This is a genomic window from Pseudomonas sp. UF-293 (assembly GCF_058245595.1).
Map to the genome: position 1 here is coordinate 1 of NZ_JBSICA010000034.1, position 52,130 is coordinate 52,130.

A 52,130-nucleotide genomic window follows, 5' to 3' on the forward strand; every position below is an offset into this window, starting at 1 on the left:
GCGGTAGTTCAGTCGGTTAGAATACCGGCCTGTCACGCCGGGGGTCGCGGGTTCGAGTCCCGTCCGCTGCGCCATATCTGTTTCAAGGACCACTGAACGCCTTGAAACGCCGAAACCAGCCATTGGCTGAATCGGATCGATAGCAAAAACCCTGGTCGAAAGGCCGGGGTTTTTTGTGTCTGAAATTTGGCTATTCCTCTTCCTCTCTCCTGAAGCCAATGCAAATCCTGTGGGAACGAGCCTGCTCGCGAAAGCGCCGGCACATTCAAAATCTGTATTGCCTGGAAAACCCTTTCGCGAGCAGGCTCGCTCCCACATAGGCACGCTCTGTCATCTCGGCGGATCGGATGCGGTGCCGCGTCGCATTGATTTTTTTGATTATTTAGTCAGGTTTTTGTAACTGGTTGTTTGCTGCGGGCGCAGAAACCTTTAAAGTTAACCTTTCGGTCAGCTTTGCACTGTCAACACAGCTCTTTGCTTCGCCAGAAAGAGCTTCTGCACGACTCGAGATTCCCAGTAGATAACCACAAGGGCGGACCTATAACCGCCCAGAGGATGATCCATGTCCAACCGTGAAATATCCCGGCGCTCGTTCCTTCAGGGCGGGCTGGTGGCGGGTGTGAGCGTTACGCTTACGCCGCTCAGCAGTCAGGCGCTGGCTGCCTTGATGGAAAACAGCGTCACCGTGCCGTCCGAAAAATGGCTCGGCAATAACGGCAAGGCGCGGCAACGCAATGATGCCCTGTCCAAGGTCTGCGGCAGCAAGGTCTTCGCCCGCGACATCCGCGCCAAGGACATGCCCGGCTGGCCTGAGCAACAGGGCCACGCGATGCTGCTGAAAACCATCAAGGCCGACCGTATTTACGCAGGCTACGACCTGTCGTGGCTCGGTGCCGATCTGCAGCCGGACCGTATCGTCACCGCTGCCGATCTGGACAAGGACGGTATCGTCTTCCCCGAAGAGCACGCGCCTGATCCATTGCTGCCCGAAGGCAAAGTGCCGATGTTCATCGGTCACCCGGTAGCGATTCTGATCTGGAACGACTTTGAGCGTTTCCGTCAGGCCAAGAATCAACTCAAATTCAATGACAAAGCGATTCGTTACGGCGCCACAGTGCCGTTCTACGAAGGCGATCCCTACGGCAGCTTCCGCTACGTGCGCGTCGGTGGCGCGACATCGGCGGACGAAGACGAGTTCGCCAGCCTCAAGGATTCGATCCTGTTCCCGATGCTGAAAAACCGCCGTCCGGTGTGGAATGCATCGCCGAACCTGCATGGCAACCTCACCGAGCGCGGGCTGTTCTACGCCGACCGCATGAAGCAGGAAATCGACACGCCGCCAGACAACTGGCTGGTCTTCGATGAGCGCTACAAAACCCCGTCGATCGAACCGGCTGCCCTCGAGCCGGACAACGGCAACGGCTGGTACGACCCGAAAACCAAAACCCTGCATTTCGTCGTGGCGACGCAATGCCCACTGGAAGTCGCGACCGAGACCGCGAAGATGATCGGGCCGTCGCGTTTCGGCCTGGCCAACCTGAACATGCATCCGGGCTATACCGTCGGCTATGGCTCCAAAGACCACAACATTTTCGTCTACTACGCAGCCTTGGCCGCGCTGTACGGCGCCGGTGTGCCGGTGCGTCTGGCCAACGACCGCTACGAGCAATTCCAGAGCGGCATCAAGCGTCACCCGTTCGACATCCGCTACCAGTTGGCCGTGGACAAGAACGACTACACCTTCAAGATCTTCCGCGCGGAAATGAGCGTGGACGGCGGCGGTCGGGTCAACTACAGCCCATCGGTGGCGGCGGTTGGAGCCACGGCTGCGCAGTCGATCTACTACATGCCACAGAACGATCTGCAGGTCACGGCGTACCACTCGCGCGCGGTCGAGGCGGGTTCGATGCGCGGTTACGGCACTCTGCAAAGCATGGCGGCCACCGAAATGATGGTCGACGAGATCGCCAATCGTCTGGGTGTCGACGCTATCGATTTGCGCCGCAGGAATGCCCTGCGTTCCGGTATGAAAAACACCCAGGGTGCAATCCCGGCCGGTGCACTGCGCCTGCATGAAATCCTCGACAAGGCCTCGGTGCACGAAGTCTGGAAAAACCGCGACACGATCAAGCAACAACGTGAAGCTGCAGACCCGGATAACTGGTACGGCGTCGGTTTCGCCATTTGCCAGAAAGACTTCGGCACTGGCTCCGAAGCGCCGATGGCCAGCATCGAATTCACCGCAGACGGGCGCATCACTCTGCGCCACATCGGTATCGAAATCGGTACCGGCATGTCCACCTCGCAAGCCTTGGTCGTCGCCGATTTCCTCGGCAGCCCGGCGCACGAGGTGAAGACCGGTGAAACCGAATGGCAGGAAATGCAGCTGATCACCAGCGGCAACCCTTACATCATGAGTCAGGCCGAGCAGGACAATCTGCTGCGCAACCCGCGCTGGGTTGGCAAGCTGGCGTCGGCGTCTTCGGCGACCAACTCCGCCTATTACTTCAGCCATGCAACCCGTGAGGCGGCGCGCGTGCTGTTCAACCACGGTTTGTGGCCGGCGGCGCTGGAGATCTGGCGCCAAGGTCCGTACGGCGGGCAGGCCAACCCTTACGTGGTGCGCCGTGAAGATGCGCATTGGGTCGACGGCAAGCTGACCGCCAACGGCATGCAGCCGCTGAGTTTCGAAGAATTGGCCAAACGCGCCCACGAACGCGGTCTGGTGACGGGCGCCACGGTGCACGGTTTCAACCGTTGGAGTTGGGCCGAGGCCGAGTACAGCATCGACGGCGTGCGCGAGCGCCTGCCGCTTGATGGTCTGGCGGTGAAGTATGGCGACGGCGCGCCGCAAGCGAAGAAGGCGCAGATGAACAGTGCTGGCTTCCACCTGCTCGATCGGCAGAACGTCAACTACCCGGTAGTCCAGCTGAACAACGCTGCCGTGACCTATTACAGTCCGGTCGCGACGCTGGTCGAGTTGAAGGTCAATAAAGGCTCGGCGGAAGTCCAGGTGCTCAACCACCATTCGTGGGTCGAGTGCGGCCGCGTGCTGGTGGAAGAGCTGGTCAAGGGCCAGCTCGAAGGTGGTATCGCCATGGGTATCGGTCATGCGCTTATGGAAGAGATGCCGCTGTACGAAGGTGGCCCGGGGGAGGGTGACTGGAACTTCAACCGTTACCGTTTGCCGATGGCACGTCACGTTGCGGTGTGGAAGCAGACTGCGGAGATCCTGCCGCCGCTGTCGCCGAGCGATCCGTCCAAGGGCATCGCGGAGGTGGTGATGATCCCGATTGTCGGCGCCATCGGTAACGCCGTGGCGCACGCCATCGGTAAACGTGTTCGTGACTTGCCTATCACCGCTGCGCGCATCAAGGAGGCCCTCAATGGCTAACCGTCCGCTTCAACTGACCCTCAATGGTCAATCCGTCGGCCCGGTGGACATCCCTGATGACCTGCCGATGATCGACTACCTGCACGAATACAAAAACCTCACAGGCTCGCGGCTGGGCTGCGGTCAGGGGATCTGCCACGCCTGCGTGGTGATCGTCGATAACCCCGACGGCACCAGCGAAGAAGTGCGCACCTGCATCACCGGTGCGCATTACTTCGAGGGCAAGAAAGTCCGCACTATCGAAGGCCATGCCACTCGCGACGAGCAGGGCCAGGTCACTGAGCTCAATCCGATCCAGCAGCGCTTTGTCGACGAGTTCGCCTTCCAGTGCAGCTATTGCGCGCCAGGCTTCGTCAACGCCGCGACCGTGTTGGTCGAGAAGCTGCAGCGCCAGCCGATCGTCAAAAGTCAGCTGGAACAGGTGATCGAGGACAGCCTCGGCCATCACGTCTGCCGCTGCACCGGGTACGTGCGTTATTACAACGCCACGCGCAACGTGCTGACCGATCTCGGCCTGGTCAAGGAGGGTTGAGCATGAAGCGTTTACTGACCCGCTTGGCCCTCGCGGTCGGCGTCGCTGCGCCAGTGTTTTTTGCCCACGCCGAGGATCAGGTCAAGCGCGGCGAATACCTCGCCCGCGCCGCCGACTGCATGGCTTGCCACACCGCTCCGGGTGGCGCGCCGTATGCCGGCGGCCTGCCGATCGTCTCGCCATTCGGCACGATCTACGGCACCAACATCACCCCGAGCAAAGAGCACGGCATCGGTCTGTACAATGATGACGAGTTCTTCGCTGCGTTGACCGAAGGCAAACGGCGCGACGGTGCGAACCTGTATCCAGCGATGCCGTACACCTCGTATCACCTGATGCCGCGCGCCGATTCCGATGCGATTCACGCGTATCTGAAAACCATCGAGCCGATCGAACGCGCCGCACCGGTGACCAGCCTGAGCTTTCCGTTCAACGTGCGTCTGGGCCTGACCGGCTGGAACATGCTCTACGGCAAAGAGGTCAAACTGGAACCCGCCGAGGGCAAAAGTGCGGCGTGGAAGCGTGGCCAGTACATGGTCGACGTTCTCGGTCACTGCGGTGAATGTCACACGCCACGCGGTCTGCCCGGCGCGATGCAAATGGACAAGCGCATGACCGGCGGCATCCTCAATGGCTATCTGGCACCGAGCCTGCTGGCTACCGACCTGGCCGCGCGCGGCTGGAATCAGCAGGATCTGAGTACGTTTCTCAAGCACGGCATGAGCGCGCAAGGGACGATGTTCAATGAGATGTTCCCGGTGTTTCACAACAGCACTCAAGGTCTGAGCGATGCTGATCTGGCGGCAATGGCGACGTTCCTGCTTGGCGAGCAACCGCCGCCAGCCAAAGAGCTCGTCGAGGTGCCGTTTGACAAGCTCAGCCCGAGTGCGCAGCGCGGCCGTCAGGAATACCTGAACGTCTGCGCCGGTTGCCACGCCGCTGGCGGTGAAGGCAAGCCGCACATTGCGGTGGCCATGCGCGGCAACACCACGTTGCGTCTGGAAGATCCGCGCAACCTGTTGCGAGTGATTGAGGACGGCATCGGCGAACAGAAGTTCTCAGGGTTCGAGCACATGCAGCCGATGCCGGGTTTTGCTGAAAAGCTCAATCCTGAGCAATTGACCGATCTGCTCAACTACCTGCGTCAGGGTTGGGGCGGGCAGAGCGCTGAACTGGCGGTGAGCGAAGTGCAGAAGCTGCAAGCCGACGCGCCGAGCGTCGAGCACAAGGCCCACTGATATGCAGCATCTCGATCTGCAAGTGGTGCGTCGAGCGCTGGAATGGTCGGTGGCCGGGCAGCGAATCTGGCTGTGCACGGTGCTCACCGCTTACGGCTCGGCACCTCGCGCACCGGGTTCGCTGCTCGCGGTGAACGAAGGCGGGCAGTGGGTCGGTTCGCTGTCGGGCGGTTGCGTCGAGGAGGATTTTCTTGAGCGCGTCGCCGAAGGTGCATTTCTCGAAGCGGTCAGCGTTGTGCGTTACGGCGAAGGCGATGATCCGCGCTCGCGGGTCAGTCTGCCTTGTGGCGGCATTCTCGATGTGTTGGTGGAGAAACTTGACGCCGACTGCGCGGTGCAGGCGCATCTGCGTGAACTGGAATCGGCGCTGCTGGGTCAGCGTCGGCTGCTTCGCGAAGTCGATCTGGCCAGCGGTGCGCGCGCTCTGTTTGCTGATCGCGAGCAGGGTGCGCGGATCGAGCGTGAGATCGATCGGGTGCGCATCCGTATCGGTGCCGCACAGCGTTTGTTGCTCGCTGGCTACTCCAGTGTGGCGCAGGCCTGTGCCGAGTTCGCGGTAGGGCTCGGCTTCGAAGTGATTCTCTGCGATCCGCGTGATGAAGTGCTTGAAGGTGTGGTGCTCAATGGCGTGGAGATCCGTCGGCAGTTGCCTTCGGTGTTCATTGCCGACGGTGGCTGCCATCGCGACACAGCAGTGGTGGCGCTGACCCACGATCCGCGTATCGACGATCTGGCGATGATGGAAGCGGTGCGCACCGAGGCGTTTTACATCGGTGTGATGGGATCGCAGCAGACGTCGCAAAAGCGCTTCGAGCGCTTGCGCCGCATTGGCGGTCTGGGTGAGGCGGAGCTGGCGCGGATTCATGCGCCGATCGGCCTCAACCTCGGCAGCAAGACGCCGGCGGAAATTGCGCTGGCGGTGCTGGCGGATATCCTGCGGATTCGCAGCGGGATCGCTCGGGACCAATTGTAAGTGCTACGCGTAAACAAAAAGGGCCGCAATGTGCGGCCCTTTTTTACATCCCGAATTTGTCGCGCAGCCCGTAATACCAGGCGCCCAGCGCGGCAAACGGAGTGCGCAGCAATTGCCCGCCGGGAAAAGGATAGTGCGGCAGGTCGGCAAAGGCATCGAAACGCTCCGCCTGGCCGCGCAACGCTTCTGCGAGGACCTTGCCCGCCAAATGCGTGTAGGTGACGCCATGACCGCTGCAGCCCTGCGAGTAATAGATGTTGTCGCCCAGGCGTCCGACCTGCGGCAAGCGCGACAGGGTCAGCAAAAAGTTGCCGGTCCAGGCGTAGTCGATCTTCACGTCTTTGAGTTGCGGGAAAGCCTTGAGCATCTTCGGGCGGATGATCGCTTCGATGTTCGCCGGGTCGCGAGCGCCATAAACCACGCCGCCGCCGAAGATCAAGCGTTTGTCGGCGGTCAGACGGTAGTAGTCGAGGAGATAGTTGCAGTCCTCTACGCAGTAATCCTGCGGCAGCAATGCTTTCGCCAGCTCGTCACCCAGTGGCTCGGTAGTGATCACTTGAGTGCCGCACGGCATTGATTTGGCCGCCAGTTCCGGCACCAGATTGCCGAGGTAGGCATTGCCGGCGACGATGATGAACCTGGCCCTGACCTTGCCTTGCGGTGTATGCACAACCGAATTGGCACCGCGCTCGATGCGCACGGCAGGTGATTGCTCATAGATAGTGCCGCCGAGAGACTCGACTGCCGCCGCTTCACCGAGCGCCAGGTTCAGCGGATGGATGTGGCCGCCGCTCATATCGAGCATGCCGCCGACGTATTGATCGCAACCCACCACTTCGCGAATGCGGCGTTGATCCATCAATTCCAGCTGGGTGTGGCCGAAACGTTCCCACAGACGTTTCTGTGATTCCAGGTGACCCATTTGTTTTTCGGAAAGGGCTGCGAATACGCCGCCGTCTTTCAGGTCGCACTGGATGTTGTATTTGGCCACGCGCTCGCGAATGATCCGGCCACCTTCGAAGGCCATCTCGCCCAGCAGTTGCGCCTGCTTGGGGCCGACGGTGCGTTCGATGACATCAATGTCGCGGCTATAACTGTTGACGATCTGTCCGCCGTTACGCCCCGAAGCGCCAAAACCGACTTTAGCCGCTTCCAGTACCGTCACGCGCAAGCCGTTTTCCAGCAGGAACAAAGCAGAGGAAAGCCCGGTATACCCGGCGCCGATCACACAGACGTCCGTCTCCACATCATCCTGCAGTACAGGACGGGGCGGTACGGCATTGGCCGACGCAGCGTAATAAGACTCTGGGTATTGGGTGTTTGCCATCCTGCCGCCTCTGTTTAATATATTTTACGAGTGCGTCGATCCTACCCGAGTTGAAAAACCTCCGCCAGCCACCGAAAAATCTTCGTCGCTGAGCCGAAATTAAATATTTTGCATATTCATAGGGTTAGGTGAAAAAAAGGTGTTGACACCCCTCCGGAATTCCGTAGAATGCCGCCTCACAGCAGGCACGTAGCTCAGTTGGTTAGAGCACCACCTTGACATGGTGGGGGTCGTTGGTTCGAGTCCAATCGCGCCTACCAAACAAAATCCGCTCTGCTGGGCGGTCTAGAAGGGCTCACCGAAAGGTGGGCCCTTTTTTGTTGTCTGCGATTTATTCCGCGTCGTTCCCAGTCATTTCCGCCTCGCTCTGTTCAACTCTCCTTCCATTACTGTTTGCGCAAAATGATCAAGCGCCATTTTGGTGCGTTCCTCTTTCATGTAGTCGTTGAAAACATCTGAATATCCAAAGGCTTACAGCTCTTTTTCTCCAACCGGTTATCGAAAAAGCCTTGTTGCATGTTGGGAATTTAAGTAACATCCGTTCCGCGTTCACCACCACGGTTTATGCATTTTTAAATCCCAAGCTTCCATCAGCTGCTTGGGATTTTTTTTGCCTGCGATTTGGCGTTTGGCATCTGTCTCGCCGCCACCTCCAAGCGAGGCCCCGCTTTTTCGTCTACTACTGATTGGCCGAAGTCATCTCTCTATAAAGGAGTGCATCGATGCTGGGTCAGTGGATTCTTGCGGCTATTCACCTATTCGCATTTGCCCTCGCGTTCTGGGCGGTGCTGACGCGCGGCAGTGCGTTCGGCCGGCTCTCGGCGGGTACTGGAGACATCAAGCGCGTTCTGCTCGCGGATAACCTGTGGGGGCTTTCAGCTTTGACGCTATTGGTTACCGGTGGGATGCGTGCGTTTGGTGGGTACGAGAAGGGTGCTGACTATTACCTGCATCAACCACTGTTTCACCTGAAGATGACGCTGTTCGTGCTGATCCTTTTCATGGAGCTTGCACCAATGATCACGCTGATCAAATGGCGCATCGCATCATCACGCGGGATGGAGCTTGATACCGGACGTGCGAAGTTGTTTGCGCGAATCAGTCATGTTGAAGCGCTGCTGCTGATCTTGATGATGGTCGCGGCAAGAGGCATGGCGCGTGGGGTGATAATCGCTTAGAGGGCGAAATTCTCCGCGCTCTATCGGAAACGTCCGACAGCCAGCCCCCGAGGTGAAAGGTAATATCGGCGCAACAGAGGAGGGGGTGAAAGTGAAGGGAATCTGCATGCTTCAGGCGCCGTGCCCAGCGGGGGAATTGCGGATGGCTAAACGGCGCGTGAATCTTTAGCCAGTCTTGCGCGGCGGCAAAAGGACTGGCTACGTGAGGCGGTGTGGCTCAGGGGGTTTGCGGCTTGTCCGGAGCGGTCAGGCCGGCCTGGATGCGTTGGTAAATTTCTTCACGGTGCACTGCCACGTTTTTCGGAGCGTTGATGCCGATGCGGACCTGTTGGCCGCTGACTCCGAGGATGGTGATCGTGATGTCATCACCAATGTTTATGCTTTCACCGACTTTGCGGGTGAGTATCAGCATGGTCTTCTCCTTGATTGCTTTGTAGGGCACCTGATTCAGACAGTGCAGAGGTCGGTGGTATCTATAGATTAGTGCGAAGTCTCACGGTTTGGGTGCCTCTTTCTGACGCGCAGATGTGGCATTAATTCCCAGGGCGTAACTATACAGAGGCTGCAATCATCATTCTCGTTGTTTTGTGCCCATTTTGCGGGGCTCGCGAAGTATTTATGAATGATAAGATCGCCGCTTTACGAATTCCGAGGAAAGCGTTGTGCGCAAATTGGTTTGGCTGGTAGCGGCACTGGCATTGGCAGGCTGCGGTGAAGGCAAGAATGTAGATGCGCCAAAGCCTGAGACGAAGGTCGCGGCAGCGCCGGTGGCGGCCGCTGCGCCACAGTGGGATCTGGAAGTGCGCGGCGAAACGCCTCAGGCCGTCAGTGACCTGAGTGGCTGGTTGATCGAGCACGCTTTCGTTCCGACGGTCGTCAAGGATGGCAACGGTAAAACACGCATTCTGATCGGTCCTTTCAATTCCCAGGCTGACGCCGAAGCGCGCAAGGTGCAGGTGGATGCGGCGTTGGTAAAAGCCAAGAAACAAAATATTGAATCGGTGGTAATTGAGCATCCGCTCACGCCATAAACGTAGCGCTTTCAACGCTGGTTGAACGCGGAAAATGAAAAAGGCCCCGAGCATAACGCTCGGGGCCTTTTCTATTCGTGCTGTGATTAACCGCAGGCTTTCAGATTCACCGAGCCGACAAACTCATTGCCGCGCCCCATCACGCAGGCCACGCTCTGGTTGCGCTGACGTTCCCAGTCCTGCACTGGATAGGTCTTGTCCCACGCTTCGTACAACTGCCGATCCTGCTTCGATAGACGCAGGCCGTATTGTTTGCTCATATAAAAATAGGTGCGGGCGATCATGCCGCGAATCGATGGGCGGGGCATGACCTTCTTCGCTTTGAAATCGACCTGGGTCAGGCAGGAGCCGTATTGGCCCGATTGTACCGGCAACCAGCCGTAACTGAAGTTGCTGCGGTCACCGTTGACCTCACCAATGCTCGGTACCAGGTTATGCAAATCTGCTTCGGCCTTTTGATAAACCGGATCGTACCGGGTGCAGTTCTTGCGTCCGCCTTGTTGCCAGCACTGTCGTTGATGCCCGATCTGCCAGGCCGGCACGATGTGCTCCCATTCGATCCTCGATGCGCGTTTGGCGTTCTTGCGCGGCACATAACCGCAAGCCTTCAGATCGACCTTGTTACCGGTGTACTTGCAGCCGCAATAAAACTCGGTGGACTGCGGTGCATAAAGTTTCCACGCAGCTTTCTTGGCTTCGGAAAAGGTTCGTGGGGCGCCAGCCTGGGCGCCCATGGCGAAAAACAACAACAGCAAAGCAACACAGCGGACACTCATTGAATCAATCTTCCTTCGGCACAACCCAAAAAATCTGCACGCCACCGTCATCGCGATAAGCGAGGGTAACGTTGTCGTTCTCGTCGATTTCCTCGAGCAAGCGCTCCCAGTCGTCCATCGGCTCATCCGGCAAGCGGAAAATCAGTGCGGCTTTGGCTTTTTGTGCGGTGGGGGAGTTGATGATTTTCTGAACGCGCATACCCATGCGTTCGTAAGCGTCAGGAGCAGCAGGAGAGGTGGCCACGAGGTTATCCTTATTAAGCTGTACGTGCATACAGTATTTAACTGTAAGCGATTTCGCAACTGCTTAAAATTCAAGAAAATCCTCTGACAGCAGGTTTCCGGTTTTGGTGTAAGGCTTGGCGAGTTTTTGTGGGAGAAATGCTTGGAGGATGTAAGCGAGTCACCACCTGCCAAGTCCGGCAGGTGGTGAACAATTGCCCGATCGAGAACTGATCAGGCGAAGGTCAATCAATATTCCCAGAACATCCGTTGCAGTTCTTTGCTGTCGTTGGTCTTGGTCAGCGCGACCATCGCCAGGATGCGAGCTTTTTGCGGGTTCAGATCGTGAGCGACAACCCAGTCGTATTTGTCGTCAGGCTGTTCGGCGTTGCGCAGGACAAAACCGCCGGCGTTGACGTGGGACGAACGAATGATCTGCACGCCATCCTTGCGCAGTGCTTGCAGGGACGGGACCACGCGGGAAGATACCGAACCGTTGCCAGTGCCCGCGTGGATGATCGCTTTGGCACCGGATTGGGCGAGTGCCTTGTAGGCGGTATCGCTGACATTGCCGTATGAGTAGGCAATTTCTACGTCAGGCAGGCTCTTGATGTCTTTGATGTCGAATTCCGAATCCATGGTGTGACGCTTGGCCGGCAGGCGGAACCAGTAGGATTTGCCTTCGACCACCATGCCCAGCGGGCCCCAGGCACTTTTGAATGCCTCGGTCTTGATGTTGATCATTTTGCTGACGTCGCGACCGGACTGGATCTCGTCGTTCATGGTCACCAGCACACCTTTGCCGCGCGCTTCTTTGCTGCTCGCCACGGCGACGGCGTTGTACAGGTTGAGCATGCCGTCTGCCGACATGGCAGTGCCCGGGCGCATCGAGCCGACGACGATGATTGGCTTGTCGGTCTTTTCGACCAGGTTCAGGAAGTAGGCGGTTTCTTCCAGGGTGTCTGTGCCGTGGGTAATGACGATACCGTCGACGTCCTTGCTATCAGCCAGCTCGGAAACGCGACGACCCAATTGCAGCAGATTGTCGTTAGTGATGCTTTCCGAAGCGATCTGCATGACTTGTTCGCCACGCACATTGGCCAGTTTGCTCAGCTCGGGAATGCCGGCGATCAGTTGTTCGACACCGACTTTCGCTGCCTGGTAAGTGGCGCTGTTGGCAGCGCTTGCGCCAGCGCCGGCGATGGTGCCGCCCGTGGCGAGGACAACGACGTTGGCCAGTTTGGTCTGGGTTGCGACTTCTTTTGCCTGAAGGGCAGTAGGCAGGAGCAGGAGGAGGGCCAATGCGCCCGGAACCAAGGTATTGAAAGCAGATTTCATTATTTTTCTCTCTAGTCGTGAGACGGTGCTGATGCAGGTTCATCTAGATGCGCCCCGAGCCGATCTGAATGCTCGAGGTGCACGGGAGGGAGCAGGATTCATACCATGCGTAATGTGCTGGCGGAAAATGTTTAACCCGATGATTTAAATCAACATTTTTCGAAAGCTGGAGCATCGTTGAGGAGCGATCCATCCGGGATTCCGAACGACAGGAGGATTCGTGTTCGGCTCGCCGATAGGCGATCTCTGAAAAACGGGCGGGTGACAATTCCTGCTAAAGAAATGTGCGCCCAGGCCGATGCGTCCTCAAGGAAACCACTTTTCAGGAGTTCACATGTCACTTACGGTCGGTTTTGCCAATCCCGCTGCAGTTACCATCGGCGGTAAGACTGCAGCGACGATCAACACCCTGAACGACGCGACCAAAGAGGCATCGGCGCAGGCGCTGGGTTCCGAGAAAACCGAAACAAATCAGGTCAGAACCGGTGGCGGTCCTGTTCAGGAAGACAGCAAGGCCGAGAGCGGTGGCAATCAGAGCGTCACGGTCAAGACGTTACTCAAGCGCATGCAGGAGTTGCAGAAGCAACTTCAGGAACAACAGCAGCAACTGGCAGCAGCGCAGGCGGCGAGTTATCCGACTCCGGAAGCCAAGTCCCAGGCGATCATGTCCATCCAGGGACAGATCGCGCAGACCAGCGCGGCAATGACGGAAGTCGCGGGCGCATTGGTGAAGGAAATGTCCAAGGGCGCCAGCGGGGGGCTGGTCAACACCACTGCGTGATCTATCGATTGGGCGAGTCAGCGATTCGCCCTACAACAAATGACGATTTCTGATTGTTGACAAATGTCGGCTGGATTCTCATAGTTCGGTCTACGCAAACGTTTGCGCGGCTTTAACGGGGCAGATGTCCATCCAGCCGTGACGTAGCTTACGTCAGCGCAAATGTTGCTCACAATAATCATAAGATCGGAGTGAACCCATGAAGCTGCCATTCGCCGCACGTCTTCTTGCTGTCGCTATGCTGGCTGCCACAGCCGCCGCACTACCTGTCTCCTCGGCGTTCGCCGAATCCGCAGAAAAACCCAAAGTCGCGCTGGTCATGAAATCTTTGGCCAACGAATTCTTCCTGACCATGGAAGACGGCGCCAAGGCCTACCAGAAAGAACATTCCGCCGATTTCGATCTGATCTCCAACGGTATCAAAGACGAAACCGACACCGCCGGCCAGACTCGCATCGTCGAACAAATGATCCTGGCCAAGGTGAATGCACTGGTGATCGCGCCTTCTGACTCCAAGGCCATGGTGCCAGTGATCAAGAAGGCCGTGGACGCCGGTATCACGGTGATCAACATCGACAATCAGCTCGATCCCGCCGTGGTCAAAAGCAAAAATATCAACGTGCCGTTCGTAGGTCCGGACAACCGCAAAGGCGCACGCCTGGTCGGCGAATACCTGGCCAAGCAACTGAAGGCGGGCGACCAGGTCGGTATCATCGAAGGCGTGTCCACCACCACCAACGCGCAGGCACGCACGGCCGGTTTCAAGGACGCGATGGACGCCGCACAGATCAAAGTAGTCTCGCTGCAATCCGGTGACTGGGAAATCGACAAGGGCAACAAGGTTGCGGCTTCGATCCTCAGTGAATACCCGGACGTCAAAGCTCTGCTGGCTGGTAACGACAGCATGGCGGTCGGCGCCGTTTCCGCAGTCCGTGCCGCCGGCAAGGCTGGCCAGGTTCAGGTCGTAGGTTACGACAACATCAACGCGATCAAGCCGATGCTCAAAGACGGTCGTGTGTTGGCGACAGCTGACCAGTTTGCTGCGAAACAAGCAGTGTTCGGCATCGAAACCGCACTGAAAATCATCAAGGGCGAGAAAGTCGACAGCGGTGCCAACGGCGTGATCGAAACACCGGTCGAGCTGGTCACCAAGTAAGTCATCCGGCGACACAACGGCGCTCGTCCGACCGGGCGAGCGCATGGAGATTCCTATGTCAGTTTCCGCCCCGACCGCTGTCCTCTCGGTCAGCGGTATCGGCAAGACCTATGCGCAACCGGTGCTCACCGGCATCGATCTGACGCTGATGCGCGGTGAAGTACTGGCGCTGACCGGCGAAAATGGTGCCGGCAAAAGTACCCTGTCGAAGATCATTGGCGGTCTGGTCACGCCCACTACTGGCCAGATGCAATTCCACGGCAAGGACTATCGTCCGGGCAGCCGTACCCAGGCTGAAGAGCTTGGCGTGCGCATGGTCATGCAAGAACTCAATCTGTTGCCGACGCTGTCGGTGGCGGAAAACCTGTTTCTGGATAATCTGCCGAGCAGCGCGGGCTGGATCAGTCGCAAGCAGTTGCGCAAGGCGGCGATCGAAGCCATGGCGCAAGTCGGCCTCGATGCGATCGATCCGGACACACTGGTTGGCGAGTTGGGTATCGGTCATCAGCAGATGGTCGAAATCGCGCGCAACCTGATCGGTGATTGCCACGTGCTGATCCTCGATGAGCCGACCGCGATGCTTACGGCGCGCGAAGTCGAAATGCTCTTCGAGCAGATCACGCGTTTGCAGGCCCGTGGTGTTTCCATCATTTATATTTCCCACCGCCTCGAAGAACTGGCGCGGGTGGCGCAGCGTATTGCTGTGCTGCGTGATGGCAATCTGGTCTGCGTCGAGCCGATGGCCAACTACAACAGCGAGCAACTGGTCACCTTGATGGTCGGTCGCGAACTGGGTGAACACATCGATATGGGGTCGCGCAAGATCGGCGCTCCGGCGTTGACGGTCAAAGGCCTGACGCGTTCGGACAAAGTCCGCGACGTCTCCTTCGAAGTGCGTGCCGGGGAGATTTTCGGCATTTCCGGATTGATCGGGGCAGGGCGCACGGAGTTGCTGCGGCTGATATTCGGTGCCGATGCTGCCGACAGCGGCACCATCGCGCTCGGCTCGCCGGCCAAAGTCGTGAGTGTTCGTTCGCCTGTCGATGCCGTGCGCAATGGCATTGCTCTGATCACTGAGGATCGCAAGGGCGAAGGGCTGCTCCTCAGTCAGTCGATCAGCGCCAATATCGCCTTGGGCAACATGCCGGAAATCTCCAGTGGCGGTTTCGTCAACAACGGCGACGAAATCTCCCTGGCGCAGCGTCAGATCGAAGCCATGCGTATCCGCAGTTCGAGCCCGACGCAACTGGTCTCGGAACTGTCTGGTGGCAATCAGCAGAAGGTCGTGATCGGCCGCTGGCTGGAACGCGACTGCTCAGTGCTGCTGTTCGACGAGCCCACTCGCGGAATTGATGTCGGCGCCAAGTTCGACATTTACGGTTTGCTCGGTGAGTTGACCCGCCAGGGCAAGGCGTTGGTCGTGGTATCCAGTGACTTGCGTGAGTTGATGCTGATCTGCGACCGAATCGGCGTGCTTTCGGCGGGGCGTCTGATCGACACCTTCGAGCGCGACAGCTGGACCCAGGATGATTTGCTTGCCGCCGCATTCGCCGGCTACCAGAAACGTGATGCGTTGCTCAATGAAGCGGCGCCTAGGGATCTCCCATGAAAACTGCATCTTCTGCCAGTAAACGTAATGGCAATTTCTTCGGCCTGGGTACTTATCTTGGCCTGGCCGGGGCCTTGCTGGCGATGATTGCGCTGTTCTCGGTTCTGAGCAGCCATTTTCTCTCGTACAACACTTTCAGCACCCTGGCCAACCAGATTCCCGACCTGATGGTACTGGCGGTGGGCATGACCTTTGTGCTGATCATCGGCGGCATCGACCTGTCTGTCGGCTCGGTGCTGGCGTTGGCCGCATCGACCGTCAGCGTGGCGATTCTCGGTTGGGGCTGGAGCGTTTTGCCGGCGGCCCTGCTCGGCATGGCCGTAGCAGCGTTGGCCGGGACTATCACCGGTTCGATCACCGTGGCCTGGCGGATTCCGTCGTTCATCGTTTCCCTCGGGGTGCTGGAAATGGCCCGCGGTGTGGCGTATCAGATGACCGGGTCGCGTACTGCGTACATCGGCGATGCGTTCGCCTGGCTGTCGAATCCGATCGCGTTCGGCATTTCCCCGTCGTTCATCATCGCTTTGCTGGTTATCTTCATCGCGCAGGCGGTTTTGACTCGCACTGTATTCGGTCGCTACCTGATCGGCATCGGGACCAACGAAGAGGCGGTTCGTCTGGCCGGGATCAATCCCAAACCCTACAAGATTCTGGTGTTCAGCCTGATGGGCTTGCTGGCGGGTATCGCTGCGCTGTTTCAGATTTCGCGTCTGGAAGCGGCTGACCCGAACGCAGGCTCTGGCCTTGAACTGCAAGTGATCGCAGCGGTGGTTATCGGCGGCACCAGCCTGATGGGTGGTCGCGGTTCGGTGATCAGCACTTTCTTTGGCGTGTTGATCATTTCCGTGCTCGCGGCGGGTCTCGCGCAGATCGGTGCGACGGAGCCGACCAAGCGCATCATCACTGGCGCGGTAATCGTTATCGCTGTGGTGCTCGACACCTATCGCAGTCAACGCGCCAGTCGCCGGGGCTGAACCATGGCAACGATCAAGGATGTAGCGGCGCTCGCGGGCATTTCCTACACGACTGTGTCGCACGTGGTGAACAACACTCGCCCGGTCAGTCAGGAAGTGCGGCGCAAAGTCGAGGCGGCGATCAAAAGCCTCGACTACGTGCCCAGTGCCGTGGCGCGCTCGCTGAAAGCCAAGACCACCGCGACCATCGGTTTGCTGGTTCCGAATAGTCTCAACCCGTACTTCGCCGAACTGGCGCGCGGAATTGAGGATTACTGCGAGCGCAACGGTTACTGCGTGATCCTCTGTAACTCCGACGACAATCCGGACAAGCAGCGCAGTTATCTGCGCGTGTTGCTGGAAAAGCGCATCGACGGTTTGATCGTGGCCTCCGCCGGCGGTGACAGTGGTCTGGCGCAAGGGCTGGCGGGCGTGAAGACGCCGATGGTCATCGTTGACCGGGGCCTGGAAGGGGTAAATGCCGATCTGGTGCGCATCGATCACGAATACGGTGCTTATCTGGCAACCCGCCACCTGCTCGAGTTGGGGCATCGCGACATCGCCACCATCGGCGGTCCGGCCAGTACCAGCGTGGCGCAAATGCGTCAGGCCGGTTATTGCCGAGCGCTGCAAGAGGCGGGAATCGAGGTGCGCGAGGAGCGCATGCTGGAAAGTGACTTCACCAGCACCGGCGGTTACAACGCCGCTGCCCGGCTGCTCGAAAGCAATCCGCCCAGCGCAATTTTTGCCGGCAACGACATGATTGGCATCGGTGTGCTGCGCGCAGCAGCCGAACGTAACGTGCGGGTGCCGGCCGAGCTGTCGGTGATCGGCTTCGATGACATTCAGATGAGCCGTTATGTCTATCCGGCGCTGACCACGGTCGGCCAGTCAATCCTGCAACTGGGCGAGATGGCCGCCGAAGTGCTGTTGCGCAGAATTGCTGCGCCGGCCTCGGGCACCGATCAACGCATCGTGACCCCGAGCATTGTCCTGCGCGAATCGACCGCGCCGCTGTCCGGCGTGTTCACCGAATATCGCTGAAACCGAATTGATGAGTAGTGATGTATGCCAGCAAATGTAGTGGTAATAGGCAGCCTGAACATGGACCTGGTCACCCGGGCGCCACGGCTGCCACGCGGCGGTGAAACGCTGATCGGTCATTCCTTTGCCACCGTGTCTGGTGGCAAGGGCGCCAATCAGGCGGTTGCTGCAGCCCGTTTGGGCGCGCAGGTGGCAATGATCGGTTGCGTCGGAAATGACGACTACGGTGTGCGACTGCGCGATGCGCTGCTAGCCGAGCGCATCGACTGCCAGGCCATCAGTGTCGTCGAGGATTCCAGTGGCGTAGCGCTGATAGTCGTGGATGACAACAGCCAGAACGCCATCGTGATCGTCGCCGGTGCCAACGGCGCGATGACGCCGGCAGTGATCGACCGCTTTGATGCAGTTTTACAAGCCGCCGATGTGGTGATCTGCCAGCTCGAGATTCCGGATGCGACGGTCGGGCATGCGCTCAAGCGTGCACGTGAACTGGGTAAAACCGTGATCCTCAACCCGGCGCCTGCCAGCCGTCCTTTGCCGGCAGACTGGTTCGCCGCGATCGATTATCTGATTCCCAACGAGAGCGAAGCGGCCGCATTGAGCGCGATCGCGGTGGACTCGCTGCAGTCGGCAGAAACGGCTGCCACTCAGTTGATTGCCATGGGCGCCGGTAAAGTCATCGTAACCCTGGGCGCGCAGGGTTCATTGTTCGCCAATGGCAAAGGCTTCGAACATTTTCCCGCGCCGACCGTGAAGGCGGTCGATACCACAGCGGCGGGCGACACTTTTGTCGGCGGTTTCGCCGCAGCGCTGGCCGATGGCAAGTCTGAGGCCGAGGCGATTCGCTACGGGCAGATCGCCGCTGCACTGTCGGTTACCCGCGCCGGTGCACAACCGTCGATTCCAACCATGTCCGAAGTACAGGCGTTCAAACCCGCATGAAAAAGACTCCTTTGCTCAACGTCGCGCTGTCGCGACTGATCGCGTCACTTGGCCACGGTGACATGGTCGTGATTGGCGATGCCGGTTTGCCGGTGCCGCCGGGTGTCGAATTGATCGATCTGGCGCTGACCCATGGCATCCCTGATTTCGTCAGCACGCTGAAAGTCGTGCTCAGCGAAATGCAGGTGGAAAGCCATGTGCTGGCCAAGGAGATCTTCGACAAGCAACCGACGGCGCTGGCCGATCTGAATGCTTTGAACGAAGAGGGTGCGCTGGGCCGTAGGGATCTGCTCACTCACGAGCAGTTCAAGGTACTGAGCCGACAAGCCAGGGCGATCATTCGTACAGGAGAATGTCAGCCGTACTGCAACATCGTCCTGGTCGCCGGGGTTACATTCTGATTTTCGATTTCACCTGCACAAGGAATGCGCCATGCAACGCTACGCTGAGAAACTTCACCAACTGATCCGGAGCCTGCTGCTTTTGTCCGTGATAACTGCCACCGGCGCCCAGGCGGCGGAAAAGATCGACCTGATCATCGACACCGATCCCGGGGCTGACGACGTGGTCGCCTTGCTCTTCGCTCTGGCGTCGCCGGATGAACTGAATATCCGCGCGCTGACGACTGTCGCTGGCAACGTGCGGCTGGACAAGACTTCGCGCAACGCGCGGCTGGCTCGCGAATGGGCGGGGCGCGAAGACGTGCCGGTTTATGCCGGTGCGCCGAAACCTCTGATGCGCACCCCGATCTACGCCGAGAACATTCATGGCAAGGAAGGCTTGTCGGGCGTGACGGTTCACGAACCCAAGAAAGGCCTGGCGAAAGGCAATGCGGTCAATTATCTGATCGAGACGCTTAAATCGGCCAAACCGCACAGCATCACCATCGCCATGCTCGGCCCACAGACCAACCTGGCGCTGGCGCTGATCCAGGAGCCGGAAATCGTGCAGGGCATCAAGGAAGTGGTGATCATGGGCGGGGCGCATTTCAACGGTGGCAACATCACCCCCGTTGCCGAATTCAACCTGTTCGCTGATCCGCAGGCTGCCGAGGTGGTGCTCAAGAGCGGGGTGAAACTCACGTATCTGCCGCTGGACGTGACTCACAAGATCCTCACCAGTGATGCACGCCTGAAGCAGATTGCCGCGCTAAACAACAATGCGAGCAAGATCGTCGGCGACATTCTCAACGAATACATCAAGGGCGATATGGAGCATTACGGCATCCCCGGCGGCCCGGTACATGACGCGACTGTTGTGGCGTATCTGCTCAAGCCTGAGCTGTTTACCGGTCGGGCAGTCAACGTCGTGGTGGATAGCCGTGAAGGACCGACATTCGGCCAGACCATCGTTGACTGGTATGACGGCCTGAAAGCGCCGAAGAATGCATTCTGGGTCGAAAATGGCGACGCCCAGGGATTCTTTGATCTGCTGACCGAGCGCCTGAAGCGCCTTAAATAAGACCTCTGACCCGCAGGTCACTGCCTGCGGGTTTTCACTGCGTCTGTTCGGCCGCTACGGTGCGGTAGCGTTCGAATACCTGATTGATAAATTGCTGCGCCGCCTCGATGCCCAGCTCCTTGACCAATAGATCAATGCCGATCAGCGCCAGCTCTTCCGTCGTGCCGGGGCTGTAGGAGCTGTGTCCGTCTGCCCATTTCGCATTAATGGCGGCGTCGATGCTGAGGCTGGTCATGAGAAGGCTCGAAAGGTCAGGGTGTCTGTTTTTCGAGTTAACCATTTTGCGCGGCATTTGGCACTGCGACTTAGGCATGAGCGGAGCGCTATGCGACACTTGGTCTTTTCCGGCTCACAAAGGACCCTGCTGTGCAGATCGATCTGAATACCCCTGACGGCCTCACACTCGAAGCCGTGCGCCAATTGCTCGCTTCGGCCAGTGACGACGTACACAACCAGTTGCGCGTGAGCAGAGATGGCATCGCCTATCTGTCCACCGTGACTGGCGGGCAGGATATCGAGGGGCTGCTGTTTCGCCTGGAAACCTGGGCAAAGGGCTCGGGCTATGTGGGTAACGTCGCAGCCAGCGATGAAGTCTGGGTGATGCAGATCTTCAACGCGCTCAAGGACAACTGGCCGAATCCGCCGTATGACTACATCGACGTTTACTGAGGTCGTTAATATTCAGTCACGATTGTTTGCTCAGTCGCCTCGCGCAGCTCAGGCACACTCGGCATTTTTCCGTTCGTGGGGCAGGGCATGGCTTGAGCCTTGAAACCAAACGCCGCATTGGCGGTCGCACGATCTCTGCTTAAACATTTGAAAACAAGGAGGCTTCATGCCTTTGAAGTTCGCGACACTGGGTGCACTTATGGCCGCTGCTCTGTTGGCTGGTTGCAGCACAACCTCCAGCGAGTCGGCAAAGGAGCCCGTGGCGGCTGAATCAGGAAGCAGCCGCTGCGAAGCATCGGCAGCACAATTTGCTGTCGGCAAGAAGGCATCCCCTGAATTGCTGGATCAGGCGCGTGCCAAGGCTGGAGCGCAAAATGCGCGCTTCCTCAAGCCAAACGACATGATCACCCTGGAATACCGCTCCGACCGCCTCAACCTGAACACCGACAACAACCTGATAGTTACCCGCGTCAACTGCGGCTGAGTCCTTTTGTTTCAGGCATAAAAAACCCCGTCACCAGGACGGGGTTTTTTTAGTGCGCCAAGAAATTACTCTGGGCGAACCTGTGCAGCTTGCATACCCTTTTGGCCTTTCTCAGCCACGAAAGAGACGGTCTGGCCTTCTTTCAGGCTTTTGAAACCGTCGGATTCGATAGCTTTGAAGTGTACGAACAGGTCGTCACCGCCACCTTGAGGAGTGATGAAGCCGAAGCCTTTTTCATCGTTGAACCATTTAACGGTGCCGGTTTGGCGATTAGACATGGTGTATCTCCAAGAAACATATATTTTCAGTAGTACTGTGCTGCTCAGGCCAACTGGGCACACCCGGGTATCATAGTCGAAATGTTCGCTTTGGTAGCCCCCCGGACGTGCTGTTTGCCAATCAGTCGTGTTTTCTTTACCACCCGTTTCTGCTGAAAGCCCCGGTTTGAAAGGCTTTCAGCGAAACGTAAAGACGATAAAAAAACCTGTAAAACCTGCATAAATCGTCTGAAAAGGCTCATTTCCTGCACTTTTTTCCGCCTTTCAGCCAATGTTAATGCCCGGTTTTCTTATTTTTTCGGGGCGGTATTTGCCTTGCATTTGGCGATCTGCCCGAGGGCTTTCTGTTGCAGTTCAGGAGTCGCCTTGTTGTCCATCAATGCCTGAAGGTCGCTGGCCGGATAGGACTTGATAGCGTCAGCACCGCAAGCGCAGTGGGATTTTGCCGCAGCAGCGCCAATTTGCTGGGTCGCAGCCTGAGTGCACTGGGCCATGTACTTCTCGCGCTCGCCTTTTGGCCAGTCGGCATGGGCGCTCAGTGGCAGCAGCATAACGACGGGGGCGAGGACGGCGAATAAGCTTTTCAGACGCATGCGAGGATGCTCCTTGTGGGTCAATGTCTTGTTATCTGAGGGCGCAAGGGCCGATCAAGTTCAGCACTCTGGCATAAAATCGGACATTTCGCCTTCTGCCAAATCAGGGCGTGAGCGACCGCTCATCTGTGCTAGCATGCCGGGCTCAAGCGTTCTCAGGCTTCGGATGACCTTCCGTCCCGAAGCGGTCAGCGTGCGATTATTTTCGATTTGAATCCCAGTCACTCTGGTTCGGTTTTCCGGTTGGCCGCAAGGCTCCTGCCGCTGTAAGGCAGGCGTTCGTCATTGAATGGCCTGGATCGGATCTTGTACTGGCTCATCCCAACCCACGTGACCTTTGGTAGGGGTCACCACTAGGAGAGGAGGCGCCATGCCAACTATTACTCTTCCCGACGGCAGTCAACGTTCATTCGATCACCCGGTTTCCGTAGCCGAGGTCGCCGCATCCATTGGTGCAGGTCTGGCCAAGGCTACGCTCGCGGGTAAGGTCAATGGCCAACTGGTCGACGCCAGCGACATCATCAGCAGCGACGCGACCCTGCAAATCATTACGCCAAAGGATGAAGAGGGGCTGGAGATCATTCGCCACTCTTGCGCGCACCTGGTTGGCCACGCGGTCAAACAGCTGTACCCGACCGCGAAGATGGTCATCGGCCCGGTCATCGACGAAGGCTTCTACTACGACATCGCCTACGAGCGGCCTTTCACGCCGGAAGACATGGCGGCTATCGAACAGCGCATGCAGCAGCTGATCGAGAAAGATTACGACGTCATCAAGAAAGTCACTCCGCGGGCTGAAGTGATCGAAGTGTTCAAGGCTCGCGGTGAAGACTACAAGCTGCGCCTGGTCGAGGATATGCCGAACGAGCAGACCATGGGTCTGTACTATCACGAAGAATACGTCGACATGTGCCGCGGTCCGCACGTGCCGAACACGCGCTTTCTGAAATCCTTCAAGCTGACCAAACTGTCGGGCGCCTACTGGCGCGGCGACGCCAAGAACGAGCAATTGCAGCGCGTCTACGGCACCGCTTGGGCAGACAAGAAACAGTTGGCAGCGTACATCCAGCGTATCGAAGAAGCCGAGAAGCGCGATCACCGCAAGATCGGCAAGCGCCTGGGCCTGTTCCACACCCAGGAAGAATCCCCGGGCATGGTGTTCTGGCACCCGAACGGCTGGACGCTGTACCAGGTGCTCGAGCAGTACATGCGCAAGATCCAGCGCGACAACGGCTACCTTGAGATCAAGACTCCTCAAGTCGTCGACCGCAGCCTGTGGGAGAAATCCGGGCACTGGGCCAACTACGCTGACAACATGTTCACCACTCAGTCGGAGAACCGCGACTACGCCATCAAGCCGATGAACTGCCCATGCCATGTGCAGGTGTTCAATCAGGGCCTGAAAAGCTACCGTGAGTTGCCCATGCGTCTGGCCGAGTTCGGTGCCTGCCACCGTAACGAGCCGTCGGGTGCGTTGCACGGCATCATGCGCGTGCGAGCGTTCACTCAGGACGACGCGCACATCTTCTGCACCGAAGAGCAGATGCAGGCCGAGTCCGCCGCGTTCATCAAACTGACCATGGATGTCTATCGCGATTTCGGCTTTACCGAAGTCGAGATGAAACTGTCCACTCGTCCGGAAAAACGCGTCGGTTCCGACGAGCTTTGGGATCGCGCTGAAGCAGCATTGGCTGCAGCCCTTGATTCTGCTGGCCTGCCGTACGATCTGCAGCCGGGCGAGGGTGCCTTCTACGGGCCGAAGATCGAGTTCTCGCTGAAAGATTGTCTCGGTCGTGTCTGGCAGTGTGGTACCTTGCAGCTCGATTTTAACCTGCCTGTCCGTTTGGGCGCTGAATATGTCTCTGAAGACAACAGCCGCAAACACCCTGTGATGCTGCACCGCGCGATCCTCGGCTCGTTCGAGCGTTTCGTCGGGATTCTGATCGAGCACTACGAAGGTGCGTTCCCTGCTTGGCTTGCGCCAACCCAGGCAGTGATCATGAATATCACTGATAAACAGGCAGATTTTGTTGCAGAGGTCGAAAAAACTCTCAACGAAAGCGGATTTCGTGCCAAGTCCGACTTGAGAAATGAAAAGATCGGCTTTAAAATCCGCGAGCATACTTTGCTCAAGGTTCCCTATCTTTTGGTTATCGGAGATAAGGAAGTCGAGATGCAGACTGTCGCTGTGCGTACTCGTGAAGGTGCTGACCTGGGCTCGATGCCCGTCGCCCAGTTCGCTGAGTTTCTCGCGCAAGCGGTTTCCCGGCGTGGTCGCCCAGATTCGGAGTAATTATTATTAAGCGTGAAATGAGACAAGATAAACGAGCTGCACCGAAAGCCCCGATCAACGAGAATATCTCGGCACGCGAGGTTCGGTTAATTGGCGCTGATGGCGAGCAGATTGGCATCGTCTCGATTGATGAAGCGCTTCGTATCGCTGAAGAAGCAAAGCTTGATCTGGTGGAAATTTCCGCAGACGCAGTCCCGCCTGTTTGCCGGGTGATGGACTACGGCAAGTCGATCTTCGAGAAGAAGAAGCAGATTGCCGCGGCGAAGAAAAACCAGAAGCAGATTCAGGTTAAAGAAATCAAGTTTCGTCCAGGGACGGAGGAAGGGGATTACCAGGTAAAACTGCGCAACCTGGTACGTTTCCTGAGTGACGGGGACAGGGCCAAGGTATCCTTGCGATTCCGCGGCCGTGAGATGGCCCACCAGGAGCTGGGGATGGAACTCCTCAAGCGGGTTGAACAAGACCTGCTCGAGTACGGTTCGGTCGAACAGCATCCTAAGATGGAAGGACGCCAGCTGATCATGGTCATCGCCCCGAAAAAGAAGAAGTAATCAACAGGGCACGGCAGGCCTTCTGATTATGTTTATCAACTGAATGCGGAGTATCCGAACATGCCAAAAATGAAAACCAAAAGTGGTGCTGCCAAGCGGTTTCTGAAAACTGCTAACGGCATCAAGCACAAGCACGCTTTCAAGAGCCACATCCTGACTAAAATGTCGACCAAGCGTAAGCGTCAACTGCGCGGTAGCAGCTTGCTGCATCCGTCTGACGTGGCAAAAGTCGAGCGCATGCTGCGCCTTCGTTAATTTAGTCAAGAATAGAGGAAGTAACTCATGGCTCGTGTAAAGCGTGGCGTCATTGCCCGTAAGCGTCACAAAAAAATTCTGAAACTTGCTAAAGGCTACTACGGCGCACGCTCCCGCGTATTCCGTGTTGCCAAGCAAGCGGTAATCAAGGCAGGCCAATACGCCTACCGTGACCGTCGTCAGAAAAAACGTCAGTTCCGCGCTCTGTGGATCGCTCGTATCAACGCTGGTGCTCGTGTTAACGGTCTGTCCTACAGCCGTTTCATCGCTGGCCTGAAAAAAGCGTCCATCGAGATCGACCGCAAGGTTCTGGCTGATCTGGCAGTGAACGAAAAAGCGGCGTTTGCTGCGATTGTCGAGAAAGCTAAAGCCACCTTGGCTTAAGTACCCCCGACAGTCACCCGGCCTCACCTCTGTGGGGCCAGGTGTTAAACGTCATAAATAGGGGAAGAGCCTTCAAGCTCTTCCCCTATTTTGTATCTGGAGTCTGTACATGGAAAACCTGGATGCGCTGGTCTCTCAAGCACTAGAGGCTGTGCAAAGCGCTGAAGATATCAATGCCCTGGAGCAAATCCGGGTTCAATACCTTGGCAAGAAGGGCGAATTGACTCAGGTGATGAAGACCCTGGGGAATCTGCCGGCCGAAGAGCGTCCGCAAGTCGGTGCGCTGATCAACGTTGCCAAGGAACGTGTTACAGGCGTTCTCAATGCGCGCATGGCCCTGTTTGAAGAAGCCGAGCTGGCTGCCAAACTGTCTGCCGAATCCATAGACGTGACGTTGCCGGGCCGTGGCCAGACCTCTGGCGGTCTGCATCCGGTCACCCGGACGCTGGAGCGCGTCGAGCAGTTCTTCACCCGCATTGGCTACGGCATCGCCGAGGGCCCTGAGGTCGAGGACGACTACCACAACTTTGAAGCGCTCAACATCCCAGGCCATCACCCGGCCCGGTCGATGCATGACACCTTCTATTTCAATGCCAACATGTTGCTGCGCACCCATACCTCGCCGGTACAGGTCCGCACCATGGAATCCAAGCAGCCGCCGATCCGCATCGTCTGCCCGGGCCGCGTGTATCGCAGCGACTCCGATATCACCCACTCGCCGATGTTCCACCAGGTCGAAGGCCTGTTGGTTGATCGCGATATCAATTTTGCCGATCTCAAAGGCACCATCGAAGAATTCCTGCGGGTGTTCTTCGAGAAAGAACTGGCCGTACGTTTCCGTCCTTCGTACTTCCCGTTCACCGAGCCATCCGCCGAAGTCGACATGGAGTGCGTGATGTGCAGCGGCAAGGGCTGCCGCGTCTGCAAGCAGACGGGCTGGCTGGAAGTCATGGGCTGCGGCATGGTTCACCCGAACGTGCTGCGCATGTCCGGCATCGACCCGGAAGAGTTCTCCGGCTTTGCCTTCGGCATGGGCGTCGAGCGTCTGGCCATGCTCCGTTACGGCGTGAACGACTTGCGTCTGTTCTTCGACAACGACTTGCGGTTCCTCGCGCAATTTCGCTAGTCGTAACGAATTCTTAGGAGAGCAGGATGAAATTCAGTGAACAATGGCTGCGTGGCTGGGTTAGCCCGCAGGTAGATCGCGACGAGCTGGTAGCCCGTCTGTCGATGGCCGGTCTTGAGGTCGATAGCGTTACGCCGGCCGCCGGTGTATTCAGTGGTGTCGTGGTGGGCGAGGTGCTCAGCACCGAGCAGCATCCGGACGCCGACAAGTTGCGGGTGTGCCAGGTCAGCAATGGTGCGGAAACTTTCCAGGTCGTGTGCGGAGCGCCAAACGTGCGCCCGGGCCTGAAGATTCCGTTCGCCATGATCGGCGCAGAACTGCCGGGCGACTTCAAGATCAAGAAAGCCAAGCTGCGTGGTGTCGAGTCCAACGGCATGCTGTGCTCGCAAGCCGAGCTGCAGGTCGGTGAGGGCAACGACGGTCTGATGGAGCTGCCGGCCGATGCGCCGGTGGGCAAAGATTTCCGTGTATACCTGGATCTGGAAGACGCCAGCATCGAGGTCGACCTGACTCCGAACCGAGGCGACTGCCTGTCCCTGGCCGGTCTGGCTCGTGAAGTCGGCGCGCTGTACGCCGTGCCGGTAACCCGTCCTGTGGTAGCTGCGATTGCAGCGGTGCACGACGAAGTGCGCTCGGTCGAGGTGCTGGCCCCAGCCGCGTGCCCACGTTACCTGGGTCGGGTCATCCGTAACGTCGACCTGTCCAAGCCGACGCCGCTGTGGATGGTTGAACGTCTACGTCGTGCCGAAGTGCGCAGCATCGACGCTGCGGTGGACATCACCAACTACGTGATGCTCGAGCTGGGCCAGCCACTGCACGCGTTCGATCTCGCCGAAATCAATGGCGGCATTCGTGTGCGGATGGCTGAAGAGGGCGAGAAGCTGGTTCTCCTCGACGGTCAGGAAGTCAGCCTGCGTAGCGATACGCTGGTCATCGCCGACCACACTCGTGCACTGGCGATCGCCGGCGTAATGGGTGGCGAGCACAGCGGTGTTTCCGCGACCACGCGCGATGTGTTCCTCGAATCTGCGTTCTTCGACCAGATCGCTGTTGCCGGTAAGGCACGTTCTTACGGCTTGCACACCGACGCTTCGCATCGCTACGAGCGTGGCGTTGACTGGAAGCTGGCCCGTGAAGCCATGGAGCGCGCCACTGGCCTGCTGCTGGAAATCACTGGTGGCGAAGCTGGTCCGGTTATCGAAACCGTCAGCGAGCAACATCTGCCGTCGATTGCGCCGATCACCCTGCGTGCCCAGCGCATCACGCAGATGCTTGGCATGGAAATGGATGCGGCACAGGTCGAGCGTCTGCTCAGCGCTCTGGGTCTGAACATTACCGCTGAAGGGGAAGGGCAGTGGCGTGTTGAAGTACCAAGCCACCGCTTCGATATCAGCCTGGAAGTCGACCTGATCGAAGAGCTGGCTCGTTTGTACGGTTACAACCGTCTGCCGGTTCGCTACCCGCAAGCGCGTCTGGCCCCGCAAGCCAAGGCCGAAGCGCGTAGCGATCTGCCTGAGCTGCGCCGTTTGCTGGTTGCTCGTGGTTATCAGGAAGCGATCACCTACAGCTTCATCGATCCGCGTCAGTTCGAACTGTTCAATCCGGGCGTCGAGCCGCTGTTGCTGGCCAATCCGATCTCCAACGACATGGCGGCCATGCGTTCTTCGTTGTGGCCAGGTCTGGTCAAAGCGCTGCAGCACAACCTCAACCGTCAGCAGGATCGCGTGCGTCTGTTCGAGAGCGGCCTGCGCTTCGTTGGTCAGCTTGACGGCTTGAAGCAAGAGCCGATGTTGTCCGGGGTTGTTTGCGGTAGCCGCTTGCCGGAAGGCTGGGCGCAGGGTCGCGACACCGTCGACTTCTTCGACGTCAAGGCCGACGTTGAAGCGGTGCTGGGTTTCGCCGGTGCTCTGGATTCGTTCACCTTTGCTCCGGGCAAACACCCGGCGCTGCATCCGGGTCAGACCGCGCGCATCGAGCGTGAAGGTCGCGAGGTAGGCTATATCGGTGCAATTCACCCTGAGCTGTCGAAGGCGCTGGGGCTGGATCGTCCGGTGTTCGTCTTCGAGCTGGTTCTGGCGGAAGTGGCGCTCGGTAAAATGCCGAAATTCCACGAGTTGTCGCGCTTTCCTGAAGTGCGTCGTGACCTTGCACTGATCGCACATAAAGATGTCGCGGCCTCGGCTGTACTGGACGTAATCCGTGAAAATGCAGGCGAATGGCTCACAGAGCTCAGGCTGTTTGACGTGTATCAGGGTAAAGGTATTGATCCTGATAGAAAAAGCCTTGCAGTTGGCTTGACCTGGCAGCATCCATCGCGCACTCTTAATGACGATGAGGTGAATTCGACGACGCAAAATATCCTCACCTCGCTCGAACAAAGGTTGAACGCCACGTTAAGGAAGTGACGTATGGGGGCTTTGACGAAAGCTGAGATGGCGGAACGTCTGTATGAAGAGCTGGGCCTGAACAAGCGGGAAGCCAAGGAATTGGTCGAACTGTTTTTCGAGGAAATCAGGCACGCTCTTGAAGACAACGAGCAGGTCAAATTGTCCGGTTTCGGCAATTTCGACCTTCGGGACAAACGCCAGCGGCCTGGCCGCAACCCGAAAACGGGGGAAGAAATCCCGATCACGGCTCGCCGTGTGGTCACCTTTCGTCCAGGGCAGAAGTTGAAGGCCCGAGTTGAGGCTTATGCTGGAACCAAGTCATAACGACGAACTACCCGTCATCCCGGGCAAACGCTACTTCACCATCGGTGAAGTCAGCGAGCTGTGTGCCGTAAAGCCACACGTGCTGCGCTATTGGGAGCAGGAGTTTCCTCAGCTCAACCCCGTCAAACGCCGCGGAAACCGCCGGTATTATCAGCGCCAGGACGTGCTGATGATCCGGCAGATCCGCGCGCTCCTTTACGATCAGGGTTTCACCATCGGCGGCGCACGTCTGCGCCTGTCCGGCGACGAGGCCAAAGACGATACCACTCAGTACAAACAGATGATTCGGCAGATGATTGCGGAATTGGAAGACGTCCTGGTGGTACTCAAGAAATAAAAAGCAGCGTTTGAATACTTCCAGTTTTCAAAAGCTTGCGATATATTCTTGAGCGTTCTTCGAGGTGAAGAGCGAAATGCAATATCAGTCGGGGCGTAGCGCAGTCCGGTAGCGCACTAGCATGGGGTGCTAGGGGTCGAGTGTTCGAATCACTCCGTCCCGACCATATTTTTCAATGACTTAGGCCAATGTTCACAGCATTGGCCTTTTTCATGCGTGTTAGATTTGGGGGCTTCTGGATTCCGATCAAGCCTTCAACTCCAAGTTGGGTGGCCCGTGGCAGGCAGAAGGTCTGTATAAAGCGCATTGATCACGTCATCCTTTTCCGCCCATGCACGCGCCGTCAGGTAGGTTATTAATAAAAATACTTGAAAGGAGTCGAGTCATGGACAAAGCGTTCAAACAGCCAATGTTTGTCGTTGGGCTGCCGCTCGCAGTTTGCGGCTTTGTTTTCGGCCTTAATGGTCTTCTCGCCAGCGGAACCTTTGCATACGTCGCGCCGGGGTTATTGATACCTGGATTGGTTTTCATGTTGATAGGTTGGCTGCAACGGAATAAATGATTCATCGGATAGCTGAGCCCGATCGTTGGACGGGGCTTTTTTATACCCGCTCGTCGAGCAGATCGCACTCCCAGTCTGCGCATCTTCTCTGAATAGTAAGCGCAGCCCCTGCGCCACTGACGGGAGAGAATGATGATCGACGACAACAACGGCCCTGAGGCGCCATATCCGGGTCCAAGCGAACAAACCCCTGACTTCGGCGAGGGTCATGATTCCGGTCTGGAGCAAGCTGATTCTGAGCCGAAGCAGGGCACTGATGAACGACCAGAAGACTGGAATCCGCCACCCGGTAATCCCGGCTCTGATCAAGATGCCCAGACGGGCCGAGATAATGGCGGCGCCAAGTAAGCTCGATCAGTTTTTATAGTTCAGGAGACCCGGCCATCGCGCCGGGTTTTTATTGTCGCCGAACCCTCTATCGACATCCCCTAGCACAGACGGTTATCTAGACTTGAGAGGGCGAAACCGAGCGGCGGCGGGGGGCGGATGCGTTTATACAGGCGCCGGCAACAAGCATGTTCACTCTACGATACAGATCCAGCGGTGGTTGTATCGGTAGGGCGCGCGAGTGAAATGAACATCGGAAACCATCTTCATGCCGCGCTCTTGAAGCGCTTCGGTCAGTTGTACGAGTGTCTCTGCCTGGATAGTCATTGCTGTCACCTCGTCAGATTTACTGCGTTCATAATTCTTGACCGAGAGATCAGGCGGCTAATTCATTTTTTCTACGGTATTCATTGACGCAGCATAAGCAGGAATGCAGCTTTACTTCGTGCCGACTACCTCGCTCCATTCAAGTCCGAACCGCCCCAGATACTTCCTCAATCGATCAGCATCATTGGGCTGCGCTTTGGCCTGCCGGGAAACACCGAACAGCCGTCGGCCGGCATCTGACAGGCTCTCCGCCTGACGACATACCTCGATAACCGCCTTCAGTTGCAAACGGTCGAACAAGTCCATCTTCTCGCCGTCTCCCGGTAAGTCAGCCGACACCGCAGCGGGTTGCGTCAAGCTCCACGCATACCGTAATCGATCAATCTCCTCGTCTACCTGCGCTTCGTCGATACGCCCGCTGTCGGCCAACGTCGCCATCCGCGTAATCGATGCGGACAGTTCGCGAAAGTTGCCCAGCCAGGTTGCTTCGCGTGAGCTGGCGAATGCCAGGTAGCGTCGGCGCGCTTCGAGATTGAAACGCACCCACTGCCCATGCTCGCGAGCATGGCGTTCCAGTTCGAAATCGATATTTGGCTCGATATCCTCGCGGCGACCGGCCAGGCCGGGCAGGTCGAACGTCCATAGATTGATCCGAGCGTACAGGTCCTCGCGAAACGCGCCTTCGGCGACCCGGCTGCGCAAGTCGCGGTGGGTGCCGGCGATGATCAGGAAATCACTCTCGACTTCTTTGTCCGAGCCCAGCGGGAAGAAGCGTTTTTCTTCGATTGCCTTTAACAGCATTGCTTGTTCATCTGCGCCAAGCTCGCCGATTTCATCGAGAAACAACATGCCACCATCGGCAGCGCGCAGCAGGCCTTCGCGAGCGTTTTGCGCACCGGTGAACGCACCTTTGACGTGACCGAACAGGGTCGACATCGCACCGTCGCCACGCAGGGTGGCGCAGTTCACTTCGACAAAGCGCCCCTGCATCTGATGGCGATTGCGTTTGAGTTCGTAGATACGTCGGGCCAGGAAGGATTTGCCGGCGCCGGTCGGGCCGATCAGCAGCATGGGCGCTTTGGAACGCACCGCTACGCGTTCGATCTGTTCAATGGAACGGTTGAATGCAGAGTTGCGCGTGGCGATGCCGGACTTGAGAAACTGCAGGCCTTCGAGGCGCTTGCTGGCGAAGCGTGAGGCGATGCGATCATAACGCGACAAGTCGAGATCGATCAGCGCATGCGTGCCGCAGGCGGGCTCGTTAACGCTCTTGCGCTTGGCTGGAGACGTCTGGATCAGGCGGGCCGGCAGATAGCGCGCTTCGGTGAGCAGGAACCAGCAGATCTGCGCAACATGGGTGCCAGTGGTGATGTGTACGAGGTAATCCTCAGTCTCGGTGTCGAAGTTGTAAGTCGTGGTGAAGTCGTGCAGGGCGCCGTACACCTCCTCAAAATCCCAAGGGTTGCGCAGCGACATCGGATGCAGACGCACTTCGGTACCTGGAGAGATTTGCTGAATGTCGCCAGTGACGCGCTCCGCGAGGCTGACGTCGCGCGCATCGAGGCCGTGAATCAGTTCAAGCCGATGGATCGGCAGATTGGCTTGTTGGCAAAGGCCGACTGTGGGACGCCACTGGCTCCATCGGTTTGCGCCTTTACCGACGCGATCGAGAGTGGCTCCGATAAATCCGATAGCGACAGTGAGTTTTTCAGACATGCTTATCTCAGAAGATAAATGACGATAGGCAATGATAATTTCCTTGAGGCTTTTTTGTCGTCGATTGCATGCGGAGACCGACTCAAAAAATTAATAAGGCCTTCTAAATCAAGGGGATGGATCAAATAACAAGGCGCGACATACGCAGCTGGCACAGCGGCTGCAATGCCCATGGAAACAAACAGGGACAACGATTCATGAAAGATCAGAGCTACCAACTTCTCGAAGTCGCCAACGGCAAGCCAATCAAACTCTGGACCGAAGGCGTTCCGGTAGAAAACGAGGCTCGCGAGCAGTTGAAAAACACCGCGAAAATGCCATTCATCTTCAAGCATCTGGCAGTGATGCCGGACGTGCATTTGGGCAAGGGATCGACCATCGGCAGCGTGATCCCGACAGTTGGCGCGATCATTCCGGCGACGGTGGGCGTCGACATCGGTTGCGGCATGATCGCTGCGCGTACGTCGCTGACGGCTGCAGATCTGCCAGACAACCTGCATGGCTTGCGTACTGCAATCGAACAAGCGGTGCCACATGGCCGCAGTTCCAATCGTTCGCGGCGAGACAAAGGCGCGTGGGACGAGATTCCTCAGCAGGCTGATCAGGCCAGGGCGGGGTTGCAGCCGCGCTTCAAATTGATCACCGACAAGTATCCGAAACTGGCCAACACCAACAACCGTGGGCACTTGGGGACGCTCGGCAGCGGCAACCACTTCATTGAGGTGTGCCTGGATGAAGCGAACCGTGTCTGGTTCATGTTGCACAGTGGTTCACGAGGTGTCGGCAACGCCATCGGCAACCTGTTCATCCAAATGGCCCAAGCCGATATGCGTCAGCACCTCGCCAACCTGCCGGACCGTGACCTGGCTTATTTCGAAGAAGGTAGCCAGCACTTTGATGATTACGTGGAAGCAGTGGGATGGGCTCAGGATTTCGCCAGACAGAACCGCGAACTGATGATGCGTGCGGTGATTCAGGCGACGCGGCAGATCATTCGCAAGCCTTTCGAGGTCGCGCTGGAAGCGGTCAACTGCCATCACAACTACGTGCAGAAGGAGCGGCATTTTGGTCAAGACGTACTGATTACACGCAAGGGAGCGGTTTCGGCAAAGAAGGGTGAACTGGGGATTATTCCGGGCTCGATGGGTGCCAAGAGCTTCATCGTTCGCGGTCTCGGCAACGAGGAGTCGTTCAGTTCCTGCAGTCATGGCGCCGGGCGTACCATGAGCCGCACCAAGGCAAAAAATACGTTCACCGTCGCCGATCAGATTCGCGCCACCGCCCACGTGGAGTGCCGCAAGGACGAAGCGGTCATCGACGAAATTCCGATGGCCTACAAGGACATCGACAAAGTCATGCACGCCCAGCGTGAGCTGGTGGAAGTGCTGCACACCCTGCGTCAGGTGGTGTGCGTCAAGGGATAGCAATCAGTGCCGGCGAGAACGCTTCCGGGCGACGTCGCCCGGCTCTGCACCGGTGCATCGCAGCTGAACTCTAGCGCGAAATCCCGACATTATTCAGAACTCAGGAAAACCTGCGACGGCTGCATCGATAGCTCAGGTACACCGTCGGGTTGTATGCGTAAGGATTTGCAATGAAAGAAAAGATAGAACTGGACGGCGCCATTGGTGGCGGCCAGGTGTTGCGCAGTGCGCTGAGCCTGTCGATGGTGACGGGCCGGGCGTTTCGCATTGGACAGATTCGCGCCAGACGCAGCCGTCCGGGATTGCTGCGTCAGCATCTGACAGCCGTGATGGCGGCGGCCGAGGTTTGTGGTGCGCGGATCTCCGGTGCGCATTTGGGGTCGCAGGCCTTGAGCTTCGAACCGGGCGCAATCCGCGCAGGTGAATTCAAGTTCGCCATCGGCACGGCGGGCAGTTGCACGCTGGTTCTGCAGACTTTGCTACCAGCCCTGATGCGGGCACCGCAGGCCAGTCGAGTGACGATCTCTGGCGGCACGCACAATCCGCTGGCGCCGCCGACCGATTTCCTCTCGCGCAGTTGGTTACCGCTGCTGCGGCGCATGGGCGGGGATGTCGAGCTGGACTTGATGCGTCATGGTTTTGTGCCGGCCGGCGGTGGCGAGATTGAAGTACGAGTGCAGCCTTCGAGCCTGATGCGACTGGATCTGCGTGAGCGCGGCGGGCGAGGCGATTTCACAACAGGCTCTGGCGCTGACTGCCGGACTTGCGCCCAGTGTCGCTCAACGAGAACTGAGTCAGGTGGCCAAGCGTTTGAACTGGCCACCGGCGGCGCTGCAACCGGTGACGATTGATCCGGCACGCGGCCCGGGCAACGTATTATTGCTGGAATATGTTTTCGAATATGTCACTGAGGTGTTCAGCGCGTTTGGCCAAGTGTCTTTGCGCGCCGAGAAGGTCGCTGATGCCGCGATCAATCAGGCTGCGGACTGGTTGCGTAGTGATGCGGCGGTCGCGGAGCACCTGGCCGATCAGTTGTTGTTGCCAATGGCGCTGGCCGGCGGCGGATCGTTCACCACGCCGCGCATGACTGACCACCTGCGCAGCAACATCGAAGTTATTGAGCTGTTTTTGCCGGTTCGTTTCGATTGCCGAGAGGAGGGCGGCGATCGCTTGCAGATAGACATTTTACAAACCGATTAGCAGCTTCCTGCGATACCGAAGGCAGTCGCAAGGCTTCGCTGAGCGCGCCGCTAGCCTTTAGCCATTAGCACATCCGACCTAATTGCCCCTGTTCCGGCTCGACTTTAAAGTCCTTTGGCTTGGCAGCTAATTGCCAGAATTTTTCCGGTATGAAAATCAAAAAGGTCGATCTGCATGAACTCATCAAGGACTATCCCGGTTCTCGTTTTATTCGCAACATTGGCGCTCGCGGTCTCTGGTTGCCAGACTGTCAAACCGGGAGAGAGTGATCTCAAAAATCGCGCACAGACCACCATCGGCAAACCTGTAATCAAGGTTTCCAATATCCGCAGCGACTTCAATACAACTTTCTATACCGCTCAAACCGAAAGCGGTGAATATACGTGCGAACTGCCGAGCGGCCCGATGGTTGCTCTGGGTTCCATGGGCATGGGGCTTGGTGCTCAGTGCACCAAGCAATGAAGAACCAGCCTCTTCGACGCTAAAAAAAAGGCCACTGTCGATGACATTGGCCTTTTCTCTTTAACGAATGCTCGGCGCAGATCAGCTGGTTTTCGAGTTCAGCTTGCGCAGTTCTTCGTAGGTCGCCGACTGCACGAACCAAAAGCCGGAGACGATGCACCACCCCAGGGTGCCGCCTACGAACATGCCGAGCCCCGAAAGAAAGCTTTGGCTCATCATGAACAGAGACACGATCAGGATGACTGCCAGTGCGATGTAGAGAACGATGTTATTGACGCCGATGACGAAATCTTTCATTTGCATTCCTTGGATGTATTTTCCTCTGGCCACCCTCTATGGTCGCCAGTGCGCGCATCATATTGATATCACCCTGTGTTGCGCTAGTTTCGACATCGGATTTTCGTTACTAAAAGCGAATCCACTCTTACTGAGCGGGTTTTTTATCTATGTCGCTGGAGTCGCTCGACGTCGCGGCATCCTTCTCTGTTTCATGCGGCTGTGAACCCGCGTTGGCGCCTGACGACTCTTCGCCTTTCTTGTTCGCCTTTTCGTCATGGTCGCGAGAGCTGTCTGCATGGTTGACACCAGGCAGGGCGGTGGCAGGGGTGGCGGCACCCGCTATCGTTTCGGCTGCCCAGGCGTGAAGCGGGCCGATCAGGCACAGGCTGGAAAACCACAGGGCGAGCATTTTCTTGTTCATCACGTTGGCCTTCTACGCGGTGGATGTACTGCGTTGGATAGGCCAGCCGGCCAAAGGTGCGCGCTACTGGACGAGCGGCGAATTCACCTTGATAAAAAAATCCCGCCAGCAGGCAAATTGCTGGCCCCCAGACGCAATGCACCCCGGCAAAATCGCTTTTTTTCAAAAGGTTAGGCTGGCAATATGCGGACGATTGTCATCACCGTTGCGGCGTTTTCCCTGGCTTTGATCGCCTCGGGATTGCAGGCAAGAGAGTTAAGCAAGGGCCATCGCTTTGCCTGTACCTGGGGCTCGGACATTGCTGCCGGTGCGCAGCAATCCAAGCTGTCCGGGGTTTCGCTGTATGGCGCGCGCAAGCAACTGCAGGTTCGCCGCTTCCAGCAGCCATGGATGCGCATGACTGCGATGGGGATTACCGAGCAGACCTACAACAGCAGTTCGAAGCTCAAACCGGCAGCAGTCAAGCAGACCTATTACGAGCAATGCGTGCGCCACGAATTGGCCCGGCGCTGAGACTGTTTCAACCAAGCTGACTATTTGGTTCAAGAGTCGCGAGAGCCTTTGGCCACCGCCGGCCCGGCAACCCTGGGCAACGGTTTGCTTTGCATCAACGCATCCAGAGCCTTGCGATAACCCTGGCCACCGAGCGCCATGCTGTTGTTGTGCGTTGCTCCCGGCACCAGCAACAGGCGCTTGGGCTGCTCAGCGGCATTGAACAGTTGTTCGCTGAAGCGCGGCGGTACGAAGGCATCAGCCAGGCCATGCACCACCAGCAGCGGCATGTGAATGTCGGCAATCTTGTCGATGGAGTCGAATTTCTGCGACAGCAACCAGCGCACCGGTAGCGAGGTGTTGGCCACCGCGGCGGCCACATCGGCCAGTGAGGTGAAGGTCGATTCAATGACCAGTCCGCGCACCGGCAGAGGTGTGTGGTTACGCGCGGCGTTCTTTCCGAGCTCAGCGGCCAGATCAATCGCCACCGCACCGCCGAGAGAATGACCGTAAATCAGGCGTTTGTTCGGATCCGGTTGCAGCAGTTGAAAGCGTTCCCACGCAACGCGGGCATCTTCATAAACGCTGCTCTCGGAAGGCAGATCGCCCTTGCTCTGCCCGAACCCGCGATAGTCGATGGCCAGCACCGAATAGCCCGCCGCCCGCAGCTGTTCGATGCGAAACAATTGCCCGGTGAGATTCCAGCGCACGCCATGCAGATACAGAATCGCTGGCGCATTGGCACGTTCCGCCGGCCACCACCAGGCATGGATGTTCTGCCCCGCCTTGAAGCTTTTCGGTTGCAGATCGAGTTCTTGAACGCTGCCGGGCAGACCGCGATACCAGCCGGCCGTACCCGGTTCGATGCGGAACAGCAGTTTGCGCTCAGTGTGTTCCAGCACCGCACAACTCGTCGGCACGCCAATAATCAGCGCGGCCATCATGGCGAACGCCAGGCGGCGGCGTCGCAGACGAGTCAGGAAGGACAGGAACATTAATCGTTTCACCACTGCGCAGACAAAGAACGCTTTTTACCAGATGCCTCGGTCTGCGCGTGATTAATTTCGACCACCGCCCATGCGCAACGATTACAAAATGCTGCAATCGCTCATGCCACTTGCAGCACGATCTTGCCGATATGGTCGCCGCCCTCCATGCGGGCATGGGCCTGAGCCGCATCAGCCAGCGGGTAGACCTTGTCGATAATTGGCAGGCAGCGCCCGGCGGCCAGTGCGGGCCACACATGTTCCTGCAACTGATCGGCAATGGCTGCTTTCTCCGCAGCCGTGCGCGCGCGCAGCAGCGAACCGGTCACCATCGCGCGTTTGCCGAGGATCGCCAGCAGATCGATGTCGTTGGCGCGGGCGCCGCCAAGAAAGCCGAGCATTACCAAACGCCCGTCCATTGCCAGCGCGCTGATGTTGCCGTTCAGATACGAGCCACCCATGATGTCGAGAATCACATTCACGCCTTGTTCTGCGGTTTTCTCGGCAATGACCTTGGCGAAATCCTCTTCCCGATAGTTGATCGGTTGCCCGCCCAGCTGGCTGATCGCGGCGCATTTTTCAGCGCTGCCGGCAGTGGCGAACGCCTCAATGCCGAACTCACGGCAGAGCATCAACGCGGTGGTGCCGATGCCGCTGGTGCCGCCATGGATCAGCACGCGCTGGCCGGCAGTGGCGCCGCCGAGGCCGAACAGGTTGGCCCATACGGTGAAAAAGGTTTCCGGAATCGCAGCGGCCTGAATCCAGTCGACATCATCCGGTACAGGCAAAGTCTGGCCGGCTGGAACCGCGCAATATTCGGCGTAACCGCCGCCATTGGTCAGTGCGCAGACACGATCGCCGAGCGCAAACCGCGTTACTCCGGCGCCGAGCGCGACTACTTCGCCAGCCACTTCGAGACCGGGGATCGGGTCCATGCCGGGTTTCATCGGATACTTGCCGGCGCGCTGCAGGGCATCGGGGCGATTGATGCCGGCGGCGTGAACGCGGATCAGCACCTGGCCTTCGGCAACGCTTGGCAGAGACACGCGTCTGGCTTGCAATACTTCCGGGCCGCCTGGTTGGGTGATTTCGATACGAGTCATTTCGTTGGGCAGTGACATGTCAATTCCTGTGAAAAAGGTCGTGTAGATGGGAGCGCTGCGAGCGCGCAATGATTCCCTTCAGTTCGCCGCGCAACGAGTTTGAGTCGCAGCGGGCAGCCAGCGCATGGCTTGCTCCAGCAGCAGGGCAACGCCGATCGCGCCGGCGGCGATCATAAACAGCAGCGTATGCTGGCCGCCCGAAGCATTGAACAGCGCGGAATAGGCAAACCCTGCCAGCGCCTGAAAGGTGGCGAACGACACGGTTGCGCGGCTCCAGGCGATCTGCTGACGGTGATGCGACGGCACCAGCTCATGCACCCGCGCCAATGCCAGCGGTACGATGCCCGGCGGGAACGAGCCGAGAATCACCGCCAGTAAAGCCAGCGCCAGAAACGAATGTGTGACGGCCAATAAACCGAGGGCAATGGCTTGCACTACCAACACCAGCCGAATACCTGTGCGTGCGTTAAGCTGGTCAGCCAGAAACCCGTAAGTCACCGGCCCGACAATCGCTCCCAGGCCATACATGACCCAGACCATTGCGCCGATATGCGCCCCGGCGCCCAGTCCACGAGCCACGTAATCCACCAGAAACACCATGGCAGGCACCAGCCCGGCGGCCATGAACGCGTATTGTGCGAACAACAGGTAAACGCCCGGCGGTGTCGGCTCATCGGCTGACGTTGTGTGCGCTGCGACGGCTTGCGCGGTATCCGCAGGCCAGCCGAACCAGCTCAGCGCGGTCAACAACAACGCCAGCGCGCCCAGTCCCAGCCAGGTTGCCTGCAAGCCAAGGGTCAGCAGCGGCGGCACGAGGGTTCCGGAGCCGGCAATCCCGAGGCCGATACCAAGAAAGATTGCGCCACTGGCCAAGCCTCTGCGTGACGCCGGAACATGAGGCAGCACGGTTGCCGCGACCAGCACCATGATCGCGCCGCCAGCAATCCCGGACAGCAAACGCCAGCCGAAGAACCAGCTCACCGACAGCGGATAGGCACACGCAAAAAATGCTGCCGTGACTGCCAGCATCATCAGACGCAAGGCGTTGCGGTTGCGCAGTCGATGAGCCATGGGCCGACCGAGGAGGGCGCCAATCAAGTAGCCAACCAGATTGGCCGCGCCGAGATAGACGACATCATTGGCTGAAAACCACTGCGCCTGAATCAGCGAAGGGATCAATGGCGTGTAAGCGAAACGCGCCAGGCCAATACTGACCAGGCTGGCGCAAAGTCCGGCGAAGATCGGCAGCCAGATACCGGAATAGTTTGAAGTACGCATGATCGCGATCTCACAAGAGGTGTATGGCGCTCAGCTTATCGGCTATTGTTGCTGCGGATATGCAGCGATTAAGCGGCACGGTGATGCAAAAATGCTTCATGGGGGCAGCATGAATTGGGATGATGCGCGAGTATTTCTTGCGGTCTGTAGAGAGTCGACCTTGCGCGGTGCTGCGCGGGTTCTGGGCGTGGACCAAGCCACTGTAGGGCGACGCGTCACCGCGCTGGAAAAGTCTTTGAGCGCGACGCTATTCCTGCGAACCTCTGATGGCTATGCGCTCACGGCCGTCGGCGAGGCAGCGCTCAGAAGTGCGGAAAAAATGGAGCATTCGGCGCTGGAACTGGAGCGACACATCCACGGGCTGGACGATCGGCTGACCGGTAATGTAAGGGTCAGCACCACCGACTCGCTGGCCATCGATTTCATCATCCCGGCGATGGCGCGCCTGCATGACCAGCATCCGGAAGTGCAGATTCAGCTGGACGCGTCGACACAAATCCTCAGTCTGGCCAAGCGCGAGGCCGATATCGCGGTGCGCAATACCCGGCCGGATAATCCGGATCTTATCGCTCGGCGAATCGCCCGTTGGCCTGTAGGACTTTTCGCGGCGCAGGCTTATGTCGACCGCCATGGCGAACCGCAGCCGGGCAGTGCTTTCGAGGGCCATGATCTCGTGGTGTATCAGCCGTATTTGCAGAGCAAAAAAGACCTCACGCTGGTCTCTGAACCGTTGACCCGCGGACGCATCGTCGCCACGCTCAGCTCCAGCCTTCTAGTGCGTCGTTCCCTTGCCGCCGGCCTCGGCATAGGGGAAATCCCGGTGTATATGGGCGAGCGCGACGGCCTGTTCAGACTCTGGCCGGAGCGGACCCGGCCGCTGCCGTATGAAGTGTGGCTCGTCACCCACGCCGACTTGCGCCACACCGCGCGGGTACGGGCCGTGATCGAGCAGATCGTTGAGGTTTTTGCGCTGGAAAACGAATAAGTGGTTCAGGGTTTTGCCAGGGCTACAGCGTCTGACGAAACGGCCTACATCCGAGGCAGAATGGGCCGGCTTGTCGCCGAAGGCGATGAAATCTATTGTGACTGCAGTTCGATGCAGACCTCGGTCCTGCATCGAAACGAAGTGCCAGGGAAGGCCTCGGTAGCCATATAAAGGTGTCGAATTGAAAATCAGGGAAGTGAATCAATATGCAGACACGGACAGGTCGAATGCAGGGCGGGACGGGCAAACCATGAGCAGCATAAGTCGCGAAGAATTCGATGCCAGGATAGAAACCATCGAGACGAGAATGGATGGCCGCGTCGCAGAAATGCGCGCCGACATTCGCGGGTTCCTCGCTGCTCAGGCAGAGCGGGACAAGGCCTATCTTGAACGGGACAAGACCCTACAGGAACGGGACAAGCGTTATGACGTGATGTGGATGGGCGTACAGAAAATTGCCGACGAATCGCGGGAAGCGATCAGACAGGCATCGACGGTAAAGGCCAATTACTGGGCTGCCACCACCGTGCATTTCCTCGGCGTGGCTTCCTTGTTGGTTGGCGCACATTTCGCCAATCAGGCGGCGGTGTTGACAACGATCCAAACCACCCTGGCAGCGATTCAGATTGGCAAAGAGGTCTCCGCCCCCAAACCAGTTGAACGAACCATTACGCTGCCGCCGCAATAAAAACGGCCCTCGGTAGAAGGCCGTTCTCGATGCGCCAGATCATGGCATTTCCGGCTGCTCCTGAGGCCGCAGGTCGAACACGAGCACTTCGGCATCGACGCCGTTGCTCAAGGTAAGCAACTGTTCTTCACGAACCCGCACGCCATCACCTTCCTGCAAGAGTTGGCCGTTGAGCTCTACGCTGCCACGAGCGACGTGCACGTACGCGTAACGATTGGCAGGCAAGTTCAGCGTGGCACTTTCCTTGCCGTCGAATAACCCGGCGTAGACGCGTGCATCCTGACGGACTTTCAGTGAACCGTTGCCACCGTCCGGCGAGATGATCAGTTGCAGGCGACCGCGTTTTTTCTGCGCGCTGAAATGCTCCTGTTGATAGCGCGGTTTGGCGCCGCTGACGTCCGGCACGATCCAGATTTGCAGAAAGTGCACGGGCTTGGTGGCCGAGTGGTTGAACTCACTGTGCGCCACGCCGCTGCCGGCGCTCATCAGTTGCACGTCGCCGGGGCGGATCACCGAGCCAGTACCAAGGGTGTCCTTATGTTCCAGGGCGCCTTCGAGCACATAGGAAAAGATTTCCATGTCGCGGTGCGGATGTTGGCCAAAACCTTTGCCGGCGGCGACCCGGTCATCGTTGATCACCAGCAGATCGGAGAAACCCTGTTCACGCGGGTTGCGGTAGCTGGCGAACGAGAAGGTGTGAAACGACTTCAACCAGCCGTGATTGGCGAGGCCGCGATCGGAGGCTTTGCGAAGAGTCAGCATGATGAAATCTCCTGGCGGGACGTGAATTCGTCCGAGTGAGGAGAAGGTTACTGGTTACCCGAGAAGGCAATAAGTAGTTGGAAATTGAAAGACTGTCCGGTTCAGGTTGACAGTTTTGCGTTATGGTTGACGCATTCGAACACGCTCATGACAACTCAGTCGGCCATAATGCCTCGGCTGAAGCGTGCGTCTTGACCCTTGAATATGTGTGAAACCTGCGATGAAAACCGTAGCAATGGTGCTGTTCCCTGACTTTCTGATGCTCGACATGGCGGGGCCGCTGGAGGTGTTTTCAGTCGCCAACCGTTATCTGAAGCCTGATCTGCACTATCAACTGACGACGTTAGGCACAGAGCGCGGCTTGCTGAGGGCGTCCAATGGCGTGCAGGTTCAGGCTGACTTGCACATCGACGAAGCGGCCGAGCGCTATGACCTGCTATTGGTGCCGGGCGGACCCGGCGCCTATAACCAGAGATTTCCCGAGCTGTTTGGCTGGTTGAAAAAAGCCGTGCCGCGCGCGGAGCGTTACGGTTCGATTTGCACTGGCGCCTTTATCCTCGGCCATGCCTGCCTGCTTGATGGCTATCGCGTCACTACGCACTGGAACTACACCGAGCGCCTGATCAAGGCTTTTCCGAAAACCACGGTGACCACCGATCAGATCTACGTCGAGGATCGTAATCTCATCACCTCGGGTGGCGTGACGGCCGGCATCGATCTGGCACTGGCGGTAGTCGCCCGGGATCACGGCAAGAAAATCGCCCAGGACGTCGCCAAGGTCCTGTTGGTGGTCATGAAGCGCCAGGGCGGGCAAGCGCAGTTCAGCCCGTTGATGGCGGCAGTCTCACCGCAAGAAACGCCCATCACCCGCGCGCAGAATTACGTCCTTGAACACCTGGATGAGCCCTTCACAGTAGAGCGCATGGCCGGATTGGCGAACATGAGCGCACGGCACTTTGCTCGCCTGTTCTCCCGTGACGTCAACATGACTCCCATGGAGTTTCTGCAGAATGCCCGCATCGACTGCGCGCGAAACCTGTTGGAAACCAGCGATCTGCCGCTCAAGACCATTGCCTACAAAAGTGGCTTTGGCAGCGTCCGGCATATGCGCTCGTTGTTCGCAGAAAAGCTCGGTCTTACGCCGTTACAATACCGCGAACAGTTCAGCTAGAGCGGTTCTGTCCGTCTGACGCAGTCGGATGTCCGCACTGCGTCGGCTGTGGCGGTTGTATCGTCACGCGAGAGTGCCAAGATGTTTGGCATGGATAATCACAACGACACAAGCCTCGGTTCGGTGCTGCGTTTTGGCCCGTACGCTTTCCATGTGCGCCAACGCTTGGTTCTCGAAGGAGAACAGCCGCTGCGCATGGGCGGGCGCGCCATGGACATTCTGCAGGTGCTGCTTGAACACGCGGGGACGGTGGTCAGCAAAGAGCAGTTGATTGCTCGTGTATGGCCGACATCGATCGTTGAAGAGATCAACCTGCGGGTGCACATCGCGGCGTTGCGCCGCGCACTGGGTGACGGCATTAACGGGCAGCGTTTCATCATTCACGTGGCGCAGTGCGGCTACAGCTTTGTCGCTCCGGTGGAGAAGGGGACAAGTGATGCGCTGACCGTGCCCGCTGCCGCGCTCACGCGACTGCACAATCTTCCGGCACGACTGACGCCAGTCGGTGGGCGCGATGCCTTGGTCGGTAGTCTGGTTCGACAAATGCCGGCGTGCCGCTTGATGACGATTACCGGTGCGCCGGGTGTTGGCAAAACCACAGTGGCACTGCGTGTAGCGGAATTGTTGCTGCAATACTTTCGCGATGGCGCCTGGTGGTTCGACCTTGCCAGCCTCGAAGATGACAGGCCCTTGCTCGACCACCTGTTGCGCACCCTGAACACAGACTTTTTCACACTGATCGGCCGCCACGCCTTGCTGATACTGGACAACTGTGACCACCAGCGCGACAGCTGCGCGGCTCTGGTTGAAACCCTGTTGCATGCTGCGCCTCGCCTGTCGATTCTGGTCACCGGCCGCGAAGCCCTGCAATTGGTGCAGGAGACCGTTCATTACGTGCCGCTGTTGGCGATTCCCAAGCGCTCGACATTGAATTCCGTCGAAGAAGCCATGAGCTATCCGGCGGTGCAGTTGTTCGTCAATCGCGCGCGGTCAAGGCAGCATGGCTTCAGTTTACGTGAACAGGATTTGCCGGGCGTGCGCGAGATCTGCCGTCAACTGGACGGTCTGCCGCTGGCGATCGAACTCGCCGCGGCGCAGATCGACGCGCTGGGTTTGATCGGTCTACAGGCCCAGGTTGAAAACGGTCTGCAGTTGCTCGGTCAAGGCCGGCGCACTGCTGAACCGCGCCATCAGTCGATGGCGGCTGCCATCGATTGGAGCTTTCAGTACCTGACGCAAACGCAGCAGCGTGTGCTGCTGCGTCTGTCGGTGTTCGGCAGCGGGTTTACCCTGGAAGCTGCAGTGAGTGTGGTCAGCTGCGCGGATTTGGCCGGCTCCAGGTTGACCTCAATCATCGAAGACCTGGCGCGCAAATCGTTGCTGATTCAGCAACCCATCCAGGCCAAGGTTCGCTATTGGATGCTCAACACCGTGCGCCGCTATGCGCGTGATCGGCTTGAGCGCAGCGACGAGTGGCTTGAACTGGAACAGCGTCATGCGCGCTATCTCAGCCGCACGCGCAATACGTCAGGCCGGGCACTGGTCGCGCAGGTTGTCGAGTAGCTGGCGCACGTTGCGCAAGTCTGGAGTGGCGTAGCCTTCGGTGAAGCGCTGGTAGATTGGCGTGAGCAGATCCAGTGCTTCGCGGTGGCGCAATTGGCGGTGCCACAGTCCAGCGAGATCCGTGGCGCTACGCAGTTCCCAGGCCAGCGCGCCTTGGCTTCTGGCAATGGTCAGCGCTTGTTGCAGGGTTTGTTCGGCTTGGGTTTCAGCGGTGTCCGAGAGGGCCGCTTCGCGAGCAGGCTCGCTCCCACAGGAATCAGCGCACAACTCGGAATTTGCGCCCGACACCGACCCCTTGTGGGAGCGAGCTTGCTCGCGAAGCGGCTTATGTGAATTCTTCAACAACGCCGCTGCCCGTGCCCGCAATATTTCCGCCGTACTCCAACCCGCGTCCCCACTGCGTGCTCGCTCCACCAGTGCCTCATCGACAAAGCGTTCATCCAGCGTAACCATCACTTCCCGGATCAAACCGCTGCTCTGCGCTGATACGGGCGCGGCATTGTCTGGATCGATCACCTGCGCATACTGCCGCCCCCAGTTATTGAACAGCAGCACCGAATGCTTCTGCGATTGTTCCAGCAGCAACTGCAGAAGGGCTCGGGCGTTGTCGCGATCACCGTTGTAATGGGCGATCAGACAACTGGCCAGCGCCAGGGTGTAGCAGATCGAGGTTCCGTGGTTGATCTGCACGGCAATGTCCAGCGCTTGCCGTGCCGCCCGCCAAGCCTGCTCAGGCAAGCCCTGCAACCACAGCACCCGGGCCAGTACCGTCAGCGAAGCGACGCTCTGGTCGTACTGCACGCCAAAACCATGGGTGAAACGATTGAGATGGCCGCTGTGGGCCATGCGTTGCAGCACCTGTTCGGCATGTGCACGGGCCTGCGGCTGGTCGCCGGCATAATGCAGGGCGAGCACGCGCAAGCGATGCGTGCTCAGCGACAGCAATGGCTCGCCGTGCACACCGATGCGGTCGAATTGCTCACTCTGCGCGAGCGCCATGCGGTAATGCCCGCAGCTCAGGTTGACCGCCATGTGCCCCGATATCGCACGCAGTTGCCCGGCCAGATCGCCGTGTTCTTCGGCTAATCGGCAGGCGTCGACGAAGGCCTGGATGGTTTGTGGCGTGCCGCCCCAGGTGTGATAGCTGGCGCTGCCGAGCGCCAGCTTCAAGGCGATTTGCAGGCGAGGGCAGGGCTGCGGGAGCGAGCCTGCTCGCGAAGGCTCCAGCAGACTCAGCGCCCGGCGCACATAGCGGCTGTAATCGCGCAGCAACGACAGCTCTTGCCATAACGGTGCCGACGCGGCTGTCAGTTGCACGCCCAGTTCATCCGGTCCCGGACCGTTGAGGCTCCAGTCCAGCGCCGCGCGCAAATCCTCCAGACCCCGGGCATAACGCTCCATCCACAATACAGTCGGAGTATTGTCCCAATCCGCCTGCGCCTGCTGCATCAGTGTCAGGCAGCGCTCGGCGTGGCGTTGGCGGGTGGCGCTGAGCTCTTCGGCCTGTTCGAGTTTTTCCAGCGCGTAGTGGCGCGTCGTGTCGAGGAGGCGATAGAAAACATCTTCGTCGCCCACTTCGACGCTAAGCAGGGATTTGGCCACCAATTGTGTGACGGCGGTGAACGCCGCGCCGGGATCGATCTGCTGGCCGATGACCACTGCCGCCGCCGAGGCGAGGGTGAAGCTGCCGCGGAAGATGCCCAGACGGCGCAGACAGGTTTGCTCGCAGCCGTTGAGCAGGTTGAAACTCCAGTCCATCGTCGCGCGCAGGGTCAGGTGACGCTCGGCACTGCTGTGTTGTCCAGCGGACAGCGGCGGCAAACCTTCGCGCAACTGCTTGAGCAGTCCATCCATACCCAATTCGCCGACCTGTGCGGCGGCCAGTTCCAGTGCCAGCGGAATGCCGTCCAGGCGCTGGCAGATCTCGATCGCTTGCGGCAGTTCGGCGTGGCTCAGTTGAAAGTTTTCCCGGGCAGCCGTGGCGCGTTCGACAAACAATTGCAACGCAGCAAAGCCCAGCGCCTGGGCCGGTTCCATCGGCGTAGACATGGACGGGCATTCAAGTGATTCCAGACGCTGCACAAACTCACCTTCAGCACGCAGGCTCTCGCGACTGGTCGCGAGGATATGCACCTTGGGTGCGCCGCGCAGAATCTGCTCGCTGAGCGCCGCGATCGCATCAATCAGGTGCTCGCAGTTGTCGATCACCAGCAGCATTTGCCGTTCACGCAGGCCATCGACCAGACCAGCCTGCGCATCGCCTTCAGGCGCGGACAGATCGAGCAGCGTCGCCAGGTGCGAGCCGAGCAGCGCGGGGTCGACGATGGGTGCCAGATCGACCAGGCGGATGCCGTCGCGATACTGGCCGATCAGTTGTTCGGCGACGCGCAGGGCGACGGTGGTCTTGCCGATGCCGCCGGGGCCGACCAGGGTAATGCAGCGTCGGCGCGGCAGTTGCGTAATCAAGTGATCGACCAGCGGCTGGCGGCCGATCATTCGCGTGCGACGCAGCGGCAGGTTGTGTCTGGCGACGGGCATTGCCGGTTTTTGTTCGATGCTGTCGAGCACGATCGGTGCGACAAAACTGTAGCCGCGCTGCGCCACGGTGACGATGTAGCGCTGGCCGTTCTGCCCGTCGCCCAGCGCTTTGCGCAGCGCCGCCATGTGCACGCGCAAGTTGATGTCTTCAACCACACTGTCTGGCCAGACCCCGGCCATCAATTGCTGTTTGCTCACCACTTCACCGGCGTGTGCCAGCAAAATCAGGAGGATGTCCATCGCCCGCCGTCCCAGGCGCAAAGGCTGTTGGCCTTCAAGTAGCAGTCGTTGCCCGGGATGAATCCGATAGGGGCCAAACGCAATGGCCTGATTCGGGGAAAAACTCAACAGCGCGCTCCTGCGGTGATGCGACGGACAGGGTGAACCAGTGCCTGGCGCATGCGCAGGCCTTCTGATCCGGGGTGTCCGGGCATAATCCTCAGGTTTGAGCATCAGTGCAACGGGTGGCGTAACGGCAGCAGTCAAAACACCGCAGGTTGCGCTGCGTTGTTTTTCGGTTTGCCCATGACTCGACAGCGCCAGGCAAAGGGATTGATGCCCTCGCTGCGGGTGAACATATGGCAGAAGTGCGCCTGATCGCAGAAGCCGCATTCCAGGCTGATCTGCGTCAGGCTCAGGTCGGTGTGCTGGATCAGCAGCTTGGCTCGAGCAAGGCGCTGGGCGCGGATCCAGTCCTGTGGCGACAGGCCGGTACTGCACTTGAATGCGCGGGAGAAATGACTGCGTGACAGTGAACAGGCCCGGGCCAGTTCAGCCACTTCGAGACTTTCGCCCAAGCGATCGAGAATCAACTGTTTGATCTGGCGTTCGCGCTGCGGACTGAGTCCGCCAGTCGTGTTTTTACGCGGTTCGCAGGCAGGGGCGAGGGCGACGGTTTGCTGTAGATAAGCCATGGCCAAGGTCCGTGTCGGTGGGGAATACACGGTCGGCGCATTCCCTCAGGTCAAAAAAGCAACGCTGCGCAGAGGACTTCATTGTTGGGCGAGGGCGTGAGGCTGACGAGTTAATCGTTGTTAATTTCCTTGCTGAGGCTGGAACTCAGCACATCCTTGCAAGTCAGCGCCCGGCGCTTTGCGCGACGATGTCGACAAAGCGCGGCCGCCGTTGGCCAGGTTCAAAGGGGAATGCAATGAAAGGCTTGGTGAAAGCAGCAACGACCCTGGCGGTCATGCTGGCAATGTCCGGCGCGATGGCGCAGGCACCGCAGGTGGGCACTCAGGCGCCGGGTTATTTCCGCTTGGCGGTGGGCGATTACGAAGTCACTGCGTTGTTCGACGGTTACAACGATTTGTCGCCGAAGCTGTTGCAGGGCATGAGCCAGAGCCAGATTCGCGCGCTGCTCGCACGCCGTTCGATTGAAAGCCCGGGCGTGCAGACGGCGTTCAATGCCTTTCTGGTCAACACCGGCACACAATTGATTCTGGTCGACACCGGCGCAGGGCAGTGCATCGGCGCCACCGCAGGCCAACTCTCGGCCAACATGCAGGCCGCCGGTTACAAGCCTGAGCAGGTCGACACAATTTTGCTGACCCACCTGCACCTCGATCACGTCTGTGGTCTGGTCGATGCAGAGAAGAAGCCGCTGTTCACCAATGCCACCGTCTATGCGGCCAAGGCAGAGGCAGATTACTGGCTTGATCCGGCAGCGCTGGCCAAGGCCCCGGCGGGAGCCGAAGAGTTCTTCAAAATTGCCCGGGATTCCACTGCCCCCTATGTTGCCTCTGGCCGCTTCAAGACGTTTGCCGCCGGGCAATCACCGCTGCCCGGGCTGGTCGAATCAACTCTAGAAGCCGGGCATACGCCGGGCAGCACCACGTACCGCTTCAGCTCGCAGCAACAGAGCATCGTGTTTATGGGCGATCTGGTGCACAACCTCGCGGTGCAGTTTTTGCACCCGGAAGTCTCGATCAGTTTCGACGTCAACAGTCAGCAAGCGATCGCCAGTCGGCAGGCAGTGTTCAGTGCTGCGGCAGCGAGCAAGACCTGGGTAACGGCAGCGCATCTGCCGTTCCCGGGCATCGGTCACATCGCCGCCGAGGGCAAACATTTCCAGTGGGTGCCGGTGGAGTACGGCCCTTACAAACGCGCGGCGAAAGTGCCGTTGATCGAGTAAAGTGCCCAGCGCCTGTGGCAAAAAGCGTCCGACACCGATAAGGAAACCACGCCCATGAACCGTAACGATCTGCGCCGCGTCGACATGAACCTGCTGGTGATTTTCGAAGCGCTGATGTTCGAAAAGAACCTGACCCGCGTTGCCGAAAAACTGTTCATGGGCCAGCCGGCGGTCAGCGCTGCACTGGGGCGCTTGCGTGATCTGTTCGACGATCCGTTGCTGCTGCGCAACGGTCGCGGCATGGAGCCGACGGCGCGCGCGCTGGCGATCCTCAAGGAACTGCAACCGGCGATGGATGTGATTTCCGGTGCGGTCAGCCGTGCCAAGGAATTCGAACCGGCGAGCAGTTGCGACGTGTTTCGCATCGGTCTGTCGGACGACGCCGAGTTCGGTCTGTTTCCGCCGCTGTTGCGCCAGCTTCAGCAGGAGGCGCCGGGAATTGTCGTGGTGGTGCGCCGCGCCAACTACCTGTTGATGCCGGCGTTGTTGGCTTCGGGGGAGATCTCCGTGGGCGTCAGCTACACTACCGATCTGCCGGCCAATGCCAAACGCAAGAAACTGCGTGATATTCCCTGCAAAGTGCTGCGCGGCGACGACCGTCCGGGGCCTCTGACCCTCGATGAATATTGCGAGCGTCCGCATGCGATGGTGTCGTTCTCCGGCGACCTGAGCGGCAATATCGACCTGGATCTGGCCAAGATCGGCCGCTGCCGCCGGGTGGTTCTCGGCGTGCCGCAGTTCAGCGGTTTGCGTGCCTTGCTCGCTGGCACCGAGATGATCGCCACCGTTCCGGATTATGCCGCCTGTGCCCTTGTTGAAGGCTGCGCCCTGCGTGCCGAAGATCCGCCGTTCCCGATCGATGCCGCGCAATTGTCGATGGCCTGGAGCGGAGTGCACGACAACGACCCGGCAGAAAAGTGGCTACGCTCGCGGATCAGCCAGTTCATGGCGGCACCGCTGGATATTCCAGCGCTTTAACCAACCTCGATCACACAAGCAGTTCTCCTGTGGGAGCGAGCCTGCTCGCGAAAGCGGTGTGCCAGTCAACGTCGTTGTAACCGACCTGATGCCTTCGTGAGCAAGCCCACTCCCACAATGTTTTGTGGTGTTCCGCAAATTGAGTGCATGCCGCCAATCCCTGTGGGAGCGGGCTTGCTCGCGAAAGCGGTGTGCCATTCAACGTGGATGTGACTGACCCGCCGCCTTCGTGAGCAAGCCCACTCCCACACGGTTTTGTGGTGGTCCGCAAATTGAGTACATGCCGCCAATCCCTGTGGGAGCGAGCCTGCTCGCGAAAGCCGTATGCCAGTCAACGTCGTTGTAACCGACCTGATGCCTTCGTGAGCAAGCCCACTCCCTCAATGTTTTGTGGTGTACCGCAAATTGAGTGCATGCCGCCAATCCCTGTGGGAGCGGGCTTGCTCGCGAAAGCGGTGTGCCAGTCAATGTGGATGAGACTGATCTGACGCCTTCGCGAGCAGGCTCGCTCCCACACTGTTTTTGTGGCGGTCTGCAAATTGATCGCATGCCGCTGATCCCTGTGGGAGCGGGCTTGCTCGCGAAAGCGGTGTGCCAGTCAACGTGGATGTGACTGATCTGACGCCTTCGTGAGCAAGCCCACTCCCACAATGTTTTTGTGGCGGTCTGCAAATTGATCGCATGCCGCCAATCCCTCTGGGAGCGGGCTTGCTCGCGAAAGCGGTGTGCCAGTCAACGTGGATGTGACTGACCCAACGCCTTCGTGAGCAAGCCCACTCCCACAATGTTTTGTGGTGTTCCGCAAATTGAGTGCATGCCGCTGATCCCGGTGGGAGCGAGCCTGCTCGCGAAAGCGGTGTGCCAGTCAACGTAGATGCAACTGACCTGACACCTTCGTGAGCAAGCCCACTCCCACACGGTTTTGTGGTGGTCCGCAAATTGAGTGCATGCCGCCAATCCCTGTGGGATCGGGCTTGCTCGCGAAAGCGGTGTGCCATTCAACGTGGATATGAATGATCTGACGCCTTCGTGAGCAAGCCCACTCCCACAATGTTTTGTGGTGTTCCGCAAATTGAGTGCATGCCGCTGATCCCGGTG

At 58.6% G+C, this 52,130-nt stretch carries 53 protein-coding genes, 2 tRNA genes and 1 pseudogene; 39 read left to right on the forward strand and 17 right to left on the reverse strand.

Features of this window, described 5'->3' with window-relative positions; all coding sequences use genetic code 11:
• The first annotated feature begins 175 nt into the window (after window positions 1-175).
• The 5 genes from AC4IHP_RS24185 (at window position 176) to AC4IHP_RS24205 (ending at window position 6,137) form a co-directional block, all read left to right on the forward strand.
• Window positions 176-400: a hypothetical protein gene (locus AC4IHP_RS24185; RefSeq protein ID WP_490832930.1), complete on the forward strand. Its 225-nt coding sequence runs from the start codon at window positions 176-178 to the stop codon at window positions 398-400.
• Between the two features lie 162 nt (window positions 401-562).
• Entirely contained in the window at window positions 563-3,394 is a 2,832-nt protein-coding gene (locus tag AC4IHP_RS24190; RefSeq protein WP_490832931.1) for a xanthine dehydrogenase family protein molybdopterin-binding subunit, read from the forward strand.
• On the forward strand, window positions 3,387-3,926 hold the full coding sequence (locus AC4IHP_RS24195) for a (2Fe-2S)-binding protein (protein ID WP_016773947.1): 540 nt from the start codon (window positions 3,387-3,389) through the stop codon (window positions 3,924-3,926). The genes AC4IHP_RS24190 and AC4IHP_RS24195 overlap by 8 nt, the downstream gene beginning before the upstream one ends.
• Window positions 3,927-3,928: 2 nt before the next feature.
• The gene (locus AC4IHP_RS24200) at window positions 3,929-5,164 is read left to right on the forward strand and encodes a c-type cytochrome (protein ID WP_460117961.1); all 1,236 of its coding nucleotides are present in this window, start codon (window positions 3,929-3,931) and stop codon (window positions 5,162-5,164) included.
• 1 nt (window position 5,165) lies between these two features.
• A complete protein-coding gene (locus AC4IHP_RS24205) occupies window positions 5,166-6,137 on the forward strand; it encodes an XdhC family protein (RefSeq protein WP_460117964.1) in 972 nt (323 codons plus the stop codon).
• 43 nt (window positions 6,138-6,180) lie between these two features.
• On the opposite strand, the gene AC4IHP_RS24210 is transcribed toward AC4IHP_RS24205, so the two are convergent.
• Entirely contained in the window at window positions 6,181-7,464 is a 1,284-nt protein-coding gene (locus tag AC4IHP_RS24210) for an NAD(P)/FAD-dependent oxidoreductase (protein ID WP_490832932.1), read from the reverse strand.
• A gap of 183 nt (window positions 7,465-7,647) precedes the next feature.
• On the opposite strand from AC4IHP_RS24210, the gene AC4IHP_RS24215 reads away from it, so the two are divergent.
• Together AC4IHP_RS24215 and AC4IHP_RS24220 are read left to right on the forward strand one after the other, a co-directional pair.
• A tRNA-Val gene (locus AC4IHP_RS24215) sits at window positions 7,648-7,724 on the forward strand.
• Window positions 7,725-8,186: 462 nt separating this feature from the next.
• Window positions 8,187-8,642, forward strand: a complete 456-nt coding sequence (locus AC4IHP_RS24220; protein ID WP_490832933.1) for a DUF2214 family protein — start codon at window positions 8,187-8,189, stop codon at window positions 8,640-8,642.
• 217 nt (window positions 8,643-8,859) lie between these two features.
• On the opposite strand, the gene csrA is transcribed toward AC4IHP_RS24220, so the two are convergent.
• Entirely contained in the window at window positions 8,860-9,054 is a 195-nt protein-coding gene (gene csrA, locus AC4IHP_RS24225) for a carbon storage regulator CsrA (protein ID WP_003179932.1), read from the reverse strand.
• 250 nt (window positions 9,055-9,304) lie between these two features.
• Between csrA and AC4IHP_RS24230 the strand changes: the two genes are divergently transcribed.
• Window positions 9,305-9,673, forward strand: a complete 369-nt coding sequence (locus AC4IHP_RS24230) for an SPOR domain-containing protein (RefSeq protein WP_460117973.1) — start codon at window positions 9,305-9,307, stop codon at window positions 9,671-9,673.
• 86 nt (window positions 9,674-9,759) lie between these two features.
• On the opposite strand, the gene AC4IHP_RS24235 is transcribed toward AC4IHP_RS24230, so the two are convergent.
• The 3 genes from AC4IHP_RS24235 to AC4IHP_RS24245 form a co-directional block, all read right to left on the reverse strand.
• Entirely contained in the window at window positions 9,760-10,449 is a 690-nt protein-coding gene (locus AC4IHP_RS24235; RefSeq protein ID WP_024012402.1) for an endonuclease, read from the reverse strand.
• 4 nt (window positions 10,450-10,453) lie between these two features.
• The gene (locus AC4IHP_RS24240) at window positions 10,454-10,723 is read right to left on the reverse strand and encodes a DUF1654 domain-containing protein (protein ID WP_016774035.1); all 270 of its coding nucleotides are present in this window, start codon (window positions 10,721-10,723) and stop codon (window positions 10,454-10,456) included.
• A 197-nt stretch (window positions 10,724-10,920) separates the two neighbouring features.
• Window positions 10,921-12,009, reverse strand: a complete 1,089-nt coding sequence (locus AC4IHP_RS24245) for an asparaginase (RefSeq protein ID WP_490832934.1) — start codon at window positions 12,007-12,009, stop codon at window positions 10,921-10,923.
• 334 nt (window positions 12,010-12,343) lie between these two features.
• Between AC4IHP_RS24245 and AC4IHP_RS24250 the strand changes: the two genes are divergently transcribed.
• The 8 genes from AC4IHP_RS24250 to AC4IHP_RS24285 all read left to right on the forward strand — a co-directional run bounded on the left by AC4IHP_RS24250 (window position 12,344) and on the right by AC4IHP_RS24285 (window position 19,955).
• Window positions 12,344-12,790, forward strand: coding sequence for a hypothetical protein (locus tag AC4IHP_RS24250; RefSeq protein WP_460117980.1), 447 nt, complete (start codon window positions 12,344-12,346; stop codon window positions 12,788-12,790).
• A gap of 199 nt (window positions 12,791-12,989) precedes the next feature.
• The gene (locus AC4IHP_RS24255) at window positions 12,990-13,946 is read left to right on the forward strand and encodes a sugar ABC transporter substrate-binding protein (RefSeq protein ID WP_460117983.1); all 957 of its coding nucleotides are present in this window, start codon (window positions 12,990-12,992) and stop codon (window positions 13,944-13,946) included.
• Between the two features lie 55 nt (window positions 13,947-14,001).
• Window positions 14,002-15,555, forward strand: a complete 1,554-nt coding sequence (locus AC4IHP_RS24260; protein WP_490832935.1) for a sugar ABC transporter ATP-binding protein — start codon at window positions 14,002-14,004, stop codon at window positions 15,553-15,555.
• Entirely contained in the window at window positions 15,552-16,529 is a 978-nt protein-coding gene (locus AC4IHP_RS24265) for an ABC transporter permease (RefSeq protein ID WP_039762079.1), read from the forward strand. The genes AC4IHP_RS24260 and AC4IHP_RS24265 overlap by 4 nt, the downstream gene beginning before the upstream one ends.
• 3 nt (window positions 16,530-16,532) lie before the next feature.
• Window positions 16,533-17,552 (forward strand): LacI family DNA-binding transcriptional regulator, encoded by a 1,020-nt coding sequence (locus AC4IHP_RS24270; RefSeq protein ID WP_490832936.1) that lies wholly within the window; start codon window positions 16,533-16,535, stop codon window positions 17,550-17,552.
• Window positions 17,553-17,576: 24 nt separating this feature from the next.
• Window positions 17,577-18,494 (forward strand): ribokinase, encoded by a 918-nt coding sequence (gene rbsK, locus AC4IHP_RS24275; RefSeq protein ID WP_460117991.1) that lies wholly within the window; start codon window positions 17,577-17,579, stop codon window positions 18,492-18,494.
• Entirely contained in the window at window positions 18,491-18,895 is a 405-nt protein-coding gene (gene rbsD / locus AC4IHP_RS24280; protein ID WP_460117994.1) for a D-ribose pyranase, read from the forward strand. The genes rbsK and rbsD overlap by 4 nt, the downstream gene beginning before the upstream one ends.
• 31 nt (window positions 18,896-18,926) lie before the next feature.
• Complete coding sequence (locus AC4IHP_RS24285) at window positions 18,927-19,955, forward strand: nucleoside hydrolase (RefSeq protein WP_460117997.1); 1,029 nt, start codon at window positions 18,927-18,929, stop codon at window positions 19,953-19,955.
• Window positions 19,956-19,989: 34 nt separating this feature from the next.
• Here AC4IHP_RS24285 and AC4IHP_RS24290 read toward each other — a convergent pair whose 3' ends face one another.
• Window positions 19,990-20,190 carry a hypothetical protein gene (locus tag AC4IHP_RS24290; protein WP_460118000.1) on the reverse strand — a complete coding sequence of 67 codons (201 nt, stop codon included), beginning with the start codon at window positions 20,188-20,190 and terminating at the stop codon, window positions 19,990-19,992.
• Between the two features lie 131 nt (window positions 20,191-20,321).
• On the opposite strand from AC4IHP_RS24290, the gene AC4IHP_RS24295 reads away from it, so the two are divergent.
• A complete protein-coding gene (locus AC4IHP_RS24295; protein WP_460118003.1) occupies window positions 20,322-20,624 on the forward strand; it encodes a hypothetical protein in 303 nt (100 codons plus the stop codon).
• 166 nt (window positions 20,625-20,790) lie between these two features.
• The gene (locus tag AC4IHP_RS24300) at window positions 20,791-21,108 is read left to right on the forward strand and encodes an I78 family peptidase inhibitor (RefSeq protein WP_460118006.1); all 318 of its coding nucleotides are present in this window, start codon (window positions 20,791-20,793) and stop codon (window positions 21,106-21,108) included.
• A 65-nt stretch (window positions 21,109-21,173) separates the two neighbouring features.
• Here AC4IHP_RS24300 and AC4IHP_RS24305 read toward each other — a convergent pair whose 3' ends face one another.
• The gene (locus AC4IHP_RS24305) at window positions 21,174-21,386 is read right to left on the reverse strand and encodes a cold-shock protein (protein ID WP_003179963.1); all 213 of its coding nucleotides are present in this window, start codon (window positions 21,384-21,386) and stop codon (window positions 21,174-21,176) included.
• A gap of 290 nt (window positions 21,387-21,676) precedes the next feature.
• On the reverse strand, window positions 21,677-21,979 hold the full coding sequence (locus tag AC4IHP_RS24310; RefSeq protein ID WP_490832937.1) for a hypothetical protein: 303 nt from the start codon (window positions 21,977-21,979) through the stop codon (window positions 21,677-21,679).
• Window positions 21,980-22,349: 370 nt separating this feature from the next.
• Here AC4IHP_RS24310 and thrS point away from each other — a divergent pair, with 370 nt between their 5' ends.
• The 11 genes from thrS to AC4IHP_RS24365 all read left to right on the forward strand — a co-directional run bounded on the left by thrS (window position 22,350) and on the right by AC4IHP_RS24365 (window position 30,546).
• Window positions 22,350-24,272 carry a threonine--tRNA ligase gene (gene thrS, locus AC4IHP_RS24315; protein WP_039762094.1) on the forward strand — a complete coding sequence of 641 codons (1,923 nt, stop codon included), beginning with the start codon at window positions 22,350-22,352 and terminating at the stop codon, window positions 24,270-24,272.
• Window positions 24,272-24,823 (forward strand): translation initiation factor IF-3, encoded by a 552-nt coding sequence (infC, locus tag AC4IHP_RS24320; RefSeq protein WP_169432615.1) that lies wholly within the window; start codon window positions 24,272-24,274, stop codon window positions 24,821-24,823. The genes thrS and infC overlap by 1 nt, the downstream gene beginning before the upstream one ends.
• A 60-nt stretch (window positions 24,824-24,883) precedes the next feature.
• Window positions 24,884-25,078: a 50S ribosomal protein L35 gene (gene rpmI, locus AC4IHP_RS24325; protein ID WP_002553160.1), complete on the forward strand. Its 195-nt coding sequence runs from the start codon at window positions 24,884-24,886 to the stop codon at window positions 25,076-25,078.
• 27 nt (window positions 25,079-25,105) lie between these two features.
• A complete protein-coding gene (rplT, locus tag AC4IHP_RS24330) occupies window positions 25,106-25,462 on the forward strand; it encodes a 50S ribosomal protein L20 (RefSeq protein ID WP_002553161.1) in 357 nt (118 codons plus the stop codon).
• A gap of 109 nt (window positions 25,463-25,571) precedes the next feature.
• Window positions 25,572-26,588, forward strand: coding sequence for a phenylalanine--tRNA ligase subunit alpha (gene pheS, locus AC4IHP_RS24335; RefSeq protein ID WP_003226365.1), 1,017 nt, complete (start codon window positions 25,572-25,574; stop codon window positions 26,586-26,588).
• A gap of 26 nt (window positions 26,589-26,614) precedes the next feature.
• Entirely contained in the window at window positions 26,615-28,993 is a 2,379-nt protein-coding gene (gene pheT, locus AC4IHP_RS24340) for a phenylalanine--tRNA ligase subunit beta (RefSeq protein ID WP_485611154.1), read from the forward strand.
• 3 nt (window positions 28,994-28,996) lie between these two features.
• Window positions 28,997-29,299, forward strand: a complete 303-nt coding sequence (gene ihfA / locus AC4IHP_RS24345; protein ID WP_002553164.1) for an integration host factor subunit alpha — start codon at window positions 28,997-28,999, stop codon at window positions 29,297-29,299.
• Window positions 29,280-29,636, forward strand: coding sequence for a MerR family transcriptional regulator (locus tag AC4IHP_RS24350; protein WP_003179985.1), 357 nt, complete (start codon window positions 29,280-29,282; stop codon window positions 29,634-29,636). Before ihfA ends, AC4IHP_RS24350 begins: the two co-directional genes overlap by 20 nt.
• 89 nt (window positions 29,637-29,725) lie before the next feature.
• Window positions 29,726-29,802: transfer RNA gene (locus AC4IHP_RS24355), tRNA-Pro, on the forward strand.
• Between the two features lie 219 nt (window positions 29,803-30,021).
• Window positions 30,022-30,198 (forward strand): hypothetical protein, encoded by a 177-nt coding sequence (locus tag AC4IHP_RS24360; protein ID WP_460118037.1) that lies wholly within the window; start codon window positions 30,022-30,024, stop codon window positions 30,196-30,198.
• 132 nt (window positions 30,199-30,330) lie between these two features.
• Window positions 30,331-30,546, forward strand: coding sequence for a hypothetical protein (locus tag AC4IHP_RS24365; protein ID WP_490832938.1), 216 nt, complete (start codon window positions 30,331-30,333; stop codon window positions 30,544-30,546).
• A gap of 417 nt (window positions 30,547-30,963) precedes the next feature.
• Here the strand turns inward: AC4IHP_RS24365 and rtcR are convergent, their stop codons facing one another.
• Complete coding sequence (gene rtcR, locus AC4IHP_RS24370; protein WP_490832939.1) at window positions 30,964-32,568, reverse strand: RNA repair transcriptional activator RtcR; 1,605 nt, start codon at window positions 32,566-32,568, stop codon at window positions 30,964-30,966.
• Between the two features lie 197 nt (window positions 32,569-32,765).
• On the opposite strand from rtcR, the gene AC4IHP_RS24375 reads away from it, so the two are divergent.
• From AC4IHP_RS24375 to AC4IHP_RS24385, 3 genes and pseudogenes are all read left to right on the forward strand, one after another.
• On the forward strand, window positions 32,766-33,992 hold the full coding sequence (locus tag AC4IHP_RS24375; RefSeq protein ID WP_490832940.1) for an RtcB family protein: 1,227 nt from the start codon (window positions 32,766-32,768) through the stop codon (window positions 33,990-33,992).
• A 170-nt stretch (window positions 33,993-34,162) separates the two neighbouring features.
• Window positions 34,163-35,192 (forward strand): annotated as a pseudogene (gene rtcA / locus AC4IHP_RS24380) (RNA 3'-terminal phosphate cyclase).
• Between the two features lie 174 nt (window positions 35,193-35,366).
• Window positions 35,367-35,654: a hypothetical protein gene (locus AC4IHP_RS24385; RefSeq protein ID WP_490832941.1), complete on the forward strand. Its 288-nt coding sequence runs from the start codon at window positions 35,367-35,369 to the stop codon at window positions 35,652-35,654.
• Between the two features lie 81 nt (window positions 35,655-35,735).
• Here AC4IHP_RS24385 and AC4IHP_RS24390 read toward each other — a convergent pair whose 3' ends face one another.
• Complete coding sequence (locus AC4IHP_RS24390) at window positions 35,736-35,951, reverse strand: hypothetical protein (protein WP_041478566.1); 216 nt, start codon at window positions 35,949-35,951, stop codon at window positions 35,736-35,738.
• A 127-nt stretch (window positions 35,952-36,078) separates the two neighbouring features.
• Window positions 36,079-36,354 carry a hypothetical protein gene (locus tag AC4IHP_RS24395; protein ID WP_490832942.1) on the reverse strand — a complete coding sequence of 92 codons (276 nt, stop codon included), beginning with the start codon at window positions 36,352-36,354 and terminating at the stop codon, window positions 36,079-36,081.
• Window positions 36,355-36,537: 183 nt separating this feature from the next.
• Here AC4IHP_RS24395 and AC4IHP_RS24400 point away from each other — a divergent pair, with 183 nt between their 5' ends.
• A complete protein-coding gene (locus tag AC4IHP_RS24400; RefSeq protein WP_460118059.1) occupies window positions 36,538-36,867 on the forward strand; it encodes a hypothetical protein in 330 nt (109 codons plus the stop codon).
• A 29-nt stretch (window positions 36,868-36,896) separates the two neighbouring features.
• On the opposite strand, the gene AC4IHP_RS24405 is transcribed toward AC4IHP_RS24400, so the two are convergent.
• The 3 genes from AC4IHP_RS24405 to AC4IHP_RS24415 form a co-directional block, all read right to left on the reverse strand.
• The gene (locus AC4IHP_RS24405) at window positions 36,897-37,841 is read right to left on the reverse strand and encodes an alpha/beta hydrolase (protein ID WP_460118062.1); all 945 of its coding nucleotides are present in this window, start codon (window positions 37,839-37,841) and stop codon (window positions 36,897-36,899) included.
• A 113-nt stretch (window positions 37,842-37,954) separates the two neighbouring features.
• On the reverse strand, window positions 37,955-38,953 hold the full coding sequence (locus AC4IHP_RS24410; protein WP_490832943.1) for an NAD(P)H-quinone oxidoreductase: 999 nt from the start codon (window positions 38,951-38,953) through the stop codon (window positions 37,955-37,957).
• 60 nt (window positions 38,954-39,013) lie between these two features.
• Window positions 39,014-40,213 (reverse strand): YbfB/YjiJ family MFS transporter, encoded by a 1,200-nt coding sequence (locus tag AC4IHP_RS24415; RefSeq protein WP_460118068.1) that lies wholly within the window; start codon window positions 40,211-40,213, stop codon window positions 39,014-39,016.
• 109 nt (window positions 40,214-40,322) lie between these two features.
• Between AC4IHP_RS24415 and AC4IHP_RS24420 the strand changes: the two genes are divergently transcribed.
• Window positions 40,323-41,198 carry a LysR family transcriptional regulator gene (locus AC4IHP_RS24420; RefSeq protein ID WP_460125292.1) on the forward strand — a complete coding sequence of 292 codons (876 nt, stop codon included), beginning with the start codon at window positions 40,323-40,325 and terminating at the stop codon, window positions 41,196-41,198.
• 250 nt (window positions 41,199-41,448) lie between these two features.
• On the forward strand, window positions 41,449-41,886 hold the full coding sequence (locus AC4IHP_RS24425) for a hypothetical protein (protein WP_490832944.1): 438 nt from the start codon (window positions 41,449-41,451) through the stop codon (window positions 41,884-41,886).
• A 39-nt stretch (window positions 41,887-41,925) separates the two neighbouring features.
• On the opposite strand, the gene AC4IHP_RS24430 is transcribed toward AC4IHP_RS24425, so the two are convergent.
• On the reverse strand, window positions 41,926-42,648 hold the full coding sequence (locus tag AC4IHP_RS24430; RefSeq protein ID WP_460118074.1) for a pirin family protein: 723 nt from the start codon (window positions 42,646-42,648) through the stop codon (window positions 41,926-41,928).
• A 220-nt stretch (window positions 42,649-42,868) separates the two neighbouring features.
• Between AC4IHP_RS24430 and AC4IHP_RS24435 the strand changes: the two genes are divergently transcribed.
• Together AC4IHP_RS24435 and AC4IHP_RS24440 are read left to right on the forward strand one after the other, a co-directional pair.
• On the forward strand, window positions 42,869-43,819 hold the full coding sequence (locus AC4IHP_RS24435; protein ID WP_460118077.1) for a GlxA family transcriptional regulator: 951 nt from the start codon (window positions 42,869-42,871) through the stop codon (window positions 43,817-43,819).
• A gap of 90 nt (window positions 43,820-43,909) precedes the next feature.
• A complete protein-coding gene (locus AC4IHP_RS24440) occupies window positions 43,910-45,382 on the forward strand; it encodes an ATP-binding protein (RefSeq protein WP_490832945.1) in 1,473 nt (490 codons plus the stop codon).
• Here the strand turns inward: AC4IHP_RS24440 and AC4IHP_RS24445 are convergent.
• Together AC4IHP_RS24445 and AC4IHP_RS24450 are read right to left on the reverse strand one after the other, a co-directional pair.
• The gene (locus AC4IHP_RS24445) at window positions 45,347-48,268 is read right to left on the reverse strand and encodes an ATP-binding protein (RefSeq protein WP_490832946.1); all 2,922 of its coding nucleotides are present in this window, start codon (window positions 48,266-48,268) and stop codon (window positions 45,347-45,349) included. The two genes, AC4IHP_RS24440 and AC4IHP_RS24445, sit on opposite strands and share 36 nt — an antisense overlap.
• A gap of 134 nt (window positions 48,269-48,402) precedes the next feature.
• A complete protein-coding gene (locus AC4IHP_RS24450; protein WP_125926667.1) occupies window positions 48,403-48,834 on the reverse strand; it encodes a helix-turn-helix domain-containing protein in 432 nt (143 codons plus the stop codon).
• Between the two features lie 236 nt (window positions 48,835-49,070).
• Between AC4IHP_RS24450 and AC4IHP_RS24455 the strand changes: the two genes are divergently transcribed.
• Together AC4IHP_RS24455 and AC4IHP_RS24460 are read left to right on the forward strand one after the other, a co-directional pair.
• Entirely contained in the window at window positions 49,071-50,054 is a 984-nt protein-coding gene (locus AC4IHP_RS24455) for an MBL fold metallo-hydrolase (RefSeq protein WP_490832947.1), read from the forward strand.
• 54 nt (window positions 50,055-50,108) lie between these two features.
• On the forward strand, window positions 50,109-51,032 hold the full coding sequence (locus tag AC4IHP_RS24460) for a LysR family transcriptional regulator (protein ID WP_039762138.1): 924 nt from the start codon (window positions 50,109-50,111) through the stop codon (window positions 51,030-51,032).
• Window positions 51,033-52,130 lie beyond the last annotated feature (1,098 nt).

Coding starts and splice junctions, on each gene's coding strand:
- AC4IHP_RS24190 (WP_490832931.1), top strand. CDS start 563: ATGTCCAACCGTGAAATATCCCGGCGCTCGTTCCTTCAGGGCGGGCTG.
- AC4IHP_RS24195 (WP_016773947.1), top strand. CDS start 3,387: ATGGCTAACCGTCCGCTTCAACTGACCCTCAATGGTCAATCCGTCGGC.
- AC4IHP_RS24200 (WP_460117961.1), top strand. CDS start 3,929: ATGAAGCGTTTACTGACCCGCTTGGCCCTCGCGGTCGGCGTCGCTGCG.
- AC4IHP_RS24205 (WP_460117964.1), top strand. CDS start 5,166: ATGCAGCATCTCGATCTGCAAGTGGTGCGTCGAGCGCTGGAATGGTCG.
- AC4IHP_RS24210 (WP_490832932.1), bottom strand. CDS start 7,464: ATGGCAAACACCCAATACCCAGAGTCTTATTACGCTGCGTCGGCCAAT.
- AC4IHP_RS24220 (WP_490832933.1), top strand. CDS start 8,187: ATGCTGGGTCAGTGGATTCTTGCGGCTATTCACCTATTCGCATTTGCC.
- csrA (WP_003179932.1), bottom strand. CDS start 9,054: ATGCTGATACTCACCCGCAAAGTCGGTGAAAGCATAAACATTGGTGAT.
- AC4IHP_RS24235 (WP_024012402.1), bottom strand. CDS start 10,449: ATGAGTGTCCGCTGTGTTGCTTTGCTGTTGTTGTTTTTCGCCATGGGC.
- AC4IHP_RS24240 (WP_016774035.1), bottom strand. CDS start 10,723: ATGCACGTACAGCTTAATAAGGATAACCTCGTGGCCACCTCTCCTGCT.
- AC4IHP_RS24245 (WP_490832934.1), bottom strand. CDS start 12,009: ATGAAATCTGCTTTCAATACCTTGGTTCCGGGCGCATTGGCCCTCCTC.
- AC4IHP_RS24250 (WP_460117980.1), top strand. CDS start 12,344: ATGTCACTTACGGTCGGTTTTGCCAATCCCGCTGCAGTTACCATCGGC.
- AC4IHP_RS24255 (WP_460117983.1), top strand. CDS start 12,990: ATGAAGCTGCCATTCGCCGCACGTCTTCTTGCTGTCGCTATGCTGGCT.
- AC4IHP_RS24260 (WP_490832935.1), top strand. CDS start 14,002: ATGTCAGTTTCCGCCCCGACCGCTGTCCTCTCGGTCAGCGGTATCGGC.
- AC4IHP_RS24265 (WP_039762079.1), top strand. CDS start 15,552: ATGAAAACTGCATCTTCTGCCAGTAAACGTAATGGCAATTTCTTCGGC.
- AC4IHP_RS24270 (WP_490832936.1), top strand. CDS start 16,533: ATGGCAACGATCAAGGATGTAGCGGCGCTCGCGGGCATTTCCTACACG.
- rbsK (WP_460117991.1), top strand. CDS start 17,577: ATGCCAGCAAATGTAGTGGTAATAGGCAGCCTGAACATGGACCTGGTC.
- rbsD (WP_460117994.1), top strand. CDS start 18,491: ATGAAAAAGACTCCTTTGCTCAACGTCGCGCTGTCGCGACTGATCGCG.
- AC4IHP_RS24285 (WP_460117997.1), top strand. CDS start 18,927: ATGCAACGCTACGCTGAGAAACTTCACCAACTGATCCGGAGCCTGCTG.
- AC4IHP_RS24290 (WP_460118000.1), bottom strand. CDS start 20,190: ATGACCAGCCTCAGCATCGACGCCGCCATTAATGCGAAATGGGCAGAC.
- AC4IHP_RS24300 (WP_460118006.1), top strand. CDS start 20,791: ATGCCTTTGAAGTTCGCGACACTGGGTGCACTTATGGCCGCTGCTCTG.
- AC4IHP_RS24305 (WP_003179963.1), bottom strand. CDS start 21,386: ATGTCTAATCGCCAAACCGGCACCGTTAAATGGTTCAACGATGAAAAA.
- AC4IHP_RS24310 (WP_490832937.1), bottom strand. CDS start 21,979: ATGCGTCTGAAAAGCTTATTCGCCGTCCTCGCCCCCGTCGTTATGCTG.
- thrS (WP_039762094.1), top strand. CDS start 22,350: ATGCCAACTATTACTCTTCCCGACGGCAGTCAACGTTCATTCGATCAC.
- rpmI (WP_002553160.1), top strand. CDS start 24,884: ATGCCAAAAATGAAAACCAAAAGTGGTGCTGCCAAGCGGTTTCTGAAA.
- rplT (WP_002553161.1), top strand. CDS start 25,106: ATGGCTCGTGTAAAGCGTGGCGTCATTGCCCGTAAGCGTCACAAAAAA.
- pheS (WP_003226365.1), top strand. CDS start 25,572: ATGGAAAACCTGGATGCGCTGGTCTCTCAAGCACTAGAGGCTGTGCAA.
- pheT (WP_485611154.1), top strand. CDS start 26,615: ATGAAATTCAGTGAACAATGGCTGCGTGGCTGGGTTAGCCCGCAGGTA.
- ihfA (WP_002553164.1), top strand. CDS start 28,997: ATGGGGGCTTTGACGAAAGCTGAGATGGCGGAACGTCTGTATGAAGAG.
- AC4IHP_RS24350 (WP_003179985.1), top strand. CDS start 29,280: ATGCTGGAACCAAGTCATAACGACGAACTACCCGTCATCCCGGGCAAA.
- AC4IHP_RS24360 (WP_460118037.1), top strand. CDS start 30,022: ATGGACAAAGCGTTCAAACAGCCAATGTTTGTCGTTGGGCTGCCGCTC.
- AC4IHP_RS24365 (WP_490832938.1), top strand. CDS start 30,331: ATGATCGACGACAACAACGGCCCTGAGGCGCCATATCCGGGTCCAAGC.
- rtcR (WP_490832939.1), bottom strand. CDS start 32,568: ATGTCTGAAAAACTCACTGTCGCTATCGGATTTATCGGAGCCACTCTC.
- AC4IHP_RS24375 (WP_490832940.1), top strand. CDS start 32,766: ATGAAAGATCAGAGCTACCAACTTCTCGAAGTCGCCAACGGCAAGCCA.
- AC4IHP_RS24385 (WP_490832941.1), top strand. CDS start 35,367: ATGAACTCATCAAGGACTATCCCGGTTCTCGTTTTATTCGCAACATTG.
- AC4IHP_RS24390 (WP_041478566.1), bottom strand. CDS start 35,951: ATGAAAGATTTCGTCATCGGCGTCAATAACATCGTTCTCTACATCGCA.
- AC4IHP_RS24395 (WP_490832942.1), bottom strand. CDS start 36,354: ATGAACAAGAAAATGCTCGCCCTGTGGTTTTCCAGCCTGTGCCTGATC.
- AC4IHP_RS24400 (WP_460118059.1), top strand. CDS start 36,538: ATGCGGACGATTGTCATCACCGTTGCGGCGTTTTCCCTGGCTTTGATC.
- AC4IHP_RS24405 (WP_460118062.1), bottom strand. CDS start 37,841: ATGTTCCTGTCCTTCCTGACTCGTCTGCGACGCCGCCGCCTGGCGTTC.
- AC4IHP_RS24410 (WP_490832943.1), bottom strand. CDS start 38,953: ATGTCACTGCCCAACGAAATGACTCGTATCGAAATCACCCAACCAGGC.
- AC4IHP_RS24415 (WP_460118068.1), bottom strand. CDS start 40,213: ATGCGTACTTCAAACTATTCCGGTATCTGGCTGCCGATCTTCGCCGGA.
- AC4IHP_RS24420 (WP_460125292.1), top strand. CDS start 40,323: ATGAATTGGGATGATGCGCGAGTATTTCTTGCGGTCTGTAGAGAGTCG.
- AC4IHP_RS24425 (WP_490832944.1), top strand. CDS start 41,449: ATGAGCAGCATAAGTCGCGAAGAATTCGATGCCAGGATAGAAACCATC.
- AC4IHP_RS24430 (WP_460118074.1), bottom strand. CDS start 42,648: ATGCTGACTCTTCGCAAAGCCTCCGATCGCGGCCTCGCCAATCACGGC.
- AC4IHP_RS24435 (WP_460118077.1), top strand. CDS start 42,869: ATGAAAACCGTAGCAATGGTGCTGTTCCCTGACTTTCTGATGCTCGAC.
- AC4IHP_RS24440 (WP_490832945.1), top strand. CDS start 43,910: ATGGATAATCACAACGACACAAGCCTCGGTTCGGTGCTGCGTTTTGGC.
- AC4IHP_RS24450 (WP_125926667.1), bottom strand. CDS start 48,834: ATGGCTTATCTACAGCAAACCGTCGCCCTCGCCCCTGCCTGCGAACCG.
- AC4IHP_RS24455 (WP_490832947.1), top strand. CDS start 49,071: ATGAAAGGCTTGGTGAAAGCAGCAACGACCCTGGCGGTCATGCTGGCA.
- AC4IHP_RS24460 (WP_039762138.1), top strand. CDS start 50,109: ATGAACCGTAACGATCTGCGCCGCGTCGACATGAACCTGCTGGTGATT.